The 57,671-nt window shown below is 39.4% G+C and carries 50 protein-coding genes and 2 pseudogenes (1 of these 52 cut by a window edge); 17 read left to right on the forward strand and 35 right to left on the reverse strand.

Going from position 1 to position 57,671, the window contains the following annotated elements:
• Positions 1–709, forward strand: partial view of a DeoR/GlpR family DNA-binding transcription regulator gene (locus ACFQRG_RS21645; protein WP_380970243.1) — the 3' portion only. The gene continues 47 nt to the left of window position 1, outside the view; 709 of the gene's 756 nt are visible here — the last part of the coding sequence; its start codon lies beyond the left edge, outside the window; the stop codon is at positions 707–709.
• 297 nt (positions 710–1,006) lie between these two features.
• Here ACFQRG_RS21645 and ACFQRG_RS21650 read toward each other — a convergent pair whose 3' ends face one another.
• The 6 genes from ACFQRG_RS21650 to ACFQRG_RS21675 form a co-directional block, all read right to left on the reverse strand.
• Positions 1,007–2,629, reverse strand: coding sequence for an APC family permease (locus ACFQRG_RS21650; protein ID WP_380970246.1), 1,623 nt, complete (start codon positions 2,627–2,629; stop codon positions 1,007–1,009).
• Between the two features lie 360 nt (positions 2,630–2,989).
• The gene (locus ACFQRG_RS21655; protein WP_380970249.1) at positions 2,990–4,480 is read right to left on the reverse strand and encodes an aldehyde dehydrogenase family protein; all 1,491 of its coding nucleotides are present in this window, start codon (positions 4,478–4,480) and stop codon (positions 2,990–2,992) included.
• A 158-nt stretch (positions 4,481–4,638) separates the two neighbouring features.
• Entirely contained in the window at positions 4,639–5,535 is an 897-nt protein-coding gene (gene dapA, locus ACFQRG_RS21660) for a 4-hydroxy-tetrahydrodipicolinate synthase (protein WP_380970252.1), read from the reverse strand.
• 189 nt (positions 5,536–5,724) lie between these two features.
• On the reverse strand, positions 5,725–6,720 hold the full coding sequence (locus tag ACFQRG_RS21665) for a proline racemase family protein (protein ID WP_380970255.1): 996 nt from the start codon (positions 6,718–6,720) through the stop codon (positions 5,725–5,727).
• 15 nt (positions 6,721–6,735) lie between these two features.
• Positions 6,736–7,758: a proline racemase family protein gene (locus ACFQRG_RS21670; protein ID WP_380970258.1), complete on the reverse strand. Its 1,023-nt coding sequence runs from the start codon at positions 7,756–7,758 to the stop codon at positions 6,736–6,738.
• Positions 7,755–8,936 carry an NAD(P)/FAD-dependent oxidoreductase gene (locus ACFQRG_RS21675; protein ID WP_380970261.1) on the reverse strand — a complete coding sequence of 394 codons (1,182 nt, stop codon included), beginning with the start codon at positions 8,934–8,936 and terminating at the stop codon, positions 7,755–7,757. The genes ACFQRG_RS21670 and ACFQRG_RS21675 overlap by 4 nt, the downstream gene beginning before the upstream one ends.
• Before the next feature lie 187 nt (positions 8,937–9,123).
• On the opposite strand from ACFQRG_RS21675, the gene ACFQRG_RS21680 reads away from it, so the two are divergent.
• The 4 genes from ACFQRG_RS21680 to ACFQRG_RS21695 all read left to right on the forward strand — a co-directional run bounded on the left by ACFQRG_RS21680 (position 9,124) and on the right by ACFQRG_RS21695 (position 12,728).
• Positions 9,124–10,815 (forward strand): sigma-54 interaction domain-containing protein, encoded by a 1,692-nt coding sequence (locus ACFQRG_RS21680; protein WP_380970264.1) that lies wholly within the window; start codon positions 9,124–9,126, stop codon positions 10,813–10,815.
• 62 nt (positions 10,816–10,877) lie between these two features.
• Positions 10,878–11,150: a (2Fe-2S)-binding protein gene (locus tag ACFQRG_RS21685; RefSeq protein WP_380970267.1), complete on the forward strand. Its 273-nt coding sequence runs from the start codon at positions 10,878–10,880 to the stop codon at positions 11,148–11,150.
• The gene (locus tag ACFQRG_RS21690; protein ID WP_380970270.1) at positions 11,147–11,515 is read left to right on the forward strand and encodes a (2Fe-2S)-binding protein; all 369 of its coding nucleotides are present in this window, start codon (positions 11,147–11,149) and stop codon (positions 11,513–11,515) included. Before ACFQRG_RS21685 ends, ACFQRG_RS21690 begins: the two co-directional genes overlap by 4 nt.
• Positions 11,508–12,728, forward strand: coding sequence for an NAD(P)/FAD-dependent oxidoreductase (locus tag ACFQRG_RS21695; RefSeq protein ID WP_380970273.1), 1,221 nt, complete (start codon positions 11,508–11,510; stop codon positions 12,726–12,728). Before ACFQRG_RS21690 ends, ACFQRG_RS21695 begins: the two co-directional genes overlap by 8 nt.
• A 407-nt stretch (positions 12,729–13,135) precedes the next feature.
• Here the strand turns inward: ACFQRG_RS21695 and ACFQRG_RS21700 are convergent.
• The 6 genes and pseudogenes from ACFQRG_RS21700 to ACFQRG_RS21725 all read right to left on the reverse strand — a co-directional run bounded on the left by ACFQRG_RS21700 (position 13,136) and on the right by ACFQRG_RS21725 (position 18,886).
• A pseudogene (locus ACFQRG_RS21700) lies at positions 13,136–14,451 on the reverse strand (sugar porter family MFS transporter).
• Positions 14,452–14,509: 58 nt separating this feature from the next.
• Positions 14,510–15,358: a sugar phosphate isomerase/epimerase family protein gene (locus ACFQRG_RS21705; RefSeq protein WP_380970276.1), complete on the reverse strand. Its 849-nt coding sequence runs from the start codon at positions 15,356–15,358 to the stop codon at positions 14,510–14,512.
• 123 nt (positions 15,359–15,481) lie between these two features.
• Positions 15,482–16,501, reverse strand: coding sequence for a Gfo/Idh/MocA family oxidoreductase (locus tag ACFQRG_RS21710; protein WP_380970279.1), 1,020 nt, complete (start codon positions 16,499–16,501; stop codon positions 15,482–15,484).
• A gap of 240 nt (positions 16,502–16,741) precedes the next feature.
• The gene (locus tag ACFQRG_RS21715; protein WP_380970282.1) at positions 16,742–17,740 is read right to left on the reverse strand and encodes a LacI family DNA-binding transcriptional regulator; all 999 of its coding nucleotides are present in this window, start codon (positions 17,738–17,740) and stop codon (positions 16,742–16,744) included.
• A 536-nt stretch (positions 17,741–18,276) separates the two neighbouring features.
• Positions 18,277–18,636, reverse strand: coding sequence for a type II toxin-antitoxin system RelE/ParE family toxin (locus ACFQRG_RS21720; RefSeq protein ID WP_380970285.1), 360 nt, complete (start codon positions 18,634–18,636; stop codon positions 18,277–18,279).
• Positions 18,620–18,886, reverse strand: a complete 267-nt coding sequence (locus tag ACFQRG_RS21725; protein WP_380970288.1) for a hypothetical protein — start codon at positions 18,884–18,886, stop codon at positions 18,620–18,622. Before ACFQRG_RS21725 ends, ACFQRG_RS21720 begins: the two co-directional genes overlap by 17 nt.
• A 474-nt stretch (positions 18,887–19,360) precedes the next feature.
• On the opposite strand from ACFQRG_RS21725, the gene ACFQRG_RS21730 reads away from it, so the two are divergent.
• Entirely contained in the window at positions 19,361–19,987 is a 627-nt protein-coding gene (locus ACFQRG_RS21730) for a flavin reductase family protein (RefSeq protein WP_380970291.1), read from the forward strand.
• Between the two features lie 328 nt (positions 19,988–20,315).
• On the opposite strand, the gene xylB is transcribed toward ACFQRG_RS21730, so the two are convergent.
• A complete protein-coding gene (gene xylB, locus ACFQRG_RS21735) occupies positions 20,316–21,818 on the reverse strand; it encodes a xylulokinase (RefSeq protein ID WP_380970293.1) in 1,503 nt (500 codons plus the stop codon).
• Positions 21,819–21,861: 43 nt separating this feature from the next.
• Positions 21,862–23,178, reverse strand: a complete 1,317-nt coding sequence (gene xylA, locus ACFQRG_RS21740) for a xylose isomerase (RefSeq protein WP_380970295.1) — start codon at positions 23,176–23,178, stop codon at positions 21,862–21,864.
• Between the two features lie 188 nt (positions 23,179–23,366).
• Between xylA and ACFQRG_RS21745 the strand changes: the two genes are divergently transcribed.
• Complete coding sequence (locus ACFQRG_RS21745; protein ID WP_380970297.1) at positions 23,367–24,515, forward strand: ROK family protein; 1,149 nt, start codon at positions 23,367–23,369, stop codon at positions 24,513–24,515.
• Between the two features lie 353 nt (positions 24,516–24,868).
• Here the strand turns inward: ACFQRG_RS21745 and ACFQRG_RS21750 are convergent, their stop codons facing one another.
• On the reverse strand, positions 24,869–25,876 hold the full coding sequence (locus tag ACFQRG_RS21750) for an aldose 1-epimerase (protein WP_380970299.1): 1,008 nt from the start codon (positions 25,874–25,876) through the stop codon (positions 24,869–24,871).
• Positions 25,877–26,132: 256 nt separating this feature from the next.
• Between ACFQRG_RS21750 and ACFQRG_RS21755 the strand changes: the two genes are divergently transcribed.
• The 5 genes from ACFQRG_RS21755 (at position 26,133) to ACFQRG_RS21775 (ending at position 32,994) form a co-directional block, all read left to right on the forward strand.
• Positions 26,133–27,482 (forward strand): sugar porter family MFS transporter, encoded by a 1,350-nt coding sequence (locus ACFQRG_RS21755; RefSeq protein ID WP_380970301.1) that lies wholly within the window; start codon positions 26,133–26,135, stop codon positions 27,480–27,482.
• Between the two features lie 385 nt (positions 27,483–27,867).
• Positions 27,868–29,841, forward strand: coding sequence for a BglG family transcription antiterminator (locus ACFQRG_RS21760; protein ID WP_380970306.1), 1,974 nt, complete (start codon positions 27,868–27,870; stop codon positions 29,839–29,841).
• Between the two features lie 26 nt (positions 29,842–29,867).
• Positions 29,868–30,308, forward strand: coding sequence for a PTS sugar transporter subunit IIA (locus ACFQRG_RS21765; RefSeq protein WP_380970308.1), 441 nt, complete (start codon positions 29,868–29,870; stop codon positions 30,306–30,308).
• Positions 30,309–30,381: 73 nt separating this feature from the next.
• Complete coding sequence (locus tag ACFQRG_RS21770; RefSeq protein WP_380970310.1) at positions 30,382–31,809, forward strand: fructose-specific PTS transporter subunit EIIC; 1,428 nt, start codon at positions 30,382–30,384, stop codon at positions 31,807–31,809.
• Positions 31,810–31,812: 3 nt separating this feature from the next.
• The gene (locus ACFQRG_RS21775; protein WP_380970312.1) at positions 31,813–32,994 is read left to right on the forward strand and encodes a MalY/PatB family protein; all 1,182 of its coding nucleotides are present in this window, start codon (positions 31,813–31,815) and stop codon (positions 32,992–32,994) included.
• Between the two features lie 1,055 nt (positions 32,995–34,049).
• On the opposite strand, the gene ACFQRG_RS21780 is transcribed toward ACFQRG_RS21775, so the two are convergent.
• Positions 34,050–34,601 (reverse strand): GNAT family N-acetyltransferase, encoded by a 552-nt coding sequence (locus tag ACFQRG_RS21780; protein ID WP_380970314.1) that lies wholly within the window; start codon positions 34,599–34,601, stop codon positions 34,050–34,052.
• Between the two features lie 342 nt (positions 34,602–34,943).
• Here ACFQRG_RS21780 and ACFQRG_RS21785 point away from each other — a divergent pair, with 342 nt between their 5' ends.
• Positions 34,944–35,000, forward strand: a complete 57-nt coding sequence (locus ACFQRG_RS21785; protein ID WP_380970374.1) for a hypothetical protein — start codon at positions 34,944–34,946, stop codon at positions 34,998–35,000.
• Positions 35,001–35,513: 513 nt separating this feature from the next.
• Here ACFQRG_RS21785 and ACFQRG_RS21790 read toward each other — a convergent pair.
• The 15 genes and pseudogenes from ACFQRG_RS21790 to ACFQRG_RS21860 form a co-directional block, all read right to left on the reverse strand.
• Positions 35,514–35,873: an MmcQ/YjbR family DNA-binding protein gene (locus ACFQRG_RS21790; protein ID WP_380970316.1), complete on the reverse strand. Its 360-nt coding sequence runs from the start codon at positions 35,871–35,873 to the stop codon at positions 35,514–35,516.
• A 318-nt stretch (positions 35,874–36,191) separates the two neighbouring features.
• A complete protein-coding gene (locus tag ACFQRG_RS21795; RefSeq protein ID WP_380970318.1) occupies positions 36,192–36,596 on the reverse strand; it encodes a VOC family protein in 405 nt (134 codons plus the stop codon).
• Positions 36,597–36,883: 287 nt separating this feature from the next.
• Positions 36,884–37,666: an APC family permease gene (locus ACFQRG_RS21800; RefSeq protein ID WP_380970376.1), complete on the reverse strand. Its 783-nt coding sequence runs from the start codon at positions 37,664–37,666 to the stop codon at positions 36,884–36,886.
• A complete protein-coding gene (locus ACFQRG_RS21805) occupies positions 37,609–38,379 on the reverse strand; it encodes an APC family permease (protein ID WP_380970320.1) in 771 nt (256 codons plus the stop codon). Before ACFQRG_RS21805 ends, ACFQRG_RS21800 begins: the two co-directional genes overlap by 58 nt.
• Positions 38,380–38,471: 92 nt before the next feature.
• Complete coding sequence (locus ACFQRG_RS21810) at positions 38,472–39,578, reverse strand: DmpA family aminopeptidase (RefSeq protein WP_380970322.1); 1,107 nt, start codon at positions 39,576–39,578, stop codon at positions 38,472–38,474.
• 436 nt (positions 39,579–40,014) lie between these two features.
• Positions 40,015–40,251: a helix-turn-helix domain-containing protein gene (locus ACFQRG_RS21815; protein WP_380970324.1), complete on the reverse strand. Its 237-nt coding sequence runs from the start codon at positions 40,249–40,251 to the stop codon at positions 40,015–40,017.
• Between the two features lie 127 nt (positions 40,252–40,378).
• The gene (locus ACFQRG_RS21820; protein ID WP_380970326.1) at positions 40,379–41,086 is read right to left on the reverse strand and encodes an endonuclease V; all 708 of its coding nucleotides are present in this window, start codon (positions 41,084–41,086) and stop codon (positions 40,379–40,381) included.
• Between the two features lie 35 nt (positions 41,087–41,121).
• Positions 41,122–41,601, reverse strand: coding sequence for a toxin-antitoxin system YwqK family antitoxin (locus ACFQRG_RS21825; RefSeq protein WP_380970328.1), 480 nt, complete (start codon positions 41,599–41,601; stop codon positions 41,122–41,124).
• Positions 41,588–42,703 carry a YwqJ-related putative deaminase gene (locus ACFQRG_RS21830; protein WP_380970330.1) on the reverse strand — a complete coding sequence of 372 codons (1,116 nt, stop codon included), beginning with the start codon at positions 42,701–42,703 and terminating at the stop codon, positions 41,588–41,590. The genes ACFQRG_RS21825 and ACFQRG_RS21830 overlap by 14 nt, the downstream gene beginning before the upstream one ends.
• 44 nt (positions 42,704–42,747) lie before the next feature.
• A pseudogene (locus tag ACFQRG_RS21835) lies at positions 42,748–43,245 on the reverse strand (nucleoside hydrolase); the annotation flags it as partial.
• An 88-nt stretch (positions 43,246–43,333) separates the two neighbouring features.
• Positions 43,334–44,455 carry an IS200/IS605 family element RNA-guided endonuclease TnpB gene (gene tnpB / locus ACFQRG_RS21840; protein ID WP_380970332.1) on the reverse strand — a complete coding sequence of 374 codons (1,122 nt, stop codon included), beginning with the start codon at positions 44,453–44,455 and terminating at the stop codon, positions 43,334–43,336.
• Positions 44,456–45,019: 564 nt separating this feature from the next.
• Complete coding sequence (locus tag ACFQRG_RS21845) at positions 45,020–45,616, reverse strand: phospholipase D-like domain-containing protein (RefSeq protein ID WP_380970334.1); 597 nt, start codon at positions 45,614–45,616, stop codon at positions 45,020–45,022.
• Positions 45,617–45,790: 174 nt separating this feature from the next.
• Positions 45,791–46,210, reverse strand: a complete 420-nt coding sequence (locus tag ACFQRG_RS21850) for a VanZ family protein (protein ID WP_380970336.1) — start codon at positions 46,208–46,210, stop codon at positions 45,791–45,793.
• Positions 46,211–46,466: 256 nt separating this feature from the next.
• Complete coding sequence (locus ACFQRG_RS21855) at positions 46,467–46,724, reverse strand: hypothetical protein (protein WP_380970338.1); 258 nt, start codon at positions 46,722–46,724, stop codon at positions 46,467–46,469.
• Positions 46,725–47,246: 522 nt separating this feature from the next.
• A complete protein-coding gene (locus ACFQRG_RS21860) occupies positions 47,247–48,380 on the reverse strand; it encodes an NADH:flavin oxidoreductase (RefSeq protein ID WP_380970340.1) in 1,134 nt (377 codons plus the stop codon).
• Between the two features lie 574 nt (positions 48,381–48,954).
• Here ACFQRG_RS21860 and ACFQRG_RS21865 point away from each other — a divergent pair.
• From ACFQRG_RS21865 to ACFQRG_RS21880, 4 genes are all read left to right on the forward strand, one after another.
• Entirely contained in the window at positions 48,955–50,283 is a 1,329-nt protein-coding gene (locus ACFQRG_RS21865) for a multicopper oxidase domain-containing protein (protein WP_380970342.1), read from the forward strand.
• Between the two features lie 553 nt (positions 50,284–50,836).
• Positions 50,837–51,076 carry a YueH family protein gene (locus ACFQRG_RS21870; protein WP_380970344.1) on the forward strand — a complete coding sequence of 80 codons (240 nt, stop codon included), beginning with the start codon at positions 50,837–50,839 and terminating at the stop codon, positions 51,074–51,076.
• Positions 51,077–51,147: 71 nt separating this feature from the next.
• Positions 51,148–51,501 carry a YhjD family protein gene (locus tag ACFQRG_RS21875; RefSeq protein WP_380970346.1) on the forward strand — a complete coding sequence of 118 codons (354 nt, stop codon included), beginning with the start codon at positions 51,148–51,150 and terminating at the stop codon, positions 51,499–51,501.
• 185 nt (positions 51,502–51,686) lie between these two features.
• Positions 51,687–52,865 (forward strand): ElyC/SanA/YdcF family protein, encoded by a 1,179-nt coding sequence (locus ACFQRG_RS21880; RefSeq protein ID WP_380970348.1) that lies wholly within the window; start codon positions 51,687–51,689, stop codon positions 52,863–52,865.
• 222 nt (positions 52,866–53,087) lie between these two features.
• Here ACFQRG_RS21880 and ACFQRG_RS21885 read toward each other — a convergent pair whose 3' ends face one another.
• From ACFQRG_RS21885 to ACFQRG_RS21900, 4 genes are all read right to left on the reverse strand, one after another.
• Complete coding sequence (locus tag ACFQRG_RS21885) at positions 53,088–54,374, reverse strand: MFS transporter (protein ID WP_380970350.1); 1,287 nt, start codon at positions 54,372–54,374, stop codon at positions 53,088–53,090.
• A gap of 110 nt (positions 54,375–54,484) precedes the next feature.
• The gene (locus tag ACFQRG_RS21890) at positions 54,485–55,552 is read right to left on the reverse strand and encodes an Ldh family oxidoreductase (protein ID WP_380970352.1); all 1,068 of its coding nucleotides are present in this window, start codon (positions 55,550–55,552) and stop codon (positions 54,485–54,487) included.
• 1 nt (position 55,553) lies between these two features.
• A complete protein-coding gene (locus tag ACFQRG_RS21895; RefSeq protein WP_380970354.1) occupies positions 55,554–56,270 on the reverse strand; it encodes a FadR/GntR family transcriptional regulator in 717 nt (238 codons plus the stop codon).
• A gap of 340 nt (positions 56,271–56,610) precedes the next feature.
• Positions 56,611–57,564 (reverse strand): hydroxyacid dehydrogenase, encoded by a 954-nt coding sequence (locus tag ACFQRG_RS21900; RefSeq protein WP_380970356.1) that lies wholly within the window; start codon positions 57,562–57,564, stop codon positions 56,611–56,613.
• Positions 57,565–57,671 lie beyond the last annotated feature (107 nt).

Genomic DNA, 57,671 nt, shown 5'->3' on the forward strand with positions numbered 1-57,671 from the left:
TGAAAAAAAGGTCTACGTCTCAAAATTAAGCCAGGAATTCAATGTAACTGAAGAAACGATAAGAAGAGATTTGGAAAAGTTAGAAAAGGAAGGCATTGCCGTCAGAACTTACGGAGGAGCCATTTTAAATCGCAGCACAGACGAAGATTTACCGTATATCACCCGGAAAACCTTAAATATAGAATTAAAAAGAAAGATTGCTGCAAAGGTTGAACCCCTGATCAATGATGGGGACTGCGTGATGATTGGCCCAGGTTCTACAGACTTCGAAGCAGCAGCACATTTATATAATAAACAAAACTTAACTTTGATCTCTAATTCTATTAGAGTTCTAAATGAACTTGCAGACACACAACACCATATTATTTCAACTGGCGGAAACTTAAGAGGAAGGTCACATTCGTTAGTTGGTCCGGCAGCCGAAGCAACCGTAAAAAGATATAACGCTGATAAATACCTATTCAGCTGTAAAGGCTTGGACCTTGAAAAGGGCATTACTGAATCAAATGAGCCCGAAGCTGAACTAAAAAAGGCCATGCTGGAAAGCTCTAAAATGAATATTTTATTAGTTGATCATACTAAATTTAACAGTGTCTCATTTATAAATTTGTGCAATTTTGACCAGATTTCAGTTTTAGTAACGGACAAAATGCCGCCAGAAGAATGGAAAGAAAAATTAAGTAAGCACAATATAGAATTAATTTATTAACATATTAATATCTCTGTTATAAAAAAGGCAAAGTCTTCTAAGCTTTAGCTTTATATCAAAAGGAAATATTTTAACACTAAGTTATTTCCATTAATTAAACGTTTGTTTAATCTAAAACCACGTTATTAAAAGGTCTATCCACTTAAAAACCTTTAAGAACATACAACGGCAGCTAAATAGAGTCTATCATATCATTTAAAATATTGAGTGGACTTTTTTAGTAAAAGTTATCGCTTGATTTAAATTTACAGAAGAAGAGACATGCCTTATACATGTCTCTTTCTGCCCTTTTTCCCTCTATCCTTTCATCTTCACGTTATACGCAACATCCTTCGAAGCTTTTACAAGTTCGGTTGTTTCAACGTCGTCATCATCAAATATTGCTTTTGGCAGTGCCGAATAGCTGCCCCAATAGTAGGTAATAAGGGAAACGCTTACAATCATAATGAGATCCCAAGGCTGTTTAAGTATCTCTGTTCCCCCGAATAATCCAAGATAGGATATGAGAATCATTGCCGCATAATAGAAGACAAGCCATAGTGATGATTTGATTTGTTGTGCAAAGTTTACTGTTTTAGTAGGTACAAACTTTTTAAAGAATAAATAAATGATCAACATAACAATTTGTGAACCAAGCAGCCAAGAGATTGTCTGCCAGCCGGACCAGTAGACGATGAGTGAAGCAACAATAAACGATATCGGACCGAGAATGGCCATCCCTTTCAAATAAAACGGACGCGGTAAATCCCGGGCATTACGGCGAAAAGCGGCTGCAGAAATCGGAGCGAAAGCGTAACTTAATATTAGAGCCGCTGACACAACACTGATTAACGTATCCCATGATGGGAATGGCAATGTCCAGAAAATAGCGAGAAGGAAAGATAACCATACTGCAGGCCGCGGGATGCCGGATTTCTCATCAACCTTTCCAAAGATTTTGAATAATGTTCCGCTGCGTGCCCAGCCGTATACAATTCTCGGTGTTGTCGACATATAGATGTTTCCTGTTCCGCTTGGGGAAATGATGGCATCGGAAACAATAAAATAAGTCAGCCACCCTAATCCAAGAACAGAAGCAATATCTTTAAATGGCAGACTGAATTTCTTATCAATGCCTGACCATCCCTCCGTTAACATATGCGTCGGCACACTTCCAAGAAATGCCATTTGCAGCAGCACATAGACCAATGTAGATAAAACAACAGATAATATTAAAGCAATCGGTATCGTTCGCTGAGGTTTTTTTGCTTCACTCGCAACCGAGACAATAGGCGTTAAACCTAAGTAGGCGAAGATAACCCCGCCTGTCGAGATCGCCGATTCTATACCGAAAGACCCGGACGGCGCAAACCCGTGAATTGAAAAATTCGCTGTTTTTAGTTGTGTTAATAAAACAATAATAGTAAGAGCGGGAACGAAAAATTTAAAGATAGTTACAATCGTGTTTGATTTAGCAAATGTTTTGACACTGAAATAATTGAGGAGGAAAAAGATACATAGTATACCAAATTGGACAAACCATCCTGTCACAGTCGGCAGGCTGGATCCTTTTTGTGTTAAACCCGGCAACCAAGCCGCGGCATATTGGCGGGCTGCTTCAACCTCAATAGCTATCAGACTTGAATAAGCTATTAAAGTTATAAAACCGATAAGATAGCCGATAAGGGGACCATGGGAGTAGACCGGATAACGAACAACGCCGCCTGCGCGGGGAATAGCTGCCCCAAGCTCACAATACACTAATCCTAACAAGAGAATGGCAAAACCGCCAATCACCCATGAAAGGATGCCCGCCGGACCCGCCAATGAGCCGACATGGCTTGCGGCAAAGAGCCAGCCTGAACCGAATATGGCTCCAAACCCTATAAATGTAAGGTCTAATAAAGAAAGCTGTCGCTTAAATTTCCCTTGGGATGGCATAGACAATCACCTCTCTATTAATCTGAGTATTATTTTTGACCAAAGTGAAACTTCCATCAGTGGGGGTTTTGTTCATCCCTCACTATGGTTAGTTGAACTTATCGGGGTGTTAGCGAAGCAGCTGCTTGAATAACCCCCTTGCAATTTGCGACGAGCTTAGATTAACTTCTTTGAAAGTTCGTCGCGCAGGAGCACTCCGTTATCTCCCGCCTAAACTTCAGCGCTTAAACTCAAGTTTTGAGGCGGGAGTTTTACGGACGGTTTCACCGGGATAAACTTATTAGCTGCCTTGCGGTGAGAAGCATAGTTACTTTAATAAATATACGTTCGCAATGGGTATATGACTGCGAATTTAACGAGTTAATCCTCCACTAAATTCACCCAAATACTTTTGACTTCTGTATAGTTATCAAGGGCGTAGGATCCCATTTCACGGCCGATGCCTGATTGTTTGAAGCCGCCAAACGGTGATGCCGCATTTTCTAAGTTATAATCATTGATCCAGACCGTTCCAGCCTTAAGTTTATTGGCCACATTATGGCCAGTTTTGATGTTTTCGGTCCATACCGCCGCTGCCAAGCCGTATGGCGTATGATTGGCCCGCTGAATAACTTCCTCGACAGTATCAAATGGCAAAACAGCAACAACCGGTCCGAAAATTTCTTCTTGGGCGATGACCATATCATCCGTCACATCGGCAAAAATTGTCGGTTGGACGTAGTAGCCTTTGTCAAATGGCTTTTCCCCGCCTGCAGCGACTCTTGCGCCTTCTTTCTTCCCTTTTTCGATATAACCAAGTACGCGTTCTTGCTGTTCTTTTGAAACGAGCGGGCCCATTTCACTTTTTGAATCAAGGCCCGGACCTAATATAACCTTATTTGCGAGTTCCGCCAGTTCATTAACCACATGTTCATAATGCTTGCGGTGAACAAACACCCTTGAACCTGCGCTGCAGTTTTGTCCGTGATTATACATAATTCCGTCAAAGGCGCCTTGAATGGCCTTTGAAATATTAGCATCTTCCAAAATGATATTCGGTGATTTCCCGCCAAGCTCTAACGTGACATGTTTTACCGTATCTGTTGCCTGGCGCATAATAGATTTACCTACAACGGTTGAACCTGTAAATGCGACTTTATCAACATCTTTATGGTTCACAATCGCTGCACCCGCTGTTTCCCCGTAGCCAGGAACAAAGTTAACAACACCATCAGGAAAACCTGCTTCTTTAAATAATTTAGCGGTATAAATCAGTGACAGCGGTGTTTGTTCTGCAGGTTTTAAAACAACGGTACAGCCGGTTGCGAGAGCCGCTCCCAGTTTCCAAGCGGCCATTAATAGCGGATAATTCCATGGAATGATTTGGCCGACGACACCGATTGGTTCATGGCGTGTATAGTTTAAATAGTCCGGTGAAATCGGTATCGTTTGACCTAGAACCTTTGTTGCCCAGCCCGCATAATAGCGGAAATGATCAACCGTTCCCGGAATATCATCCTCTAATGCCAATTGATACGGCTTACCGTTATCTAAAGCCTCTAACTGGGCAAGCTCCTCTTTATTTTCATCAATTAAATCGGCAAGCTTGTAAATTAAATGCGCACGCTCTGCGGTGGTTAACTTAGACCATGACCCTTCTTCAAAGGCTTTACGCGCTGCTTTAACTGCCAGGTCCACATCCTCCTCTTGGGCCTCGCTGACAACAGCCAGCACATCTTCGGTTGCCGGATTAATCGTTTCAAATGTTTTTCCGCTTACAGCCGGTACGAATTTTCCATCTATAAAGAGTTCAATATTCCCTTCTAAGAATGCTTTTACTTTCGGCTTCAATTCAATTTCCGTTGTTAACAATGCAATCTCCCTCCATTTTCGTTAGATAATTGCCCGTTTTTTTATTTTTTGAGGGTAAAACCCCCACGTTTAACAAGACATAGGGAATATTTATCAATTAGATGGGGGTTGACCCCCACCCAGTTCCCCTATGTTTTAGCTGTCATGGAGCAAGTGACTTACTTTTGCAAGGTTAATAGATTTTCTAAAATATTCTCCAGTTTTGCCGCTTCATCAACCGTTAATGGCAAACGCGGCTTGCGGGATGGGCCGCCTGCCAGACCTTTTAAATCCATGACATATTTGATAATTTGCACATACTTTCCTGATGCCTCGATAAAGTTACAAAGCGGCAAGACCTTGTCATATAACTCCCACGCCTTATCAAATTCCTTGTTCTGGACTGCATCAAAGAGCTCAGTGACCAGCTTTGGCACGGCATTTCCAGCAACCGAAATCCACCCGGTTGCCCCGACCATAAAGGATTCAAGAACTAAATCATCTGCACCGCAAAAGGTTTGAATGTCCCCTTTTCCTTGTCTGGAAATATCGCGAACTTTACGGATGTCACCGCTCGATTCTTTGACATGAGTGATATTTTCAACATCGCGTCCAACACGAAGGATCGTTTCTGTACTAATGTCGACACCTGATGTAAAAGGGTTGTTATATATCATAATCGGAAAACTGACCGATTCAGCGACAGCCTTGAAGTGTTGATAGATTTCCTCTTCCTTTGGATGAGCATAGAAGGAATTAATTAATAATGCCCCGTCTGCACCGGCTGACTCCGCTTGCTGAGTATACTCGATGGCTTCCTTCGTTGTTTCAGCGGCTGTTCCAACGAGAAGAGGAACCCTGCCATTAACTTCAGCGACCGCTGTTTCTACAACTCGAAAACGCTCTTCCTTTGTTAAGCTGACAAACTCACCTGTACTGCCGTTAACAACTAATCCGGCAACACCTTCATTAATAAAATAATTAATGTTCCTTTTTAATCCTTCCCAATCAATCTCTTCCTGTTCGTTCATTGGGGTAATGATAACGGGATAAGCGCCTTTGAATTCTTTTGCCATGTCGTTCTCCTCCTTGAATCATTTATTTTTAAAGATTTTATTTGAACCTGCTTAACTCGCTCCTAATCTTAGAAAGTTGCTCCTAATTAACGAAATTCACTCTTAAATCATCGAAGTTCGCTCTTAAATCCTTAAATTTCGCTCTTAAATCATCGAATCTCGCTCTCAAACACCGTAAGACCCTAAAACCTATTTCAGCAGAAATCCTGATTCATGCGGATCGCTCGGATCGATGAAAAATTGATGCAGTCCTGTAATAAAAGCCTTACCTGTGATTTGCGGTATTATCGCTTGAAATTGCTCGACCATCGTTTTACCCGTCACCTTTCCGGTAAATTGGCTGCCAATGATACTTTCATTGATAAACGGCGTCTTATCCGTTAGCTTCCCTTGTTCATAGAGACTTGCTAACAGAGCGCACGTCCCTGTTCCGCAGGGTGAACGGTCAATTTGCTGATCGGCAAAAATTGTCACTGTTCTGACATCTGAATCTGCCTTTTGCGGTTTGTCAGTAAAAATCACACCGTAAATACCGTTAATATTCTCTTCAAGCGGATGCTGGATGGACCATTTCCTTTCGATGTCTTCCTTGATCTTTTTGGCTGCTTCTTGAATCTTTGCTAACTGCGAAATGTCCACACTTAAACCTAAATCTTCTGCTCTCACAATCGCATAAAATGCTCCGCCATACGCGATTGTCACACCAACGTTTTGATCAAGCAGGAGATCTTTTTCAAAAACAAATGATGGCACATTTTCGAATGTTACAGATGAGACTTCCGAGCCTTTACAGTCGGCATGAGCGATAATATGACCGGCGGGCGAATCAATGACAATCCGTTGCTCAGGGCCGGTTACTGTTAACTGGCCTGTTTCAATTAAAGCCGTGACCACCGCAATCACACCATGGCCGCACATCGTACTTAACCCCTCGTTGTGCATAAACAGGACACCAAAGTAAGCATTGTCACTGATAGGCGGCGTCACGACACAACCATACATGCCATGATGCCCCCTTGGCTCGTACATGAGCTTTCTGCGAATGGGATCCAAGTGATCATTGAAAAATGCCCTTTTCTCCAGCATGGTATTTCCTTTTATAAAAGGGATACCGCTTGTGATGATTCGGAGGGGTTCTCCTGCTGTATGTGTATCAATCGTAGAAAAGTGTTGGTTGAATTGCATATTTTGCCCTCCCTTCTAGTGCCCTGCCATTGGCGGAATTAATAGAAAGCCGTCATTTAATTCATCTTCAGGCTGATAGAAAAATTGATGCATGCCCATTACCCAGGCAGATCCTGTAATCTCACAAACAACCGCATCCAGCTCCCCTATTTTTGTTGTTTCAATAATTCTTCCTTTAAATAAGGAACCGACGATACTTTCGTGTACAAATGAGTCACCGATGGCTAACTGATTTTGTGAGTACAGCGTCGCCATCTTGGCGCATGTTCCTGTACCGCATGGAGAGCGGTCAATCCCGCCCGGCGGAACAACAACCGTATTTTTTACATCAGCCAGTTCGTTAGACGGATCGGTATAAAATTCGACATGAGTTAACTTGTTAATAAATGGCGCCTCTGGATGGACAACGTCAGTCGAAGCATTAATAGCATCTCTAATCTTCACCGCTGTAGACACGATCACTAAACCATTGGCCGGAGTCAGTTCCAAACCAAGCTCCCTCGCATCTGTAATAGCATAAAAGTTGCCGCCGTAAGCGATGTCACATTTGACGATGCCGATTTCTGGAACGTCAACCTCGACCCTTTTTAATAAAAACGCCGGAACGTTGCAAAACGTCACATCTTTGACTTTGCCATCTTCCAGACGAATGGTTGCTTCAACTAAACCCGCCGGTGTATCAAGCTTCAATGTTTTAACTGGTTCGTCCGTCTCAATGAGCCCTGCTTCTGCCAGCGCGGTACAGACACCGATCGTATCATGGCCGCACATTGGGAGATAACCGCCTGTTTCAATGTAAATCACGCCAAAATCGGCCTCAGGATGACAAGGTTCTACCAGCAACGCCCCCGACATGACCTCGTGTCCGCGCGGTTCATACATTAAAAAGATACGGATCCAGTCATACTCCGCTTTCATATGAAGCATTTTCTCGGACATAGTCTTACCTTTTAACGGCGGCATCCCGCTAATAACTGTTCTTGTCGGGTTCCCGCCCGTATGTGTATCAATTGTTGAAAAAACTTTTGCCGCCTTCACTTTACAGTCACCCCTTTCTTAAAACGGTCTAGCGCAACCGGTTGATAAGGAATAATCGTTTGAGATTCTTCACGGATTAATTCCTCAATTAATTTTCCAGTGACAGCTGCCAAACTGATGCCGTCCCCTTCATGACCCGCCGCAATATAAAACCCCGGGACCTCCTCAACGCGGGAAACGATCGGTAAGTGATCTTCCGTCCACGGACGCAGTCCCGCATAGGTACGAATTAAAGTCATATCGGCCATTTTCGGGTAAAAGCGCACAGCCCGCCTAGCCATACATTTCACAACCTTCATATCTACTCTTGTATTGAACCCTGCAAACTCCCGGCTTGAGCCGATCAGGAAGTTTTGGCTTTCCGTCGGTTCAAACACTAAGGCAACGCCATATTTCTCCGTTTCCGCGTCAACTTGACGTTCACCGCCAAATTTGGAGATCAGGTAACCAAACTCCATCACCTTCCGCAACCCAACAGGCTGCTGCCTTGAAGCGACAATAATATGCCCTTTTCTCGGTTTTATCGGGACTTCGACGTCAACCATTCCGCCAATCACCGGCGACCAAACCCCTGCAGCATTAACAACCTTCTCTGCAGTAAATGTCCCATTCGTTGTTTCAATAGTGAAATGCTTTTTCTTTGTGATCGATTTCACTTCGGTATGATTAACAACGCGGGCGCCGTATTTTTTAGCTTTATCAATGAGTGAGTACGTCATTAAATATGGATTAACGGTAGAGTCTGTTTCACACTCCAAGCCGCCTAATAAATCATCGGCAAAATAAGGGGACTCCTGGCGAATATCAGAACGGTCCAACATCCGGAAAGGCAAGCCCGCCTCTTTCTGTTTTGCGACCCATTGCTCGGCCGCTTCCATTTCAGCCTCTGTTTCACACACCAAAATACTGCCGGGTGCGCGATATTCAAATGGTAAATCCAGTTCCTTGCTCAGCTCAGCCACTAATTCTTGGCTTTTCAAAGACATTTGACTGTCAAATCCGGGATCTTTATCAATGGCAAGGATGTTCCCGTCGCATTTAGATGAAGTGCCGCTTGCCAGCTCCCCCTTCTCAAGCATCAGGCAATCAATGCCAGCTTTAGCCACGTAGTAACTAATAGCGCTTCCGATAATCCCGCCGCCAATGATGATTACTTCCGCATGCTGTTTCGTGCTCATGTTCTCCCTCCTCTCCAACCAATCTTATAAACTGCAATATCCATGCCACCTATTCGCTTTTAGATCACGACCATTTCATTGCTTAATTCCTGTAAAAATGTTTATACTGTTTAAATTATTGTGTAAAATATTTTATATAGTGTTAAAATTCTTTTACACATTTAAGGCTGCTGGAAGGAGAATAAAGATGTACCATCACTTACCTTCACTCGAAAAACTGATTGCCGCTGACTTTCATATACTCCAAACAAAAAATGAGCATGTATCCAGTGCTAAGTTGCCTTTATTCATTTCTGAGGAGCCGTTTTACTACGATAATGAAAGCAAAACATGGAAAAGGAGTACATTTATTGACTCGAAAGTATGTATTGCCGATATACTGCCCCTTTTAAAGCGGCACCATATCCTGATTGTAAAAGATGAGACCGGGGAGATTATCGGCTATCTATCAGCTTATAAAGTTTGCGAGGGACTCCTTCACTCCCTCCAATACGTTGAGGCCTTTTTTCAGACAGTCCTTGACACCGTTGACGCCTCGATTACTGCGATTGATGAGCATAGCATCGTCCAAATATGGACAGAGGGCGCTGAGAATATTTTCTCGTATAAACAATGCGAGGTAATCGGCAAGCCTATTACTGACTTTTTTAACATGGATCACTTAGAAATCACGCAAACATTACAAAAAGGAAAAAAACTGCACGGCCATCAACATAAGGCGCGCGAAGATTTAACCGTGCTGATTAACTCGTCTCCTGTCTATTTAAAAGATAAAATCGTCGGTGCCGTTGTTTCCGAAACCGACATCACGAGACAAGTCAGACTTAATCAGGAATTGTTCAACGTGTCATCGAAAATGCATCAGCTTGAACAAAAAGTGGCGAAATTAAGCCCTCCTGAAGACCCTTTTCAAAAGATCAAAGGCAGCAGTCAGATGATAAAAAACACGATTGAACGGGCCAAAAAGGTTTGTGTAACGGAGGCGCCCGTCCTTATCCTCGGCGAAAGCGGTGTCGGCAAAGAATTATTTGCCAAAGCCATCCATGAGACAAGAGAAAAAGGCAATGCACCCTTTATTCCAATCAATTGCGGTGCGATTCCTTCATCGCTTTTTGAAAGTGAACTATTCGGTTATGAGAAAGGCGCCTTTTCAGGGGCAGATTCACGCGGTAAAAAGGGGAAAATTGAATTAGCGAGAGGCGGCACCCTCTTTTTAGACGAGATCGGGGAAATGCCTTTAGATATGCAAGTGAAGCTTCTTCGTGTTTTACAAGAAAAGCGTTACTTTCCTGTCGGGGGAACAAAGGAAATCGACGCTGATTTTCGTGTGATAGCAGCAACGAACCGCGATTTAGCAGGAATGGTTAATGACAATAAGTTTAGAGAAGACTTATATTACCGGCTGAACATTGTGAATATCCGGATACCGCCCCTGCGTGAACGTTATGAGGATGTCATTGAACTGAGCCACTTTTTCTTCTATGAATTTTCTGTCCGTTATAACAGGCAGCTGCACGGAATATCGCAAGACATTATGCAAGAGTTCCTGCGGTATGAATGGCCCGGCAATATCAGAGAACTGCGGAATATGGTTGAGCGGCTCGTTGTTTTCGCCACAGACGGCTATATTAAACGGGAAGACTTAGGGTTTTCACCTGTTCAACAGGATCAGCACAAATCATCCCTTTACAATAGTGAGGATGATCCTCGCATCAATCTTGATCCATCATTGAGTTTAAGTGAACAACTTGGACAATATGAAAAGAAAATCATTTTAGACACATTAAAACAAAATAACGGTAATAAGCAAGCCGCCGCTAATCAACTCGGCATTACCCGTGTCACCTTATATAATCGAATGAAAAAATTAGACATTTAATCGAACACCTCCGTTTTGGCTTGTTTCTTGCATGTGAAAAAGCTGAAAGGGAGGTTTTTCTTATGAAAGATTCGTCTTTGATTATTTGCAGATGTGAAGAAGTCACACATGAAGACTTAATCAATACAGCCAAAACATATAAATGCTCAGCCCGTGAGTTGAAATTGCGTACAAGAGCAGGGATGGGCTATTGCGGCGGCCGGACATGCCGATTTGCAATAGATGCCATTCTTTCCGAAATAACTAATAAGGAAACACCAAATACAATACCTTTAAAACATCAGCCACCAGTACGGCCGATATCGTTCGGCGGTTTAGGAGGGGATGGAGAATGAACGAACTTCGCATTGTCAATCATCCAGTTCTCGGCACAATGCCTGAAAGAAAATCGATTTCCTTCATCTTTGACGGAAAAACTTATCAAGGGCTTGAAGGTGAATCGATTGCAGCTGCCCTTTTGGCTAACGGGATTCGGACACTACGCGTTCATGAGGAAAAAGGAACACCGCGCGGGATATATTGTAATATCGGTCATTGCTTCGAATGCCGTGTAACGGTGAATCAACAACCCGGTGTACGCGGATGCTTAACTGAGATTAAGGAAGGCATGGTGATTGAAAGCGGTAAACAGCAGCCAACACCATTAAAGAACTATGCTGAGAAACTAGCCCAAATGAAGGAGGGAAAACGCCATGTATGATGTTGCGATAATTGGCGCAGGGCCGGCAGGGTTATCAGCCGCCATTGCTTGCGCTAAGCGGCAATTACAAGTTGTTATCATTGATGAATTTATGAAACCGGGCGGCCGTCTCCTCGGGCAGCTTCACCAAGAACCCGATGGCACATGGTGGAACGGGATAAAAGAAGCCAATATCTTAATCGAACAAGCTGAATCTCTCGGCGTTGACATCCGCTGCGGATTATCAGTGCATCACATCGAAAAAACAGAACAAGGCTGGCATGTCCATACAAGTGAAGAGACAATCACTGTTCCTGCGCTTCTGCTTGCAACTGGAGCCGCCGAATCCCCTGCCCCGGTTCCCGGATGGACGCTGCCGGGAGTCATGTCGATCGGCGCCGCTCAGGTCATGACCAATGTTCACCGGGTCCGCCCGGGCAAAAAAGGCATTGTCATCGGTATTAACGTCCTATCATCGGCTATCACCCGCGAACTGCAATTAGCAGGCATCGAGGTTGCAGGCATGGTGCTCCCCGCTGAAAATGCTGTAACCAAAAATGCCAGTCATCCAAGTCAGGTTTTACAGTCGCTGCTAAGAATTTCACACTTAGCCCCTTCCGCCTTTATAAGGATGGGAAGTAAATTCGTTAAAGGCAAAGGCATGCAGCGGCTGGCTTTAACCTTTTACCCAAAAAACGGCGTAAAAATGTGGGGGATTCCTATTCATCTTCGCAAGGCTGTCACTCAAATTAACGGCCAAGAAAAAGTAGAATCCGTCACATTGTGCAAGGTGTCGCCCGATGGCTGCATCATCAAAGGCAGCGAAGAAACGATTGACGTTGATTTCGTCTGCATTGCCGGCGGACTCTACCCTCTCGCAGAGCTGGCAGCGGTCTCCGGCTGTCCATTTCATTATCTTCCTGAACTGGGCGGCCATGTTCCCGTTCACAATGAACAAATGAAAACGCCGCTTGATGGCCTGTATGTCGCCGGCAATATTACAGGAATAGAAAGTGCAAAAGTCGCTCGGGCACAAGGAACCGTAGCTGGTCTATCAATCGTAAAAGACTTGGTAAAATCGGATAATTCTATTAATAAAGAACTTGAAAAAGCCTTAGAGAACGTGAATAGAATTCGCCAAGAAGCCGTTATTCAATTTCATCCGAATATCCATGCTGGCCGTGAAAAAATGGAACAGATTTTCAAGGAAAAGTTAACGATTGGCAGGGCTTAAATACGCTTATTTTAATGAAAAGACTATTTACCTTATTAACACCTCAATTTCATAAAGAGGGAAGTATTATAAACGAGCTATTCTGTGGTTGTAACCGGAAAGGGCGTTTGGCAAGCTGCCAACGCCCTTTTTTACCTTATGTTATCTACTCTCACGCAACTTTAGGGGTCAGACCTTAAATTGTGGATAACTTTACTTTTTGGGGTCTGACCCTGTGAACTGTGGATAAACTTAGATATGTTATTTATGAAAATGAAGAAAGCCGTTTTTGTTAGATAAAAAACATACTGAAGTGGAGCGCTTCCATTTAACAGAATCATAAGAATAATTGACGAAGTAAAGTCCTATTATGAATTATGCTAAACACTGATTGTGCAGCAAATAAGTTCTATATTGTACGAAAGGTGTTAGCTGACAGCCTTTTTATTTTTTGATACCATTTCCATTTCAATTTCTTCTAATGTTTTGCCTTTCGTCTCGGGGACATATTTTGCAACGAAAAGGAAAGCAAAGATCCCAATTATTGCGTACACTAGGAACATAACACCCACACCTACTGCTTCTAAAAGAACCGGAAATGACATTGAGACGATGATATTAGAAAACCACAGTGCTGTGCTTGCTACACCCATTCCTGCACCACGAACTTTCAGAGGGAAAATTTCACCAAGAATAACCCACACAACCATTCCCCAACTTGCTGAATAAGCGATCATAAATAAAGAAAGGCAGGAAAGCAAAAGCCATGCTGCGATTCAAAAAGGTTCATGCTGACTCCGAGTGTTCCAAGCGCCAATGTCATACCGATATTCCCAATTAACAATAGTCTTTTTCGTCCTATTTTATCAATGAGCATCATGCCTAAAATTGTAAACAAAATATTCAACACACCGATACCGATTGTTCCGGCAATGGCTGATGAAGAACCGAATCCGGCTGTTCTCAGAATTGTTGGTGTATAGTAAATGATTGTATTGGTTCCAATGATTTGCTGGAAGACTGCAACACCGATGCCAACAAATAGAATGGGCCGTGTCCACGGAGCAAACAGCATTTTTAAATTGCCTTTTTTCACGACCTTCATCTGAATAATACTCCTTATTTCTTCATCTATCTGCTGTGGGTTTCTTGTTAATGATAATACTCTTCGCGCTTCTTTTTCATTTTCATTCTGCAAAAGCCATCGTGGACTTTCCGGCATAAAGAACATACCTGCCATCAACAGTATGGATGGGATGACCGCCAGTCCGAGCATCCAATGCCAATTGCCTGAAGCAGAAAATGCGTAGTTTACCAGATAAGCCATTAAAATCCCTAGAGCATTCATAATCGTATTTAAGGATGCAACTTTTCCTCGAATATTTGCCGGGGCCATTTCAGCCAAATACATAGGGACAATGCCGGAAGCCCCTCCAATCGCAATTCCCAGTTCGATACGGAATAAGATCAATGTATTGATATCTGGTGAAATAGCTGTCCCAATAGCATCAATTGTAAATAAAACACCTAATATAATAATTGTTTTTTTTCTTCCTATTTTGTCGGCGACGGGACCGCTTAATGCTGCTCCGATAAGAGCGCCGATCAAAACACCGCTTACAACAAATCCTTCCAGGAATGAGGAAAGGCCCATGTCTTGTTTTATGAAAAGCAATGCACCTGAAATAACACCTGTATCATATCCAAACAAAAGTCCGCCTAAAGCACCGCAACAATAAATCATCCATCTATACACTTTTTGCTTATTCAAATAATTCACCCTTTAATTTAAAGCATCTCTATTAAAAAGATAAAGAGATGCTATTTTTGAAGTTCTTTTGCAAAAATGCTAGATTTTCTTCGGCAAAAGTATAGATCATATCCATATTTTCGCCTTTATTCGGCTGAAAAGGATTAGGACCCGGAACCATTGACTCAACGACAACATATCCATCGAAGTTCACATTCTTGATGCCGGAAATGAATGGGGAAAAGTCGATGTGCCCCCGTCCAATTGCTCTGCGGTTACTGTCTGCTACATGTAGGATGTGCAATTTGTCACCTGCATCCAAAAATGGTGATTGAAGATCTGGATCTTCAATGTTCATATGATACGAATCGAGCAGCATTTTCACTTTTGGATGATTGACTTCTTCAACAAACTTCGCGCCTTGCGCTCCTGTATTAACCAAGCAGCTCTCATATCGGTTTAAAGGTTCAATAACAAGTGTAATATCCAGTTCTTCCGCCTTTTTTGTCAATTTCTGTACAGAATCAACAGACCATTTCCAGTCTTCTCCTCGCTCCCCCATTGGTGCTGTTTTGCCTACCGCAGAAGGACAAACGACCAAATATTCTCCGCCTACTTCCTTAACCGCTTCAATTTGCCGTTCAAAGTAAGCAACTGCTTTTTTACGATTGTCTGCACTCGCATTTGCCAAATCTTGCTCTTCGTTCGGCCAACCTGTGTCTCCTGTTAAACCGCTGATTTCCAGCTGTAAACTTTCCGCTTGTTTTCTAATGATGCTCCAATTGTAATGATCGACAGCTGCTCTAATTTCGATGCCGTCATAACCTGTTTTTGCTACAAATTCTATGGTCTTTTCAATAGGTATATCCCCAAATGTCCAGCTGCAAATTGAAAATTTCATCCGTTTCTCCCTCTCTCAATCATTCAAATTTTTTAAAGGGCGAGGGCTTTACAAGCCTATTGATACCACTTTCTTTATAGACCTCGCTCCACCCGGCATATCTCTAAATGAAAGGCATTTTATTTAGATTAACTGTGTATTTCCTTTAACTTGTACCGGCGCATTTTTCTTGACAGATTCAATACAAGCAAGTGCAATAGCAAGGGCTCTGTGTGCATCTTCGCCTGTAGTATATGGCGTACCTCCTGTCCGTACACATTCTACAAAAGAAGTGACCTCTGCAACGTAGGCATCATGCAATAATTCAGTGTCTTTTCGGCATGTATCACTGTTTGCTCCGTCAGCAGTATAACGAACCATGCTTGTTTGTCGTACATCTCCTGCAGTTATCATTCCTGCCGAACCGAATACTTCACCACGAACATCATAGCCATATACAGCCTGGAAATTTGCTTCAGCTGTGGCAATAGCGCCATTATCAAAACGGATATTAACAACTGCCGTATCAAGAAGGCCTTTATCTTTAAAATCGGGACGTACAAGTGCATCTGCCACAGCGTAGACGTCGGTTGGTTCTGCCCCTGGATTCAAATAAAGCAATGTATCAAAATCATGAATAAGCGTTTCCAAAAAAATAGTCCATTCAGGAATTGGCGTTGGATCGCCCAAACCTGGATCACGCGTCAATGATCTCATCAATTGGGGTGTACCGATTTTGCCTTTCTTGATATCATCATGTGCTTCTTTAAAGCCTGCGGCAAAGCGGCGATTAAATCCTACTTGAAGTGGTACACCTGCTTGACGCATCGCTTGAATGGCTTCATCAGCTTCTTCAAGTGTTACAGCCATTGGTTTCTCGCAAAAAACACCTTTTCCTTCTTTCGCAGCGGCAACGACGAGTTTAGCATGTGAGCGTGCAGGTGCTGCGATTAAAACGGCATCAACATCCGGATCAGCAAACATTTCCTCAGGATTTGTATATACTTTCGGACAACCTAACCTTTCAGCCAGCTTATTTGCAGCCCCCGGAACAGGATCTGCGATTGCAGCTAGCTCAGCTCCCGGAATTTTATAAGCAACCGTTTCTGCATGAAAGCTTCCCATGCGACCCGCACCAACAAGTCCAATTTTTACATTACTCATTCTTCATCCTCCTAAATATTCTTTTCAGTATGATAGGGATTACATTAACAGTTTCGTTCACATTTTTGTTAGGAAAGAACTTTCCTTAATGAGAGTTTATAATTAACTGATATTTTTGTCAATAACTTTATTAAAAATTTATATTATAGGGAAAATACTTTCCTAACAAACTAAAAAATAGGGTGTCCTGCACTCTTTAAATATTACCGCCTGCAGAACACCCTTTTTACGTTCGCGCTGTCATTGCTTTGCTTTCCCTGTTGAGTCTCGAACAATCAATTCCGGTGAGAGAACAACACGCTGCCTTACTTTTTTGGGTGTATTAATCTCTTCAATTAATAATTCAATTGCCTTTTGCGCCATTTCTTCAATCGGCTGCGCTATTGTGGTCAGCTGCGGAACGCACATTGTTGCGAGAATGGTGTTATCGAATCCGATGACAGACAAATCTTCGGGGATTTTTACATTTAACTCATGGGCACTCTGGATCGTGCCAATAGCGAGAGATTCAGTTGAAGCAAAAATAGCGGTTGGCATCTTATTAGACTGAAGTAAAGCCAATGCTGACTTTTTCCCTCCATCAAACGAAATATTATTGAACGAAACCAGCCCTTCATCGTACATGAGGCCTGCATTCTCTAAAGCTTTTTTATATCCTTGAAAACGGCATTCAATAGATGGAAATTCAATATCTTCCGTAATCATGGCGATTCTTTTATGCCCCAGTTTGATTAAATAGGAAGTAGCTTCAAATGCACCAAAAAAGTCATCAACGATCACTGTATCTATGGCGAGTGACGGTACGTCTCGCGACAAAAGAACAACTGGTATTTCTGTATCTATAAGGGCCTTTATCGCCTTATTTCTTTTTAGGCCTGTTGCCACAATAATCCCATCTATATATTTTTGTTGGAGCATAGAAATATACTCAACTTCTTTTTCTAAATCATTATCTGTACTGCAAACCATTAAGCTGAGCCCTAGCTTTCTTCCTTGGTCTTCGATACTTCTGGCCATTTCAGCCATAAACGGATCTGCTATATTTGGAATCAGCAGTCCTATCGTCCGCATTCTTTTTTTAACAGAAGCTACAAACGGCTGATAATTTAACCGTTTCATCGTCTCCTGAATCCTTTTTCTTGTTTCCGCGCTGATGTTTCCAGTATTGTTCATTACTTTTGAAACTGTCGAAATCGAAACGCCAGCTTCTTTTGCTACATCATATATTGTTGGTTTCATGGTATCCTTTGTCCCCCTATTACTAGGTCTATTATGATATCAATGATAACGCGTTTTCAAGAGTATCCACTTGTAATTTTACTTATTTAATCATTATATAATAGAAGGCTGTTATAAAGATAAAATTGGGAGATAAACCAACGGATTGGGCTGGTTTAAAAGGCTCTTCTCTTTATTTGGACGTACCACCCGAAATAAAGATGTTTTTTCGTCATGTGCATACAAATTCAGTAAACCATTTTATAAAAATAATTAAATAGCAATACAATAACTAAAAAGTAAGGGCAAAACTGTTACTTTATTGAGGTAATGGGTAAAGGAATTTTGATAAAATCGGAGTATAGACCTGAAGATAAAATCATTAAAGATTACTTTTTTACAGTTAAATATATATTTTAAAATGAAGAGGATTGAATATAAATTAGTAAATGCATAATTTATTTTAAATATGGTCATGAGGACAAAAATAATAATAGAGACACTGCAGGTTACCCTGGTTTGGGTAGATGGACATCGCTAAATTTTTAAGACATTCATTATTTATTTAACCTAACCCTTTGCCTGCTTGAACGTGAGGGTAAAATGTTAATAACATCAATAATACGGTCATTTTCATGTACGGCATAAAAAATTAAATAATTCAACATCCTATGTCGGTTTTTGCCATAAGTTATCTGCCGTAAACCCTTAAATATACCATTTTTCACTTCGGTACCTATAAATGGATTAGATGAAAGCATTTTTTCAATATAGTCAATTATTTCATCCTCTTTTTGGTACCACCATTCTAATACATCAGGCTCCTGCTTAGCGAAAAAGCTTTGTATACGATCCAAGCATAAACTGAATTCTTCAGTGAACATAACGGAATAGCCATTCTCATTTTCTCCTTGCATTCCGTTTCCCCTTTAATTCCTTGGCAGTATATCTTCTCATTTCAGGATGGTTTAAGTATCGGTTTAAAGATTCCTTTAGTTCTGGATAGTTTTTAATTTTTGTAGACAAGTCGCTTACATCTTCAAAATCAGAGTCAAGGTCTTCCTTCTCAATAGAAATTATTTCCCCATCAATTTGAAACATTGCTGCATTTTCATCCTTTAATGCATGTTTCAGCTCTTCTTTAACATGATCACTTAAGGCAGCCATTCTTATCACCTCATCCTTTTAGTTTCTCTAACATCTTTTACCTAAAAATATATACAAATATTTAATTGTTATTATAGCATGAAATTTACATGATATTAAAAAGGTATTTGCCTGTCCATCCTATTTATCATTGTTACCTCAGTAAAAGAAAAAAGTACACCATCCTAAAAGGGGTAACTAAAAGACAGTACTGAAAATGATAACGCCAAAAAGAATATGCCAATTATGACCACAGACATGCATAAATCCATGTTTACAGATTGGAAAGGCAACCTAGTAAAATATCTACGCTTCCGGGTTATTGCAAAATAACAGCTTATCCACTTTTGACAAGGAATTAATCTGTTAGTTTAAAAATGCTTTATAGAAGAAATATCCCTTTAAATATTTGAAAAAGCGCTATCACTTGATTAACAATATTCATTGGATTATGATTTCACTAATAATCAATTATTAAAAAGGGAAGGTTTTAGAATGGTTGATATTAACCCGCAAAACCAGAGCGCAAAAGAAAACTATAAATTATTAATTGGCAGCGTTTTGCCTAGACCTATAGCTTTTATCACAACGCTTGGTCAAAACAATATTGTTAACGCTGCACCTTTCAGCTTTTATAATGTTGTCTGTCCAGATCCGCCAATGCTGGGCATCTCTTGCAGCCGGCTTGAAGGCGGAAGGATGAAAGATACTATTCGAAATGCAAAAGAAAATGGTACATTTGTCGTTCATGTTGTAGACCACGAAAACTTAAAACAAGTTAATGAATGTTCAATTAATTATCCGCCTGATCAAAGTGAAGTGAATTATGCCGGTTTAACACTTACCAAAAGCTTCTCAGTTGATACACCATCAATTAAAGAAGCTAAAATCTCCATGGAATGTAAAGTTAAGCAAATCATTCCGCTTGGCGGTACTCAAGACACTCCAAGTAATGATTTCTTAATCGGAGAAATCGTCCATTTTAAAGTAGATGATTCAATATATTATGATGGAAAAATTGATACCGAGAAACTGCAGCCGATAGGACGTCTTGCAGGTACTAACTATTCTTACCTTGGTGATATTGTTTCTATGTCAAGACCAACATATGGTCAAAATTAATTTTGCTTAATTGGGGTTTCCAAATTACCTAATTACAGATAATAGCTACCTATATCCCTATTGCCTTTTTTAAAAAAGTTGTTCAGAATCATATGTTTGAATATTAGTTTAAACCATAAATAAAAAGTAACCCACCCTTCTTAGGCCAATGATTTAGGGTAGGTTACTTCAATACTAATTAAATTTGGTCACCACTATTCTGTGGTTGTAACCGGAAAGGGCGTTTGGCAGTTGCAACTACCAATTCAAACAAGTAACGCTATTCTACCATAACTTACTCATCAAAAGTTCATTTACTTTTTAGCAAAACCAATAAACAATGACAAAGTCACAAGTTTACCCTAAAATCATCAAATAACCGATGATTAATTGACGCTGTGCTTGGATAAATCTCTTTATAAATCTTGAACAGCTTCCTGTAAGTTTCGACATTTTTGGTATCTGGGTAAACAACTTTGTCCACTTTTACAAAAGCATTTGCACAGTCTTGAACCGTTGGATACCAGTCCAGGCCAGTTGCGGCAATAATTGCGGCACCCAGACTCGGCCCTTCTTCAGTTGCTAACTTAATCACTTTTGTATTAAATATATCAGCTTGGATTTGCAACCATAAATCACTCTTGGCTCCTCCTCCAATTGAAACAATCGTGTCGATCTGTTTATTTCTCTTTTTGTATTCTTCCAATGTTTCATTTAGTGAAAACGTAATGCCCTCAAGCACCGCTCTCACGAAGTCTTTTTTGCTATGCCCTGCATCTATGCCGATAAATGAACCTCTGATTTTGGCATCGGGATGCGGTGTTCTTTCACCAACGATATACGGTGTAAACAGCAAACCTTTACTGCCGGCTTTTGATTGTTCGGCGTAGGCCATCATATCTTCGAAAGATTCATTTTCGAAGAAGGTGTTTTTCAGCCAATTTAAACTATGACCGGCAGCAAGTGTAACCCCCATTGAATAATAAGCATTTGGGACACTATGGTTAAAAAAGTGAATCGTTCCACTATAATCGACCGCTTCATCTTCAAAAGATAACAGCACACCGGAAGTACCGATGCTGGACATTGCTTTGTCTTCAGATAAAATATTTGCGCCTAACGCACCGCAAGCATTATCCGCGCCGCCGGCAAATACTTTAGTTCGGCTGGTGAGATTCATTTTTTCCGCTATATCAGGTAAGACGTATCCGGTAAAGTCCGTTGACTCGACTAGTTCCGGACATATCGAAGGATTAATATTAAAGGCATTTAAGATTTCTTGGCTCCAGCACTTATTAGCAATGTCTAACATCAGCGTTCCCGCAGCATCTGAATATTCCATTTGAATATTGCCCGTTAATCGGAACCTTAAATAATCCTTTGGCAAAAGGATTTTATGAATCTTTTTATAGATATCCGGTTCATTTTCTTTCACCCATAACAGCTTCGGTAAGGTAAAGCCTTCCAACGCTTTGTTACGGGTAATATCTAGTAATTGTTCACCGAGCCTATCAGTAATTTCACTGCATTGCCGGCTTGTACGTGTGTCATTCCAAAGGATCGCCGGTCTTAGAACATTATTGTTCTCGTCTAATAGGACTAGTCCATGCATTTGTCCTGAGAAACTCAATCCCTCGATTTGCCCGGGATTAATATCACAACGTTCTATTATTTCTTTTGTTGCCTTTATTGTTTGCGCAACCCAAACTAATGGGTCTTGTTCGCTATAACCTGGTTGCTTATTGATTAAAGGGTATTCTTTTGTGGATGACGAAACAATGGCACCATCCTTTTGGACGAGGATCACCTTTACCGAACTCGTGCCAAGATCTATCCCTAATACGTAGTTCATGCCATTCACCTCAAGGTAAACCAAAATGGTTGTCAGTTTTAAATTAAGACTCCATTAAGATGTAACGGTTGATGGTATGCTTAATTTTTTCAATTCTGCCTGATTTATTTGTAATATCTTCTTTATCGATAATATAGTCTTCAAGTGTTTTGAAGTTTGCTCTTCCTTCGACAATGTCTTTGCCGATGCCTGTTTTAAAGCTGCTGTATCTTTCATCAATGATATTTTCAAAGACTTTATCCTCAATTAATCGATTGGCAACTTTAAGACCGATGGCATAAGCATCCATGCCTGCAATATGGCTGTAGAAGAGATCGTCTGTATCGAAAGACGTACGGCGTGTTTTAGCATCAAAATTCAATCCGCCGGAGCCAAGCCCGCCGTTTTTCAACACCTCGTACATTGTCAGTGTTGTGGCATATAGATTTGTAGGGAATTCATCTGTATCCCAGCCAAGCAAGAGATTGCCTTGGTTGGCATCAAGCGAACCTAAGAAGCCGTTTGTCCGGGCAACACGAATTTCATGTTCAAATGTATGGCCGGCAAGTGTCGCGTGATTAGCTTCGAGATTTAATTTAAAGTAAGGATCTAGTCCATAGGTTTTAAGGAACGCAATCGTCGTTGCCGCATCAAAATCATATTGATGTGTCGTCGGTTCTTTCGGTTTCGGCTCAATTAAAAATTGGCCGGTAAAGCCGATTTCCTTCGCGTAATCGACAGCCATATGGAAGAATCGAGCCAAATTATCTTGCTCTAATTTAAGATCTGTATTTAACAGCGATTCATAACCTTCACGTCCACCCCAGAAGACGTAATTTTCTGCGCCTAATTCAACAGCAGTTTCCAATCCTTTTTTCACTTGAGCAGCTGCATAAGCGTAGACATCCGCATTGGATGTTGATGCCGCACCGTGAACGAAACGAGGGTTTGTGAACATATTCGCTGTATTCCACAAAAGTTTCACATTGCTTGTCTTCATATAATCTTTGAACATACTGATAATGACATCTAAGTTTTTATTCGTTTCACGCAACGTTGATCCTTCAGGGGCTACATCGCGGTCATGGAAGCAGAAGTACGGATTTCCCAACTTCTCGAAAAATTCAAAGGCTGCTTCCACGCGGGCTTTTGCTAAATCCATACCATGGTATTTGTCCCAAGGACGGAGCATAGTTCCGGTTCCGAATGGATCGCTGCCATCATAAGTAAACGTATGCCAATAAGCGACGGAAAAACGCAAATGATCCTCCATTGTTTTTCCGGCAATTTTTTCATTAGGATTATAATAATTAAAAGCGAGGTCACTATTTAACTTTTTACCTTCAAACTTGATTTTCTCAACATTTGGAAAGACACTCATTTTAACGTCACCTTTCTGTAAACGGTATCAATTCAATTTAAATAAAAACATAGTTTATTGGGTAAACTAAGTTCACAATCATCATAACACTACTTTTTTATAAAAACAAGTTCTATTAGACATCTCATCTAAAGTCACTTAGAATAAAAAAGAGCTTCGTTTAACCATGAAATCAAGGAGTTTTAATTGTGTCTCTTATTGATATGTCTAAAATAAAAAAAAATAATCGCAACATTGTCTTAGAAAATATTATTCATCAGGCACCTATATCCAGAGCCAAAATCGCCCAGCTTTCATCATTAAATAAGGCAACCATTTCCTCTCAAACGAGCGATTTATTAAAAGATCAGCTCATTTTTGAAATAGGTGAAGGGCAATCGAGCGGCGGCCGTAAACCTGTCATGCTTGTCTTTAATAATAAAGCAGGTTTTACAGTAGGCATCGATTTAGGAATTGATTACATCTTAACCATTGTTTCTGACTTAGAAGGAAATATAGAATTTGAAGACTTCGATAAAATTGGCAATATCACGTATGAGGAAACGAAACAAATTGTCATTGATAAAATACATCTGGCCATCAAAAACACTCCTGATTCGCCGCATGGCCTCATCGGTATCGGCATCGGAATACATGGGTTCATAAATAACGATCAATTAATCTCATTTACACCAAACTCAAATTGGAAAAACGTTGATTTAAAAGCGGATTTAGAAAAGGTCTTCGACATCCCTATTACCATTGAAAACGAGGCTAATGCCGGCGCATATGGGGAAATTCATTTTGGCGGACTCACCTCGGACATCAATACACTTTATATCAGCATTAAGACAGGTATCGGGGCAGGAATTATTATTAATGGCCAATTGTATAAAGGTTTGGACGGGTTTTCAGGAGAAATCGGTCATACCACCATCAATTTTAATGGCCCGAAATGTCACTGCGGCAACAAGGGCTGCTGGGAAATTTACGCTTCAGAAAGAGCCTATTTAAATCATCTCTCTGACTTAAAAGGCAAAGATATTCATATTAACGTGGCCATTGATTTAATCAAGGATAACGATAAGCAAGCGCTTGCCTGCCTGAACGATTTCGCCAGTTTTATCGGCTTCGGACTATCCAATACCATCAATACCTTTAATACCGATTCAATCATGATCAGCAGTTCGCTCGTTAACAGTCATCCGCTCGTGATGAACACGATAATTGAAACCATCAAAAATCGAAAATTCGACAGCGTCAAGCAAAATACGAAAATCATGACGTCAACATTAGGAAAATACGCCACAGCCTTAGGCGTCTCCGCATTCATTGTCAATAAATTTTTATTTGACTGATGCTGGAAAGATAAAAAAGCAGCAATGAAGCTGCTTTTTTACATTTTGTCATTGACTTGCATCGTTTATTTGAAAATTGAAAAGGTGATGAAATCATCCCGTTTTATTTATTTCTAAATTAAAGAAGTCACCCTAAACTGAGGTGATCCCCATTTATTTTGATTTCGATCTTAAATTAAAAAAGTTGCTCTTAATTCTCGATTTTCGCACATAAATCTTTAAAATACGCTCTTAAACTTTAAAACATCGCTCACAAACTCCAGACTTTCGCTCATAAAGTCTAAAAATCGCCCTCAAATCAGCTTTCGCTCAAAAATTTTAATAATCGCTCATTTAATTATCGGATTCACTCATCAACCTTTAGTCATATAAAGCCGTGATTCAGCGGACCACGTCTCCCCTGCCTTTAATTCAATCAGACCTGTTTCATCCGTTGGCCAAGGGATATTAGGGCTGTTCACCATGCTTGTTTGTGGTTCAGGACAGAAAAAGCCGCTTTTTGCATCTTTATTGTAGAGCATCCAAAAGTGATATTGCTCTCCTGTATGATAGACAAGCGAAACCTTTTCATTGTTATCTGTCAAAATCATTCGATTTTCCTCATTGCCTGCTGCTGCATAATGATGGTCAAGAGGCTTAAAATAAGGCGAAGCTCCTTCATTCGCTAATTTCTTCTCATATTCATCTAAAGGCAATTTCTGACCGGTTGGCAAAGACCGGTCATTCAGCTCTATCCGGTCTTGAATTGACAAATGAAGCGTATAATCTTCCGGTTTGCTGGTCCTGGCAAAAGGCGCATTAATTGATGTATGGAAACCAAGCATCAAAGGCATCGCATTTGGCCCCTCATTATTAATGGTTACATTTTGGCTCAACCCTTGCGAAGAAAGTGTATAGCGCAAAATGAATCTAAATTGATGAGGAAAGTATCGGTAAACTTCTGTCTGTTCATCAATCTTTTGCGTAAGTTCGAGATAGCAGCCGTTTTCAGTTTGTCCTTGTCCCGATACATCCCAAGGTCTATCATAGAAAAAGCCATGCAAATGATTGTTCTTAGACTTTTCATTGATTGGAAATTTGTAGACATGGCCTTGGAATTTAAATGTGCCATCTTCATAACGATTTGGCGGGAACAACACAGGAATCCCGTACAAACATGGATTTTGCTTAAAATCTTCCATATCTTCAGGCTCCCGGATAAAACGATAGCCTTTTTCTACATGACGAAAGGCAACAAGATTTCCGCCAAATTCGGGAATAACAACCGCTTGATATGGAGAAAAATTCAATTCATAAGCTCGCCGCCCATTAAATGTTATTGGGTTAATGCCGTTACCTTGTTTGTTCTCTTCTATTGCCATATAACATCACCGTCCCTAATCTAAGTTTACCAGTTCAACGAAGAAATATTTTACTTATCTATCACCATTTTAGATTAACCATTAAAAAAAATAAATTCTTGTGTCATTTTTAGCAATATGCTAATATATGTTTAAACTTAATTTATCCAATAAACTAAGTGAGGGGATAAAACAATTTTAAGAAAAAATTCTTCATAAATATGAATGCGTTTCCAAAACTGTCTTTCATTCTTTCCTACACGAGGAGTGTTAAACAATGAAATTTAAGATTAATAATGGATTTATTTATTTCTTTGGAGCGTTGGGCGGATTATTATTCGGTTATGATACCGGAGTCATTTCCGGTGCCATATTATTTATTAAAAAAGACCTGCATCTTACCTCATGGACCGAGGGGATCGTTGTCAGTTCTATACTATTCGGCTGCATGATCGGGGCAGCTTTCAGCGGTGCTTTATCAGACCGATGGGGACGCCGAAAAGTTGTTATTTTGGCCGCAGCGGTATTTTGCATCGGGGCACTTGGCACAGCGTTAGCGCCAAATACAGGTGTATTAATCGCTTTTAGGATTATTCTTGGCATCGCAGTTGGAAGCGCCTCCACGCTTGTCCCAATGTATCTTTCAGAAATGGCGCCTGCCTCTATCCGCGGCGCGCTGTCAAGTCTCAACCAATTAATGATCATGACTGGTATTTTACTAGCTTATGTTGTCAATTATATATTCAGTGCTTCAGAAGGCTGGCGCTGGATGCTCGGACTTGCCCTTATCCCTGCATTACTGCTGCTAATAGGTATGATCTTCCTTCCGGAAAGTCCGCGCTGGCTATTAAAACAAGGCAAAGATGATCAAGCGCGTTCCATTTTGAATAATATGAGAAAAGGTGCCGGCGTTGAAGCTGAAATAAAGGAAATCAAACTGGCAAATGAACAAGCAAACGGCGGTTTGAAAAACCTCAAAGAAAAATGGGTACGTCCTGCTTTAATCGTTGGGATTGGCCTGGCTGTTTTCCAGCAAATCATTGGTTGTAACACAGTGCTTTACTATGCGCCGACAACATTTACAAACGTAGGTCTTGGTGCATCGGCAGCGATCTTAGGAACGGTCGGCATCGGCATTGTCAATGTCATCGTAACCGCTATTGCCGTTGCTATCATTGACAAAGTCGGCAGAAAGCCTTTGCTTCTTATTGGCAATGCAGGCATGTCGATTGCGTTATTTGCATTGGTATTTGTAAGCAAATTAATGGGAGCAGCTGGTGCTTCAGGATGGGTCACTGTAATTTGTTTGGCTGTCTACATCTTATTCTTCTCCCTTACCTGGGGCCCCGTTGTATGGGTGATGATGTCAGAAATATTCCCGCTCAGCATCCGCGGCGCCGGCATGGGAATCGGAAGCGTGGCAAATTGGCTTGCCAATTTAGTCGTTTCATTAACTTATCCTAAACTCATCGAGCTGTTCGGCATTAATACGATGTTCCTGGTCTACGGCATCATGGGAATTCTAGCCTTCATCTTTGTCAGTGCCAAAGTATCTGAAACAAAAGGAAAAAGCCTTGAACAAATTGAACTGGAATTGAAGGACAAGCCTATTAGAAAACTAGGTTAAAAGATGCGTTACAGTTTTTGAGCAGGTATGATTCTTGAAAGCGTTTCGATAATAAAAATTAGAAAACCCTTTTAAAGCTAACATCCATCACAAATTTTATTTATCTACCTTTATGATAAGGGATTGGCATCAATTAAGGTGCTCCCTTTAATCATAAAGGTTTTTTTGTTTTATTATAAAAAAGTTGCTGCATCCCTTCCTTTTGATTACAATCATTTAAATATACTACTAATAAAAGTCAGCTTATACAGCTAAAATAGTGCGCGTACATTATCGTAAACCTTTTACAGGGACGTTCCTGCAATAATTGGCTATAGCCTGGCCTAAAACCCTATTTGTATAATTAAATTGACGCCGCTGGTATACCAAAAAGGAAGTGCTGTTAATGAATCGAAGGCAGAAACAATTACTGGTGCTACTTTTAAATGCAACCGATTTCAAAAGTGCAGAATACTTCGCAGAGCAGCTTCGATGTTCAGAACGAACCATTTACAATGACTTGCAGGAGATCGATCGATACTTGCAATCACTTGGCTTTAAGTTAGAAAAAAAGCCGGGAAACGGGACGAAATTAGTGGTGGACAATGAAGATCGGTTAGGCATCTTAAGCAAAGTCAACGTTAATGCGAATTTATTCAATCAGTACTCGACGGAAAAACGGCAGAAACTGATTGCCCTTCAATTGCTTTATCAAAACAGTCATCTTTCTATGCAAAAATTAGCGAATGATTATTTTATCAGCAAAACAGCGATTGCAAAAGATATAAATAAAATTGATCACTATTTGCAAGGTTTTGATTTGGTGTTGGAACGTAATCACCAAGGACTTATTGTTAAAGGGAATGAAAAGAACATGCGCCGGGCAATTTCAGCATTAATAGCCCAAGCTTTAGACGAAAACAAGAACAATGCCGCTGAACAAAAGACAAGCCGGATGGATCGTGTCACATATCAGCGCCTCATGCAATTTTTCCCTGCCAAGATGATTGAGAAAGTGGAGCAGTTAATTGCCGCATTGGAAAAGAAATATGACTTTTTAATCAATGATCTCTATTACATGAATATAGTGACCCACTTATTAATTTTAATAAAACGTGTTCAGCAAGGCCGGCATATGCATTTCTCTTACCCGGATGACAAACCGGCTGATCCCGTTGTTAAGAAAATAGCCGGAGCGATAATGGAACAAGTGGATAAGACCTTTGCTCTGTCCATTACTTTAACAGAAGCAACATACATTGCCCTTTATATTTTTCACTGCACTGATCAGCGAAGCAGTAATTTAAGTGAGTCCCGTACGGACAATCCTCAAATCAATGCCGTGATCCGGCAAATGATTGACTCCTTTTCGAAAGTTATGGGTATTGATTTACGTCATGACACCCAGCTAGAAAATGGCTTAAAGCTTCATATTGTACCGATGCTAGAGCGTTTAAAATACAACCTTAACTTCAATAATCCGATGTTGATGTATTTAAAATCACGTTATTATTCAATTTTTGGTATGACTTGGCTGATTACAACTTTCTTAGAAAACCAATTTAATGTCCAGCTAAACGATGACGAAGTCGGTTATATTACATTCCATTTCCTGGCCGCGATTGAGCGTTCAATCAGGAATAAGCCAAAGCGTGTGGTGATTGTTTGTTATGGCGGATTTGGTACATCACAATTTTTGGCTAACCGGTTGGAGAATACGATTCCTGAAATCGAAGTGGCCGATGTGATTCCGTTGTCACAGCTAGAAGACATTGATTTACAGACGATTGACTTTGTAGTGACGACAGTGCCAATATCCTTTGAACAAAAACCAGTCGTAACCATTTCACCGATTTTAGATGAACAAGACATTGTGAAAATTAACCAATATATTTTTGGTTTAAAAAGACAGATCAAGGATCAGACCGTTCATACCAAAAGCCGCTCTGCTTTGAGCCAAATCATTGATCCGGCTTTGATTTTCACACAAGAAAAACCGCGCAGCAAACAAGACATTTTACATTATCTTTGTGGAACCATGCACCAAAAAGGCTATGTTGATCAACATTATGAAAAGACCATATTCGATCGCGAATTCCGCTCGCCGACTGCCGTTGGCAATGGCATCGCGATTCCGCACGGCGATGAGGCCCATATCAAAACACCGCATATTGCGGTTTATACAAGCAAACAGCCTGTCGATTGGGTCACTGAAAATGTTTCGCTTATCTTTCTCATTGCCATGAAAACAACAGATAATGTTGACTTTCGACAAGCATTACGAGAGCTTTATCATATTTTCGAAAACAAATCATTGGTCAAAAAGCTGAAAAAAGCAACAGACCCAATTGAGTTTTATCAGCTCATTCAGAAACCATAAACAGCTTAGAAAGCGGGGAATCATCAATGGAATTAGCAGAACAAAACATTTTTTTTGACATTTCAGCACGCAGTAAAAAAAGTGCATTAAAACAGATTGCCGAATTAGCTGAACAAATTAACGTTGTCACTGATAGGAAAGCTTTTTATAAAGGACTGATGAACCGGGAAAAAGAAGTGACAACTGGCTTTGGCAATGGGGTTGCCATTCCACACTGTAAAATAGATGAGGTTATCAAACCGTCCGTTTTAGTTTTTAAATTCGCCGATGCGATTGATTGGCAATCTCTTGATGATCAGCCTGTGAAACTAGCAATTTCTCTAGCGGTTCCCAGTGCGGATGCAGGCACTGAACATCTCAAAATGCTTTCAACGATCTCACGCCAATTAATTCATGAAGATTTTCGTAATGGTCTGTTAAATAGTACAACTAAAGAAGAAATCATTGCTTTGTTTAAAAACGTTTAACGAACTGTTTTGATGTTTAACAGCCTTGAAAAAATAGCGAACAATATAGACAGATTGTTAAGGAGGAACCTGTATGGGGAGAAAACTTGTCGCAGTGACGAACTGTCCGGCAGGCATTGCACACACCTATATGTCGGCGGAAGCCTTACAAAGCGAAGCCGAAAAACGCGGAGATACAATTAAAGTGGAAACACAAGGATCTATTGGCGTTGAAAATGAATTGACGGCATCTGAAATTGCTCAAGCAGATTATGTCATCATCGCTGCAGGACGCGGGATGTCAGATGATGAAATGCGCCGGTTCGACGGCAAAAAGGTTTTGATCGTTGATGTTTCAGACGTCTTGAAAAATGTCTCAAAGGTGATGGATCGACTTAATGAGAATATAAAAGTCTATCATAACTCCCATGAAGACAGTGATGATGAAGAAAAAGTGACATCGTCAGGCGGCGGTAAAAAAGGTGTGGCCGGTGTCTTTCAACATCTGATGAATGGCGTATCATTCATGATTCCTTTTGTGACAGCCGGCGGTATCTTGCTCGCCATTTCTGCCGCGCTTGTTGGCGGCGGCAAAACTGAACCGGGAACGTTTGCTTATTTACTTGAACAAGTCGGATCCATTGGCTTTTCGTTAATGATTCCAATTCTTGCCGGCTATACCGCCTATTCGATTGCTGATAAACCCGCTCTGGCACCGGCGATGATTGGTGCATGGCTTGCCAACCAGCCTCAAATTCTCGGTACTAAAGGCGGTGCCGGATTTTTAGGAGCGATCTTAGTCGGACTGCTCGTTGGATATTTCGTGAAATGGTTCAAACGTTTTAAATTACCGAAATCGATTGCACCTCTTATGTCATTTTTAATTATTCCGACAGTCGCAACATTGTTAATTTCTATCGTTGTCTATTATGCTATCGGACCAGTGATATCAGGACTTATGCTAGTATTAACGCATTTCTTAAGCTCTATCCCGTCATCTAGTTTGGCCATTATCTGCGCCATTATCGGCATGATGATCGCCTTCGATATGGGCGGACCGATTAATAAAACAGCTTACCTGTTTGCGTTGGGCTTGATCCCTCAAGGGAATGCCTTCCTCTTCGGAACAGTGGCTCTAGTCACCGTCATTCCGCCTGCCGCTTTAGGCATCGCAACGATGATTGCGCCAAAACTATTTAAGAAAGAGGAAATCGCCAATGGAAGATCTGCAGGTATTGTCGGCCTTTTCGGCATTACAGAACCCGCCATCCCTTACGCGGTCAACGACCCGATTCCCGTTATCAGTGCACAATTGATAGCAGCTGCGATTACTGGGGCTCTCGGGGCTGTTTTCCATATTACGCGGATTGCGCCGGGAGCCGGCATCCTTGATCCCATTATCGGCATTGTCCAACCGCGATTTGTTTATTACATTATTTTAATCATTGGCATCGCAATCAATGTCGCTTTAGTCATTCTCTTTAAAAAAATGCGTATGAAACGCCAATCACGGAAGGTGTAATTGATGAACTATTGTTTTGATGAAGTGATAGACCGGACACATACGTTTGCCAGGAAATGGTCAAAGGATGTTTTATTAAAGGAATTCAATACCGATGATGTGATTCCTATGTGGATCGCAGACATGGATTTCGCTTGCCCCCCGCCTGTTGTAAATGCATTGCGGAAAGTGGCCGATCAAAGGATATACGGGTATACTTATGTACCCGACGTGTACTATCAAGCTATTATAGATTGGAACAAACGCCGGCATCACTGGACGGTTAAAAAAGACTGGATTACCCTGACCCACGGTACTGTCAGCACCCTTCACTATATTGTCCAAGCCTTTTGCCAACCCGGTGACAAAGTATTGGTGCAAACGCCAGGCTACCAGCCTTTTCAACGGGCGGCAGAACACCATCAATGCCAGCTTGTTACTAACCCGCTGGTTTTAAAAGACGGCAAATACTATCTGGATTTTGACGATTTAGAAGCAAAAGCCAAAGATCCCGCTGTAAAACTGTTAATTTTCTGCAATCCGCACAATCCGGCCGGACGCGTATGGTCTAAGGAAGAATTAATTAAGGCAGCACGCATTTGCCGGGATCACGACGTGTTAATGGTTTCGGATGAAATTCACAAAGATATTAGCTTATACGGCCACAAGCCCATCTCTCTTGCCAGCATATCACAAGAGATTGCCGAAAACTGCATTGTCTGTGTTTCACCAAATAAAGCCTTTAACTTCGGCGGCTTAAAGTCGTCTTATACCGTGATCGCCAACGATGACATTCGATTGCGGCTGCAGGAACAGCTTCAAATTAATTCTATTACGTCGCCTAATGTATTTGCCGTGCCGGCACTCGTGGCTGCTTACACCAAATGTGACGACTGGCTTGACCAGCTGAATGCCTACATTGAAAATAATTTTGATACCATTCGCAAATTTTTAGCCGATCATTTACCAAAAATCCAATTGATTGAACCGGAAGCCACCTACTTAGCATGGCTTGATGTCCGCAAGTTCGAAATAACCAATCATGAATTGCAAGAACGGTTGATTAATCAAGGCAAAGTAGCCCTTGAAGATGGCAATGATTTTATTGCAGATGGTGAAGGATTTATCAGGATGAATTTAGGCTGTCCGAAAAGTGTTGTTGAAGAGGCTTTACGAAGAATGGCTAAATGTCTTAAAACACTATAAAATGATTAAAGCACTATCCAATAGAATATTTTTGGATAGTGCTTCTATTTGACTTAATTGTTCTTAGGGAGCCATTTAAAAAGAAAAAGGCTGATATTCGGTCACATTGCTGATATGGACCAATTTTTATGTCGAGGAATCATATGAAAATCAGGCTTATAATAAAAATAGGGTCAACGGTCATTCTCTTCAGCAACACTAAGAGGCGTTGGATCCGATGAACGATTTATGGTTCGAAAGCTACTACACTATCTGAAAAGTTGAGTAAACAAACTATCAAAACAGTCATAGACAGCTATAAGAAGTTAGTAAATGGTAACTCATATTGCGTTATAAAAAATCCCCTTCAGAAATATGTAATCTTAAGGGGAGGTCATTAATATATCATTCACCTGTCTCAGCAAACTTCTGAATCCTAGCACTCATTTCATCACGAAGACGTTGGAAGACAGATAACCGACTAATCATAAATTTCTCCTTTCTAAGATAGTCGTTAAATAATATCAGTAATACATTTCATTGTGAATTATTGGATAATGCATAATTTGAACAAAAAGGAAAGCAATTACTCCCCAAGCAGATCCTCCTTGGTGGCAGTGCCATTAGAAGTTAATCGGTACATGCCAAAAACAACTGGATTAACCTGAACAAAACCTTTAATCATTAAATCTTTAAGGGCTTGATTTACTGTGTCTAGATCCCCATTTGGAAGTTGGCAGAAATCTGTATTGGCGTCTGCCAATCAGTGGTTAATGCAAGTAGCACAAACCGTTGATTTGAAGGCAAATTCATACTATACCTCCATACTTTTAACGTCTAAAACTAATAATTACACGTTACCATTTTTCCAATATATATGTCACAGCTCATTTTCCAAAATGCAGTAGTTTATTCAAGAATAGAGAGCGATTGTGGCATAAGGATTTGATTTTAAAACGACTTTATTCTTACTTCCCCAAGTTCGTCATAAGGCTTCGTCAATGCTCTCTTCCTTGATTAAAGTTAGATTTAAATCTTAAGATAATAAATTAATTACATGCAGGATGTTTATCCGATTAATAATTCTCTTTTTCGGAGTTGAACTTATTAAAGTCAGTTTTTAGCATTCCAAATACAATACTATCTGTCCACTCATTTTTATTCCAAAAGTCTTGTATAAAGTGAGCTTCTTTTCTCATCCCAACCCTTCTACATAATTTTTCTGATGCTATATTTCGTGCATCCAGATTCGCTTGAATACGGTGTACTTTTACAACTTCAAATAAATGGTTTATTAGTGCAATAACAGCCTCTGTTGCATATCCTTTTCCAGACACAGATTTTGAAAATGTATAACCAATTTCAACAGTATCTTTCATATCTGTGTACCAAACAGATAAATCGCCAATTACTTTATCGTCCATTAAGACCGCTAAGCTCAAGGCATTTTCCTTTGTTAATTGATTATTATTTAATTTCTTATCAAATTCCCTTTCTTTATTTTCATGGGTCCATTTATCATGCAAAAGATATTGACATGTTGAGTCATCATTATAAATTTCATAAACGTCATTCAGATGATGCTTTTCAAAAGTTTTAATCAGTAGCCGGTTAGTTTCAATTTTCATAAAATCACCTCTTTAAGACAGGAATATCCATAAGAGTAAACGACACTACTTTTATATTCAATTATGCAGCAATCTGGCCCGATAAACGAATAGAATAACTGTAGCTTTAACTATTTTACTTTTTATAAAGCAGAATTTATTTATGCTATCACCTGTTATAATTAACCGAACAGTCTGATAAATAAACATTAAGTTTCCTAATCATGCTATAATAAAAGTAAGCAATGGATCGGATTACACATGAGGGGTTAGGCGCACTGTTTCCTTCTGAAGTGTCTCTTGTTTGGGAGACCTCCCAAGAAGGAGGTGTTGCCTATGGATATTTATCAAACTTTGACGCTCATGATTTCATTTGGAGCGCTTATCGTTGCGATAATGTCCAATCAAAATAAAAAATAACCCCTCATGTGCTTTGGTAGGCTCTTTGAGGGATTATTTTTCCTTCTGATGTGCCTAGCCCCTCTTGACGGGTTTCGGTCTAATTGCTGACCGGAGATGCTGCGAACATCTTCGGTCTTTTATTATATTATGCTAAATCCGATGATCTATGTTCATTATACAACATTTTCAGAAAAAATAAACCATAGCTTACTTGTTAAGATTGGTCGCTTCAAAACGTAGGGTTCCCTTCCCGTCATAATCTCCGGTAATTCAATTTTTCACACCAAATAATTTAAAAAAGGATAAGGATACCAAACAAAAAAGTGGATCTCGATGTTGAGTGACAATAAAGTTGTTTATTTTTAAACCGCCAAATGCGTATTACCCCGTCCATTAAAATGAACGGGGAAGAATAAAGTTATTTAATTTTTGGATTAATTACCGAATAACTCTTTAAATAAGTAACAATAAAGTTGTTTAAATCTGGGAGTTCCATTTCAACAATTGGCCTGATTGAAGGACTGCTCTTCATTATTTCTTGGTTAAATTAAAGCTCATCTCAATTAAGTGATAAATCTCTTCTTTTGGATCGGCACGTTCTAAAACAAGTGTGATCCAATGTTCCTTATTCATATGATATGCAGGTAAAATGTCTCGTCGGATTCTTAAACTACCATTTAGTTCAGGAGGACATTTTAGTTCCAGAATATCTATTTTTTCTTTTTCATCTAATCCTAATTTCTCTGGAAGGACATCCATCACAAGACCATACCATTTTCCGTTGAATGCATGTCTCAAAACAGCATAGTTTGGAAACCTCTTCCACGGGTAATCAGGCAATGTACCGTACTTCTCTTTGACGTGCCTAAAGATATCTTCTCTTGTTAACATATCACAATAATTCCTCCAACTACCTATTCAAAATGCCTATTCCACTAAAAAACATTAGTCATTTTTGGTTGAACATGGTCCTAATGTGATGGATTTTTATTTTACTCCAGGTAGATTTCCAATCTTTTTAATAATTCATTCTTCATAAATTGCACTAAGTTCCTTTGTTTCAATAAAATGCGTTGTTGGCTTTACATTTAGATTTATAACATCATCTTCCACTGAACGATAAAACTTTTCAGTCCATTTTTATTTATCGCACTCCGTTACAGGGGAACACGTATAATTAAACCGTATCAAGATTCACGGTACCCCACATCAACCTATTTCGCCAAAATTAAGTTGCCACGAGACACCGAACCGATCATTTACCCAACCAAATTTCTTACTAAAACCGTAATTATCTAACGGCATAAGTGCTTGTCCGTCTGTAATAAGCTTCTCATAAAGATTATTGATCTCCTTTTCGGAATCACAAGTGATAAAGATGGAAAACGAAGGGGTAAAAGAAAACGCATGCTTTACATTACTGTCAATGCACATAAATTCTTGTCCCTTTAAGGAAAAGGTCGCATGCTTTACTGTCCCTTCATCTCCAGCTTCATTTGCTCCGTAGCGAGAGATACTTGTAATTTCTGAATCCTCGATGAGCGATGTGTAATAATTCATCGCTTCTTCTGCCTTGCCACCTTGAAACATCAAAAATGGTGTAACCTTTTCCATTAAAATCAATCCCTTTCTATTTTTCTCCAGTTTATCACATTTACCTACTAAAGATTTCTTCCCGATTGCTCATTTCTTACTCAATTAATTGGCAGGCTCCTAGTTCTATTCATTCTTTACAATCTCTGAGGACGTAAAAAGAACGACCCTGATTCTTTTCTTAGCGTAAGGAAATCAGGTTTTCCTCTTCCAAAAAATGTCTTAATGTTGTATTTCCGCATTTTGTCGGGAGAACCCCCCAGCACAAATTCGTAAAACTATTAACCCTGAAATTAGTCGACGTTAAACTACTCATCAAATTGATACTGCGGCGGTTTCTTCGTAAATCCTTTTGTTAAAAATAACAAGTATACAAATCCAATCAAGGCCCAGGTTCCCCCAACAATGAGTGCGGATTTACTTAAATTCAACCAGATATATAATGAGAAGCAGGCACCAATGAGCGGGATGACCAAATTCAACAAAGTACCTTTTGCACCGCGCTGCTTATTTTTAATATAAAAATGAAAAATCACTGATAGATTAACAAACATAAATGCAAGTAAAGCACCAAAGTTAACCAAAGAAAAACCTAGTGACAAATCAACAAAAAATGCTCCGAAACAAATAATGGCCATTACGATAATATTGAATACCGGTGTCTGATATTTTGGGAGTAAAAAACCAAACACTTTTGATGGAAGGACACGATCCCTGCCCATTGCATACAACAGCCGCGCACCGCTAGCTTGTGCTGCTAAATTACCACCGATATTTCCTACAAAGATAGCTGCTACAAATAACGATGTTAAAAACGGTCCTCCAATATATTTAACAATTTCCTCACCCGCCGCATCCGGGTTATTAAATGCATTAAAATTAGGATAGACCATGTTTAACGTATAGGATACAGTTATAAAAATTAAGCCGCCGATAAGAGCAACTAAAAAAATAGCTTTAGGTACAATTTTTTTAGGGTTGATCGTTTCCTCCGAAAAAGTAGTAACGGCATCAAAGCCTAAGAATGATGTCGCTACGATTGAGGCGCCTTGTATAACAGGAAAAGTGAAAGGTGCAAATAATAAAATGATTCCATTGAGAAAAGTGAGCCTGTCCCGATATGTCGAGTCATGACTTGATAATCGGCTACGCAAATAAAAATGGCAACAAATAGAAACAAATAAAGAATAAGACAAGTGGAAATTTTTGCGTTCACTTGGATGCCAAGAATGTTCACAACCGTCACTGAAACGGTAAATAATATCACCCATAACCAAAAGGGGATAAATGGGATGGCAGCACTTAAAAAGATGCTGCTTGCTAAAACGTTAAGCATCGGTAAAAACAAATAATCCAGCATGACTGCCCAGCCAACAAGGAATCCTAAATGAGGATTGATCGTCCGTTGCGTATAGGTGTAAGCTGAACCTGATGAAGGATAGGCTTTTATCATTCTTCCATAGCTATAAGCTGTAAAGGCCACCATGATCAGTGCAGTAAGATAAGCAGCAGGGACTCGTCCATGCGTGATGACCGCAACGATTCCATAAGGGGAAAACACCGCTGTCGGTATCATATAAGATAATCCTAAAATTAGTAATGGAAAAAGTGTTAAAGATCGTTTTAAATGAGCCGAGTTGTTTTTAGCCGGGGTATTTTTAGCAACACTTTTTGTGTTAATTGACAAAAGGATCATTCCTTTCTCATTTACTTTGAAACCAAGCCCAAAACTTTTTAATAACCAATGACAGATCCGGCAAATTTTAAAATGCCTTCTTCCGAAATTCACAATCACCAAATTCACAATAGATACACTTGTCTGATAACTAAAGTCGCAAGTTTACTTCAGCACCTGCTGTTTTTATTTGATTTCTGCTCCTATAAAACTAAACGTATTTATTTTGATAGACGATTGTACTTCCTCATAATTTGTAACAATTCTTCATGATCAATAGCATATACCTTGTTTCCATAAGGCTTAACAGTGCTCATTGTCTCTGAGGCCAGTAAAGCATTGACAACTGATTCATCTACAGCTTGACAAACGGCTTCATAAATTGGGTCAAATACCTCATCGTTTATGAACGCCATATTTAGTTTTTCTCGTGAATGCTGTAATATTTCCATTTCATTTGCAGTTGAAAAGGCTAAGAAGATATCGCCTGAATTATTACCGCCGGGGCTTCCGCTTCTTCCGATCCCAATTGCTGCACGCTTAGCAACGCGGCGAAGCTGATGGGGCAGCATAGGAATATCAGTGCCAATAATAACGATAATTGAACCCTGCTCCTGTTTTAACAACTTTCCTTTTGACAAATGCTTTCCGACAGGCACACCAAGAATGGAAAGCCAATCGCTCAGGCCGTAATTAGCTTGTACCAACACTCCAATATGATGCTGCTGCCCATTTATTTCAACAACCCGTGAAGATGTTCCGGTTCCCCCTTTAAACTCATAGCAAATCATTCCGGTTCCCCCGCCGACATTGCCTTCGGGTACTGGCCCAGACTTAGCACTTTCAATGGCGGAAATCACATGCTTTTCTTTTATATGCTGACCATTAATGTCATTTAGCACACCATCATACGTTTCAGCGATCACAGGCATAGCCCATATATCTTCATTACTAAATTGATTTTCGTACTGCTTTACCATCCATTTCGTTGTCGCATGGTGCGCCATTCCCACTGAATGCGTATTTGTTATACAAATAGGGCTTAGAAAGTAGCCGCCGTCATTCACCCAGTGCATACCAGTCATTTCTCCATTGCCATTCAAACTATAAAATCCTGCCCAAATTGGCTGCATTTTATCTTTTTTGCCGCGGGGCAAAATAGCTGTCACTCCGGTGCGAACAGGACCTTTACCGATTTGAACAGGCCCTTCCCCTTCAATCATTGTCGTCAATCCAACCTCTACGCCTGGAACATCAGTTATGGCATTAAAATTTCCTGGCGTACCGGGAAACGGTAACCCAAGATCACGACCTCGTTTTTTACTCATACCCATTTTCTCTCCTTACCTAGTTTGATTAAGAATTAAATTGCTTTTATCGTATACTGCTGGTTTTTTTTACATATTCGGCTTTTTAAGCGTTTACATATTTTTAGTTAATAAAAATTTAAAAGCTCCTAAAATAGGTCAATTCACATTTTAAATCCCCCTAAATGCATATTTTTCAATCTTTATCAACTTAAATGCAAGTACTATGCCAATCTGAAAAAAACGCGCTGCAACAATAAAAAATGGATATCTTGAACAAAAAACCATATAAAAAGCGTAAGCGGATACTTACACTTTTTATATGGTGAAGCAGACGAATATTATTATATCAAGTCATTTCTCTGTGTCATTATAAACTTACACTGTAATTTTATTATGACAATTTTATCATATAACCAATAAAACCCCTTCCTCAAGCTTGCAAGGTGGGAGCAGTTCAATTAAGAGTATTATGATTAATACCTAATCTATTCATTTTTTGGTATAAAAGCGGACGGGAGATTTTTAAAAGTTTTGCGGCTTTTGTTTTGTTCCCATGACACATGTTCAGCACTTGCATGATGGCTTCACGTTCTGCTTTCTTCTTATTAACTTTAGGACAATTATAACATATCAATTCCAAGTCACTTATATATGGACAAAATACGTACAGCTTTCTAATACTGTTTGGCATTAAAGACTTTCCATAATAAATCAACTAGCTCTATTAGATAAAAATTTTTGCTATCCAAATTAAATGCTCCCATAATTATTCAACGAAACAAACATCAAAAGACCTTAACCAAAAGTTCGTTAAGGTACTAATCACTTTTAAACTTCTTTCTTAAACGATGTGTTTCCAAATCAGCTAAACGGACAGGAATTGGCAGCCTGCTTTCCTCATTAATCAGCTTCATCATGATTTCGAAACTGCTGTTTAAATCAATATAATTGCCGCACGAGAGAAAAACGGGTTTGACATTTTTCATAGTTCTTACAGCTCTTCCATAAACGGTCCCATTGATGATAATATCACTGAAGGCTCCTACTTCATTTTCCGGCATAATAAAATCATGGTTTTGGATTTTCAAATAAGTTTTTGCGATACCAATTGTCGCTTTATTTAGGAAAAATGAAGCGTGAGTGGCGATTCCAATATGGTTATAATGCAGAAAACCATTGCCGTCAAATAAAAAGACATCCGGTTCAACTGTTAATTTTTCTGCAGCTTCAATAATTAACGGCAGCTCCCTAAAGGCCAGATACCCTGCCACATAGGGTACATTTATTTTACCCACGCTGCAAACCTTTTCAATTACTTCTTTTGAATGATAATCAATAACGATAATGCTGCAAGTACCAAATGATTGATTTTCCTCTTCCCAATAGGCTAAGTCGACTCCGGCACAAGTTTTTACTTCGTTCTCACTTATGGGACTTAATTTGATTCGTTTCTTTAAATGAAGCTGAATTTTTTTGAAATCTACTTCCTTTGTATAATTGAAATCATGTACCTTAATAATTTTCAATAAAAACCCTTCTTTAAATTACAAGTTTAAAATTGTTATTCTCTTCCTAAAGCCTGATTAATTTCCCGACGTTTCAATAATATTGCGTAATTATCGTCGCTTTTATCTTCTTTTATTTCCTTTTTAAAAATTAAAGTCCCATTTTCATCCCATTTTTTTTGGCAAATTGGGATTGAAAGCTCATATTCTATCATTGATTCAATATTTCCGTTTTCATACCAAGAAAAGCTTTTACCATTTATTAACCCATATTTCATTGGTTTCTCGCATTTTATATTTCCACTTTTGTAAAACTCTCTCTTTAATCCATGTGCTAATCCATCTTTATAAAAACAAAAATAAATTAATTCCCCATTATCATAAAGCTCATAAGTAAGCCCAGTAAAAGGCTCCCCTCCTTCATCTTCTGGATTATCTAATATTTCATCGCTGTAGGAACTAAACCACAAGTTTTCAAAGTCAATACCATTTTTCAGTACATATTCTTTTGAATAAAACTCTTTATTTTCTTGCATATTTCAGTACCTCCGGAATATAGTGCGCTCCATCAGTGATAAACTCACAGTGAGGGCATCTTGGCATTGGAAAGCCTTCAGGCATATGTTTATTTATTTTACGTGCACTTATTACATGTACCATTAAGTCATTTAAATCGGCGTCCGGTCTAGCCAATAAAGCTTTATTAAGAGCATAGACCTCTGCATGGGATCCTGCACCCGCTGTTTTTATATACCCTTCCTTTAGGTCAAAAGGCATATTTGCGATTCTTTCTTTTATAAGTTTATGTTTTATATCGGGAGTTAATCCGTCAACATCGTTTATTCCAAAATAATAGCATCCTGTTTTCTTATCTAGTACCCCCGCAACTGCTGGACCCCTTTGGCTCTTACTTAACCCGACTTTTTTTAATCTGTTCAACTCCTGATGTACTTCTCCCCTTAAATTAATTCGTTGATGGAGTTCATTTATCGATATATCCCCATATTTATCACGTAAATAGTCTATCTGTCTTATACTTGCATTCTTAGCGGTACTCCTACTACCTTTTCTACCAACTGTCTTTATCATGGTATCTTTAGATCCATTAAATATATCCCTTATGGTTGTATCCATCTTCCCAATACCCGCATAAGACGGTTGTAAAACTTGCGGCAGTCGGATTTCACCAACTTTTTTAACAATTTTGTTTGTAATGCTAAGGGACTGATGCTTTATTAATTGATAGCTATTCTTTAATGTACTTTTGATTAGATCTGGGTGGAGTGCGTTTCTAATCCCTTTTACGAGATTTGCTCCTTTTTCATCCATAGATGAAAACTTGAAACCTGTCATCCCGTACTTTCCAGCCAACCCCGTACCTCTTACTTCTGGAAAAATTGTTGCGATAACCATACCATCGGCAAGTAGATTGTCGCTAAATTCTATCTTTTTACCAATTACAGGATCGTACTCGTCATGTGTTCGCTGAATATCATGAATAGGAAGAATTTCTGCTGTTAAATTCCAGATATGACCTAATGCAGTTTCATCCGCTTGACGAAATTCTGCTGCAGTTCTCATTAAAAAGTCTTGAGATTGGCCTAAAAGATTCAGATAATGATGAATATGATTAATCAATTCTCTAATATAACCGGGTATACCTTAAGGAGACGATAAAATCTCTATTCAATCGAACGCAAGACATCAAGAAGCATCTCTTTGAAAGCATTGCGATCAATCGCTTCACAAACTCGAACATTTTTTGTGCGTTCCAGTCGATTGTTAATATCCACAAGACTGTAACCTCTTGTTAGTTCGCCGGCAGTTTCCACATCGACATAATAATGATTAGATTTTGTCATGATCTTTTCATTCGCCGCTACCGCTGCTAAAAGCGTATCTGGATGAGTCGTACCATTTAATCTGTGAACTTCTTTATTGAACTTCATCACAACTTTATTGACGTCTTTAAAAAATTGTGCCCCTTTTGTTGCTAATGCTTCAATGTCTTTATGATCGTTGTCGTCCATGATTGAAAATTGCGTACACATTTCCCAGCCAACCATTGTTATTGGAATGCCTGAATGCAGGACAATTTTCGCTGCTTCCGGATCAACCCAGAAATTATATTCCGCACTTGGCGTAATATTGCCTAATGCATTATTTGTGCCTCCCATTATTTGAACAACCCACCACTTAACAACCTTAGGTCTGTTTAAAGTGGGGGATTCCTGGGTAATGGCCACTTTTAATAGCTGACCAAATTCATCAGGCTAGCCCCGCAGTTCCTACGGTTAGAAGTCTTATAGCTTCATTTTTAAGATTTATGCTTGCATTAATGTCTCTATCATGGTGAATGCCACATTGCGGGCAATCCCATTTTCGCATTTTGCGGTCTTTTTCTGCTTTATTTTGATACCCGCAATTCGAACAGAGTTGGGAGGAAGGAAAAAATCTTGAAACAAAGACGATTTGTTTTCCGTACCACCTAGCTTTGTATTCGAGCATAGTACGAAATGAACGCCATCCAACTTCACTTATCGATTTTGCGGATTTTCGGTTTTTAATTATATTCGAAACAGCTAAATCTTCAATCCCAATAATGTCGTGGTTTTTGACAATATGGGTTGAGACTTTGTGCAGGTAATCATTTCGCGCATTCGTGATTTTTTCATGGATTTGCGCAACCTTTTTGCGCTGTTTATGCCAATTAAATGAGATCTTTTTTCTTCTTGAAAGGCTACGTTGGGCTTTTACTAGTTTCTTTTCTAACGAACGAAAGAATTTTGGATTCTTATATACTGTTCCGTCAGACAAAACAGCAAAGTCTTTTAATCCGACATCAATACCGACAGATGAACTTGATTTAGGAAGTTCTTCAATTTCTGTTTCAACAAGAATAGAAACAAAATATTTGCCGCTTGGATTGCGTCGTATGGTAGCGTTAATGATACGGCCTGTAACTTCACGGCTTTTTGCAAATGTCACTAAACCGAGTTTCGGTAACTTGATTTTGTTTCCTACAATCGCGATATTACCGTTTGTATGTTTTGTTGTGTAAGACTGGACTTTATTTTTCTTGGATTTGAATCGCGGCGCTTTAGTTTGTTTTTTGAAGAATCGAGTGAAGGCATCAGTAAGGTTTTTGAGTGATGATTGGAGTGAGATACTGTCTACTTCCTTTAACCATATTAATTCATTCTTCAGTTTTGTTAGTTCCGAAGAACAGGTATTGTATGTAAACCCTTTTCCTGTTTCTTTATAAGCATCATTCCATTTTCCAAGAAAATAATTAAAGACAAAGCGGCTGCAACCAATCGTTTTAGCAATTAGAATTTCTTGCGATTTATTTGGATAAATTCTAAATTTGTACGCTCTCCTAACGACCATTGGTTCACCCGCCTTCTATTGATTCTTTAATTATATTTTAACTTAATCACTCTAGACTTACGCCTAGCCGACATTCATCTCCCCCCTCAACCTTCACTCGCCATCGCATTGTTACGGTTTGAAGCAAGAGTATTCTGTTGGTGTTTGATAAAAACGGTTCTCATATAACACTTAACATTTGATCCGTATTGCTTGGATATATATAAATTCAAAAGTCCCCTCACTTTATAGGAATATATGTTCCTATCAAATATAGATTAAACCTTATGGTCTGAACTGTCAATGAATATTTCAGATGGGATACATGGTTGCTAAAGCACTTTTACTTGTAAAATAGAAAAACAAACGATATTTTTCCTCTATCATTGTTCAGTTTCACGAATTTCTAAAAATAAAAATATAAGTCAATTGTTACACCGTACAAAAAGAGGGCCGCCCACACTTGTAAGCAACTCTCCTTCTTTCTTAATTTAAAATTAGAACCTTCATTATATTAAGCGGATCAGCTATTCGCTAAATCGAAAATTCGCCCCATGTTACATTTGTTAAACCAATGTCATTTTATTAAGCATATCTTTGTGATTGATCATTTGGGTAATGAGTATAGTTCACTTCGTCATTCCACATGAGATTATATTTATCAGTCCAATCATTGGCGATCTTCTTACTTTTGATAATGACAAGGACTTCATCATTTTTCTCTTCAGCGCTTCTTGTAAAATTGTAGGACCCCGTTGAAAAAAGTTTATTATCCGCAATCATTATTTTTAGGTGCATTAACCCAGGATGTTTATTAACTTTGACGGGTATCCCTTCATTAATTAAGGCATTAATTGCATTCTTAGAATACCGTTGAGATTGTTCACCATCCGTTATGACCCTTACTTTAACGCCTCTTTTTTTCATCCGGGGTATGATTTTATCTTGGGTAATGATAAATACTGCAATATCAAGGGTCTTTTTTGTTTGGTCAATAATTTCATTTACTTTTAACAAAGGGGATCGATATTTATCTGATCTCGTAAAAGTATATTCAACCTCATTCTCAACTGTATTTTTTATTGGGGTTTTCTTTTCTTTCCTGCCCTGTTGATACTGGGATACCACATATCCAATCATACCGCCTGCAGCTAACATCGAACCTGCCCAAGTCAATAACATGATGAGCACCCCTTCAAGATGTTTACTTCAATAGTATGATGCCGGGTGATTGTTCAATAACAACAAAAAGAACACAGGAACGCTATTAAGATGATCCATGCCTTTTTCCTAGCATGATGTAACTTTTGTATAGCCTATGATAGGCTATATATTTAAGATAGTTTGCTATAAATATCATAAACTGGAACGATGATTAGCCATGACCCTTGCCAGGCCCTGAACAATTAAAAACATTGCAATGCCAAGCGTATCTATGCCCATATCTAATAACCGGCCGTCACGGCTAAAATATAACTGTAAAAGCTCGGTTAAAACTGCATATAGTGCAGAAATAACAAACACCTTCGTCCGATTGCCAAGTAACTCAAACAGTAACAATGCTAAAATCGAAAACCCGGTAAAATGACCGATCTTTTGAATTAAATAATGTGCATTTGTAAAATCATCCCCATTTACTATCAATAATTCAGCAAAATTTGGATGAGTAACGAAATGAAACTGAACAATGTGATCGAGCAAAAGCTTATCAAGATTTTCTGTACAAGTTAAGATAAAAAGTACAAGTGCCCAAGCTATAACGACTAATAACCTCAAGCGGAAACACACCTTTCTTAAATCAGATGTGTTCATTTCTTCCCAAAAAACTCCAAATCTATTCTTTTCAAAGCTGAAGGTAATAGAATAGTTGAACAGTCATTCAACATTATTACTCCTTGTAAAGCATCAAAATAAGAACAAAAGGAAAGCACCCACATTAGGTAACTCTCCTTCTTTCTTCTCACTTAAACACTGAAATCACTAGCAAAGTTTTCAATATGAATCTTTGTACATGCACTTTTAGGGAAGTCACTTACCCGATTAATGCATGAAAAAAAGCAATTTTATAAATCAAAGTTAACGCTCCTACGACAATTCCCGCTGTTGCCAACCCTCTTTTGTACGGCTTAAATAAGCCTACGGCACCATAAAATATCGCTAACATCCAGATCCGGAACATAAGCCAGCCAAATACAGGAATTAGGCCAAATGCAAATCCAATTAATGCAAGTGTAATTGACACTGTGGCATAAGTATTTGTATTTTTCTCTATAGCAATGTGATGAGTCATCACACAACCCCCTTCAGCTTTTTATTCCTACATTTGCCAACTTTTGTTCAATATATTCAATTGGCTAAAAAAATTAATAAAAGTCCTGCTTCAGTCGATAACGTTTTCCAGGACAGCCTCTTCAAACAAGACTTCTTCGATTGCATAGGGAATTTCATGAGATATTATCAACTTAGTTTGAAAAAATGACCCCCAAAAAAACAGACGTCGTTAGCCGATAAAATCTCTTATTACAAAAAAGAAATTACCACAGTATGATAATTTCTTTAAATTTCTTAACTCTAGTTTTTAATCTTCTATCGTTGATAAATCGCCGGTTGGTAAATCCAATTCCCATGCCTTTAAGATACGTCTCATAATCTTTCCGCTTCTTGTTTGTCTTTGGCAGTTTGAATTAAAAATTCAAGCCACTTGTTAAGATTGATTAGCATAATTACATACTTTAGCAAAATCCAATTTAATGCAACTTTAATCAGCTTTAATTGTTCCTTCTCAGTGTTATGTTTGAAACAGCGAAAAAATTTATCCTTCAAATGCCTTAATTTTTGCATTCGGGCTTAACACTTCTTCTGGATTAAAGTCTGCTAATGGCTTTCCACTTTTGACTTTGTTAACCCAATCATGGTTAGCCAGCGCTCCCCTGCCTAGGGTAATCATATCGGCTTCCCCTTTTTCAACGATTTCTATTGCCTTAGCAGGATCCTCTAAATGTCCGTTGGCTATCACGGAAATCTTCCCATACTTTTTTGCAAGAGCCGCAAGCGACGCTCCGTTGCCGTTGAAGGATGAATGGGTTTCAACAATATCTTCACCTGCTGGGAATGCAGGCAACCATGCTTTATACTCCGTAACATGGATAAAGTCAAGTCCAGCCTGTCCTAACTGTCCAAAGATGATTTCAGCATCTTTTTCTTTTCCTGCCCACTTGTGTGCGAAATCATTTACTTTCGCTTGTGAAATTCGAATACCGATGGTAAAGTCCTGCCCAACTGCTTCCCGAATAGCTTTAGACACTTCAACCAATAAACGGACCCGATTTTCAGTAGAACCACCGTATTCATCTGTACGTTTATTCGTATAGTCGGTCAGGAACTCGTCAAGTATGTAGCCATTGGCACCATGAATTTCAATCCCATCAAATCCAGCTGCTTTAGTATTTTTAGCCGCATTAACAAACCCGTTGATCACTTCTGTAATTTCTTCTTTTGTCGCTTCTCTTGGAGTAGGGTACGGTCCTTTCCCTCCATAAATTTCCGCTTGTTCCCCTTTTGGCTGAATGGCAGAAGGAGCGATTGTTTCTTGAACAAAACGGTTCCCTTGTGTAAGAGCTCCGGCATGTATTAACTGCGCAAACACTTTCGCGCCTGCTTGATGGACAGAGTCTACTACTTTCTTCCATGCTTGTACTTGTTCATCATAAACAATACCCGGTTGATTAGAATAACCTTGACTATACTTGTCATCTGTATAAATTCCTTCTGTAATAATCAGTCCAAACCCGCCGCGTGCAAATGATGTGTAGTATGATACCATCTGATCGGTTGCTAATCCTTCATATGTTGCGCTTGTGCGTGTAAGCGGGGCAACCCCTACCCGGTTTTTTAATGCTATATTGCCTAATGTAATAGTTTCAAATAACAACTTTGTTTCAGTCATCGTCAAAAACTCCCTCGTTTTTATCATTCTTCCACGGTGAAACAATCTGCAGATCGTCTCGGTATCGAGATGGAAAAAGCGAAATCTAAAATCTGATGTTCTCGCATTTTTTTGCAAATCACTGTAAGAAGACATCCGGATCCTTTGCATAAGATCTTTGTGTCTTTAATGCATTCATCATGAAGGTAGAAGACTTTTCCTATGAGGAAAGGTTTCGTCAAAGTATTCGTTTTGCAGTTTTAAATTTTGTGCATTTTTATAATTTTGGACACTACATAAAGTATCTTATAAGAACGAAAAACTGATTCCACTTAATAAATGAAAAGGGGCGCCAAACTTAGTTACCTATTACTGTCCCTTATGTCTGTTTGAAATTCGCCAAATCGACAAGAATCATTGACAATCAAATGACAGATTAAGTGGAATGGAAGCTTAACAATAAATAAATGTTAAATTGCTAAGGTAACGTATGTGAAATTAGCGAAAAAGGCCCCCAATTAAACCTATGTAATAAGTTCCTGCTAAAAATACTCGGACTAATACATGTAATAAAGTGAAAGAAGTTGATGCACCTATGAAAAAACGATTGATTCAAGTCTTTAGCAGTTTAATGTTGGTTTGCCTTCTCAGCCTTATCGTTGGCTGCCAACCGTCCCATGAAGTCAGCAGCAATGCAAAAAATAATTCGACTGCTGCCAGTACGTTGCATGACAAAAAAGTGAATGTAGCTATGGCCAATTCTGCTTTCAGCCCAGAAACTATCCATGTCGCAAAGGGCACAACCGTCACATGGAAAAATGACGATCCAATGCCGCATACTGTGACAAGCAAGACAGGATTGTTTGATTCAAAAGACATGGAAAGCGGAAAAACATTCTCATATAAGTTTAATAAACCAGGCACATATCACTATGACTGTATCTACCATCCCGGCATGACAGGGACGGTTGTCGTCTCAGATAAAAGTTCGCCTCAGACGGAAAAAGTTAAAAGCACAAGTTCAGCCAAAACATCGGCAGACAGCAAAGATAAAATTAAACCGCTTGGTACGGGTACCGCCGGCGAGCCCAAACAACCCGATGCTCTGCGCCTTCTGCCGTATAAGATGGAAAATGGCTATAAAGTATTTCATCTGAATGCCGAACAAGTTTGGTGGAAGGTTAACGATCATAAAAAAGTTAAATCATGGGCCTTCAATGGATCAGTTCCTGGTCCGGAAATTAAAGTAAACCAAGGTGATAAAGTAAAAATTGTTGTAAAAAATGATCTTCCTGAGGGAACAACGGTTCATTGGCATGGTTTGGATGTGCCATTCAAACAAGATGGATCAGGCGGAATAAGCCAGCCTGACATTAAGCCTGGGCAAACATGGACTTATAAATTTACTGTCAAGTCTCCGCCGGGATCCTATATGTATCATAGCCATCCAATGAAAGATATGTTGAAACAAGAGGAAATGGGACTGTTCGGGCCTTTTATTGTCGAACCAAAAGGAACCGGCTGGAAACAAGTACATCCGGGTTATCAGGACGAGTATACACTCATGGTCAACGATTCGCCGCAATTCGGTTATACCATTAACAGTCTATCCTATCCGGCAACACCTGTTCTACCGGCAAAAGTGGGTGATAAGGTCCTTGTCCACCTGATCAATATCGGATCGATGGATCATCCCATGCACTTGCATGGCATGCACTTCCAAGAGCTTAGCCAAGACGGCTCTCCGTTGCCATCACCTGTAACAATGGACACTATCAATACAGCACCGGGGACGACATACGATTTGTCATTCAAAGCGGACCAGCCGGGCAAATGGCTGTTTCATTGTCACATTACTCAGCACACCACTGATAGCAGCGGCAACATGAGCGGCATGATCTCCATGTTTGATGTGAAAAAATAGGTATCCAAAAAAACATGAAGGACAAAGTTTTAAATGAATACTTAAATTTTGTCCTTCATACTGTTGATGAAAGACAAGTTTACATTCATTGATCTTAATTTTGTCCTTCATACGGCAAATGAAAGACATTTTGCTCAGTATTATTTTAAAAAATGTCTTTCATCACTTATGATAAAGTTTACCTTACAGATTCCCGCAAGATGATATTTAATATTTTAACAGCTAATAAATAAGGAGAGCCGTTGTCTTCATCAACGGCTCTCCTTATTTAAAGATCAAAATATTCATCCTTACGTTAAAAAATACGGCTCATTCAAAAAAAGTGATAAAAGGCGTTGAGAACGCATAACCCTCGATGGTTCAACTGCTGCAACGTACCTGTCCTCCGGTTTCATATGAGCCTGCCCCGCAATTCTTCAGTGATGATGTATATAAGCACTTTAGTAGGCAACCCTTTATAGAAAAAATGTTTCATTTCATTGCAAAATATAACGCTTCTCATCACAAAATAATGAAAAAACACCTTATGAGATAAGGAGAAAGGAAAACAAAAGTGAATTATAAGGAATTCGATCTTAGAGGTGATTCTGCACTTGTTTATTTTTGTGAAAATGATTTAAAAGATAGCTGCATAGTTGCTATCCCCAGATGGAACTGGAGTTTTTTTATGGATTATAATATAAGCCTTGAAGATGAAAAGCCAATGTTAATTAATACTCTGACTCAAAAACTTAATCATCAAGATGCTGAGGATTTAGCTGATAAACTGTATAACTTTATTTTCAATAATTGAAATTTAACACCTCTCTTCAGATATTCATACCGAACATATTTTCGTGTAAAATAAGAAGAGAGGTGAGATCAGTGACAAAAGGTTTTTATTTAACGGATGAGGAAAAACGCGTGATCTGTGATTTCATTTTTCTTCCTTTAGCCCGCCGTGTTCTCGAAAATGATCTAAATGTAATAAAAACAAGCAACCTTAAATTTAAATCCGTTTATTGTTCTCTCATTGAGAAAGCATTGCAAAAACTATCTTGTGATTTAAGGGATGTAAGAAAAGCTATCTTAAAATTAAATATAAAACCTATATATGAGGACACTCTCTGTTATAAAGTGATTTGCCGGGGCTGGCATCATCATGTTCAAATACACGATATGATTGCCGCGCAACAAGTGCAAAGGAAAGTTAATTATTATATAACGGGAGCAGGATAAAAATATACGGGATCGCATTAGTTTAAATGGCGTAAGACTGGTTTAGGCATAATAAATTGAAAGAATAAGCGGCAGCGTATGCCTCAGGAAAGAAAAATGAATACAAAGTACTTGAAAACGTTCCAAACATTAATGGATAAACCGCCCCAAATTAACAAATTCGCAAAATGTTTGGAGGTATGAACATGAAAAAAGCCGTGAGTGCACTTTTATCAGTATGTCTATTACCGAGTTTAATCGCATGCAGCAATCATTCCACAATAAGTACTGATACTGTTCCCTCATCCTCTATAGCAAATGCCAAAGAAAGTAAAATCATTCTTCATGATCAACGAAAGCTCAGTCAATGGTTTAAAACGGCAAAAAAAGACGGTCCCACGGGCAGACGTATAAAAGCCTTAGAGAATATCGCCATGTATTATAATTGGCATCATGATAGCAATATTAAGGAGGCAAAAGAGGAACTCTTTGGCAACACCCCGTTACATGACAATTTAGATGTCGTCGAAGCGGCATTTCGAGAAGCATCAGTAATGGATCCTTATGATTCAGATCTGAAATATTCCCTTGCCTCAACTCAAATATTCCATCATGAGGTCCCCGAAGCTTTGAAAACTTATCAGCAAATATTAAAACTGGATCACGATAACTTTAAGGCAAGATTGGCTTATGCGCTATATTCAAAAGCCGAAGGACATGAGCAAGATTTCAAAACAAATTTTAATCAATTGGAAAAAATAAATAAGACAAGAGCCAATGATTATAAAAACCGGCTTAAAGACGTTGAGAGAATTAAGGCTATGAAAATAAATGGGCAAATCCCAAATCATCTCCCTGATAACGGCAGCCATGCTTTTATTTTGCTGGGGGCTGGTTTATCTGATCAAGGTAAAATTCAAAAACCCCTTTTGGGAAGGTTGGAAGTTGCAAAAAAGGCGGCAGAAAAATATCCCCGTTCTAAGATCATTGTCACAGGCGGTTCACCCAAGGAAGGAAAGACAGAAGCGGCGGCTATGTATGACTGGCTGGTCAAAAGCGGGATTAATAAAGACCGTATCATCAAAGAAGATATGGCCATGGACACCGTAGAAAATGCATTATTTTCAATGGATATTGCCGAGAAACAAAAAATAAATGACATCACACTGATTACAAGTGCAAGCCATATGAAACGGGCTTTGGTGATTTTTAACGAAATCAATAAAGATATTTATAATAACCGATATAGAAAAATGACTCATATCGCATACATGAATGAGGATCAAAACAAGGCTGAAAAAGTAAGCAAAGATGAAGAAATAGCCATATATCGGGATTTGATCAGAGCCTCAGGTATTTGGGTGTTCCCCGGGCTGCAGAGATAACCTTCCCAAATGCAGGTCATGCGTGAAATAAAAATAGCATGAAGGACAAAGTTTTAAATGACTGCTTAAATTTTGTCCTTCATACTGTCAATGACGGACATTTTGCCAGATATTATTTGAAAAAGTGTCTTTCATCATTTGGGATAAAGTTCATGCCCACAAAATGATATTAAAAAAACACTTTAAAGCCGGTTGCACACTTTAAAGTGTTTATCTTACACATTATTCATCCATCATGATATTTTGATTGGTCATGACAACGCTATTATTCTTAAGCGACATTGTACGTATTTTGGTAAGAAGAAATAGCACAGATAGAACGGCTAATACCATTGTTCCGCCGCATAAAACAAGCGCTGCCTTAAAACCAAAGTATTGGGCAATAAATCCGGTTAATGCGGGAGAAACAATAGAGGCTAATGCCCCTGCTGTATTCATGATCCCTCCTAAAGAACCTGCTGTTCCTTTAGGGGCTAAATCTTGAGGCAGCGACCAAAGAATGGCTGTAGAAGCGGACTCTGCAGTCATTGCAATAACGAGCAGCCAGGCGGCAACGACCGCGGATTCTACAAATGCAGCGCCAATTACTGAAACCGCTATTAATTGTGCGATCACTAATATTGTTTTTTTAACCTTATTAACTTCATAGCCCTTCCCTATTAAATAGTCACTCAAAATTCCGACAAGCGGTTGTGCAAGCATACCCGCTATCCACGGCAAGGTCGCGTAAAAAGCCACACTTCCCAAATCCATATGGCGGGCTGCAATAAGATATCCGGGCAGCCATGTTAAATATAAATAATATACATAATCTTGGAAAAATTTAATAGCTATAATCGCCCATGTATTACGTAATTTAAGTAGTTCAAGCACAATGGACCCATTCATTGATTGCTTTTGGCTCTTTTCTTCTGCATCTTTCCTTTTTTCCCGAAATGTCAGGAACCAAAGGATGACCCACAAAAGGCTGCACAAACCTGTAATAATAAAGGCGATTCTCCAATCCGGATTTTCTTTGGTTCCAAGCCAAACCATCAAGCCAAGCATCAGTCCTGGTGTCAAAGCATAACCCAAACGTAGTCCGGCGAGATAAATCCCTGTTGCTGTTCCCCTCTTTTCCTTTTCAAAGTTCTCGGCAACGACTTTTGTTGCTGCCGGAAAATTGGCCGACTCACCGGCACCGACAAGTAAGCGGCTGAAGAAAAGCATCCCGGCACCTCTTGCAAGCCCCGATAAAGCCGAAGCAATGGACCATAAAAACGCCGCTATCCCGTAAACTTTTTTTGATCCAAAACGGTCACACAGATAACCTGCAGGTAAATTGAAAATAAGATATGTCCAACCGAATGATGATAAAATCAAGCCCATTGTTCCCAAACTAAGATGTAAATCCTTTGCTATGAAAGTATTCGCGGTAGAAAAACTTCCCCTGTCAATCGCATTAATCAATGTTCCTGAAAAGATAAGAAATAACACCCATATTTGCGAGACATTGAAATACTTTTTCAATATTTACACCCCTCGTAATAAAAAGTTGGACCTAAATTTAATGAGTGACGACAGAACCCGATGTCCTTTCAATCGTTTTACGTCTTGTCATCACTCACCAACTAAACTTATCACTTACCTTCTCTAACCAAAGGGTTAGGAAACGTTACATTTAATGTATCTCCCAGCTCAATTAATTCTTTTTGAACATCTTTTGATAATGAAATCCCTTCGCTGGAACGCTTATCAAGCTCCCTTTTCCTCCTTTCGCCAGGGTAGCGGATCTCTTCAACTCCGGGTACTTTAGGTATATCCTTCATTTCATGCAGCAATAGATTAATGGTTTGAGTAAACTGTTCAAGAGGCATAAACTTTTCAATATCAAAAAGAATAAAGAAGTGACCAACATTAGCGGGGGCATTGGATTGTTCCTGGTAGATGTTATTGATATGCGGTCCAAAGGAGGCACCGGTTAAAATACCTGTTAAAATTTCTACAGCCAGTGCTAAAGCCGACCCTTTTGCGCCTCCGAGCGGTAAAACTGCGCCTTGTAGAGCTTCGTTCGGATCATTTGTCATGTTCCCTTCTTCATTAATAGCCCATCCATCCGGTATGGATTCACCTTGTTTTGCGGCTAAGATGATTTTTCCCCTTGCAGCAACACTTGTAGATAGGTCAATAATAATAGGCTTGTCATTTCCCGTTGGAAAGCCGAAAGCTATTGGGTTTGTTCCAAAAAAAGCCCTTCTGCCTCCCCAGGGGGCGATGCCGGGCGGAGAATTAGTAAAAGCTATCGCAGCAAGGTGTCGTTCACACGCTATTTGACAAAAATATGAGGCTGTACCAAAATGGTTGCTATTTCTAATGCCAACCGCTGCAACGCCTGTCTCTTTAACCATTTCAAATGCCTTATTCAGCGCATGATAACTGACAATCTGTCCCAAACCATTGTCACCATCAACGTTTAATACGGATGTCCCTTTTTTCTTAACAGATATGTTAGGCTTTGGATTAATTCGATTATCCATCAGGCGTTTTGAATAAACAACCAAACGGCTGATACCATGGCTGTCTATCCCTTCTAAGTTTGCTTTTACAAGTGCATCAGAAACGACCTCAGCATTTTCATGACTGACGTTCAATTTCATAAGAATATCCTGACAAAATTTTTTTAATTGCTCTTTATCAAATAATGCCATTTCACTCGTCCCTTTTATTCAGATCTTTCATAATCGAGTTTTCAACACTGTCTAAATGTATGGACATATTTTTCTGGGCTAAGGGAATATCTCTGTCTTTAAGCGCATTTAAAATATTTTTATGCTCACCGACCGATTTTATCGCCCTCCCGGGAATTTGCATAGACTGGCTTCGGGAACTTTCCATTAAATCAATAAGACTGTGCATAATACGAATTAAAACTGAGTTTTGTGACATATTCGCTAAAGTTAAATGGAAGTTATGATCTAAGCGGGAAAGTTTTGTACAGTCAATATGGTCTTTTTTGATTTCTTCAGCCGCTTCTTCTACAATCTCAGTTAACTTTTTTATTTGATCATCAGTTAAATACTGACTTCCCCATTCAATAGCGCTGTTTTCTAAGACCCTGCGAATGGCAAAAAAGTCTTTGAGTTGATCTGTAGATATGAAGAATGATGAAATCATTTTATTGATTCGTTGTTCTTCCGTTGCCACAAAGACACCCGTCCCATGCTTAATAGTCAGGTAACCAAATGCCTCTAACATCTTGTAGGCCTCTCTTACAGTATTCCGGCTAACATTTAAATTCACAGCCATTTCTCTTTCGCCCGGAATCTTTTGCCCAGCCTGATATTTATTTTCATGAATTTGCTTTTTAATATGTTCCGCGACCTTCTCGGAAACGCCTTTTCTTTCAATATTAAACGTATCAGCCATGACTTAGCTCTCCCATCGCTTTTTTCTAAATTATACAATACATAATGACTTCTCCTTTCATCAGGGTTCAAAAAGGAGGACAAAAAGAGCCGACACTGGCTAAAAACGTCACGTCCATGTGACAACGCCAGTACTAGCACGTCCTGTGCGTCGGAAGTTCAAGGAAGCGCCGCCTCCGAGCACCGGAGCGACGAGCATATCTTCTCGAAACGACTGCGAGTTGCGACGAGAAGTTGGTGATACATCTGTGAATAAATTACGGCGCAGGAGCACAGATGCATCTTAGAATTTGCTCGATACGTGAGGAGCGGAGGAGCCAGCTGACGCGGAAATTCGACAGCTATTTTTCCCGGACTTTTTGAACATCCTCATATAATAATTTCCCTAACTCGTGAGCGACAAGTATTGAAGTGCGAATTTGCGATTCACGGGTCAGCCCGGCAACATGCGGTGTTAATATGACATTTTCATAAGATAATAGATTGTTTGTCGGGGAAATCGGTTCAGATTCGAGAACGTCTAAAAACGCGCCGGCCATTTGCTGATTTTCTAATGCCGAAGATAGAGCTGTTTCGTCAATGATCCCTCCCCTGGATGTATTAATGAGATAAGCATGGGGCTTCATCACTTCAAATTCGTTATAAGAAATGAGATGTTTAGTATCAGAAGTTAAAGGCACATGCAATGAAACAAAATCGGAAATGCTCAGACACTCTTGCAAAGAGTCTAATTGATGAACACCGGTTTCAGAAACAATATGATCATATTCAGCCATAAAAGGATCATACCCAACGACATTCATGCCAAATGCTTTGGCTCTCTTTGCAACGCGGTGTGAAATCTCGCCTAATCCAATCAAACCTAACGTCTTGCGGTATAGTTCCTCCCCTGTATATTTTTTTCTATCCCAATTTCCTTTTCTAATGTCCTGATTAGCTAAATGAATAGGCCTTTTGACACTTAAAATAGCAGCCATCACATATTCCGCAACAGAAGTCGCATTCGCATTCCGGGCGTAAACAACTTTAATGCCCTTTTCCTGCGCTGCTTTGACATCAATATTATCGAGCCCCACCCCAAGCCTTCCTACCGCTTTTAACTTAGTTCCGGCATTGATAAGCTCTTGATCTACTTTTGTTTGGTTTCTGACAATAATGGCATGATAGTCTTTCAAACAACTCAGACATTCCGCCCTGTTTCTCCACAAATTTTCATCATAGTCAACATCAATGCCCAGGCTTTCTAATTCCCTTATGCCTTCCTCCCAAATCAATTCGGTTATTAATACCTTCATATGAAAATCTCCTATTCTTACATTGATCTAAAATTTATCAATACAAAAAATCCTGAGTATTTTAATAACTAAAAGGAAAATCTAATATTAAATATGTCCCCCCATCC

This window comes from Scopulibacillus cellulosilyticus, from assembly GCF_042665295.1.
Lineage (GTDB): Bacteria > Bacillota > Bacilli > Bacillales > Sporolactobacillaceae > Scopulibacillus_A > Scopulibacillus_A cellulosilyticus.

What these genes read in the sequence shown, in the direction of transcription:
- ACFQRG_RS21650 (WP_380970246.1), bottom strand. Translation starts at nt 2,629, where the DNA reads ATGCCATCCCAAGGGAAATTTAAGCGACAGCTTTCTTTATTAGACCTT.
- dapA (WP_380970252.1), bottom strand. Translation starts at nt 5,535, where the DNA reads ATGGCAAAAGAATTCAAAGGCGCTTATCCCGTTATCATTACCCCAATG.
- ACFQRG_RS21665 (WP_380970255.1), bottom strand. Translation starts at nt 6,720, where the DNA reads ATGCAATTCAACCAACACTTTTCTACGATTGATACACATACAGCAGGA.
- ACFQRG_RS21675 (WP_380970261.1), bottom strand. Translation starts at nt 8,936, where the DNA reads ATGAGCACGAAACAGCATGCGGAAGTAATCATCATTGGCGGCGGGATT.
- ACFQRG_RS21680 (WP_380970264.1), top strand. Translation starts at nt 9,124, where the DNA reads ATGTACCATCACTTACCTTCACTCGAAAAACTGATTGCCGCTGACTTT.
- ACFQRG_RS21685 (WP_380970267.1), top strand. Translation starts at nt 10,878, where the DNA reads ATGAAAGATTCGTCTTTGATTATTTGCAGATGTGAAGAAGTCACACAT.
- ACFQRG_RS21690 (WP_380970270.1), top strand. Translation starts at nt 11,147, where the DNA reads ATGAACGAACTTCGCATTGTCAATCATCCAGTTCTCGGCACAATGCCT.
- ACFQRG_RS21695 (WP_380970273.1), top strand. Translation starts at nt 11,508, where the DNA reads ATGTATGATGTTGCGATAATTGGCGCAGGGCCGGCAGGGTTATCAGCC.
- ACFQRG_RS21705 (WP_380970276.1), bottom strand. Translation starts at nt 15,358, where the DNA reads ATGAAATTTTCAATTTGCAGCTGGACATTTGGGGATATACCTATTGAA.
- ACFQRG_RS21710 (WP_380970279.1), bottom strand. Translation starts at nt 16,501, where the DNA reads ATGAGTAATGTAAAAATTGGACTTGTTGGTGCGGGTCGCATGGGAAGC.
- ACFQRG_RS21715 (WP_380970282.1), bottom strand. Translation starts at nt 17,740, where the DNA reads ATGAAACCAACAATATATGATGTAGCAAAAGAAGCTGGCGTTTCGATT.
- ACFQRG_RS21720 (WP_380970285.1), bottom strand. Translation starts at nt 18,636, where the DNA reads ATGCAAGGAGAAAATGAGAATGGCTATTCCGTTATGTTCACTGAAGAA.
- ACFQRG_RS21725 (WP_380970288.1), bottom strand. Translation starts at nt 18,886, where the DNA reads ATGGCTGCCTTAAGTGATCATGTTAAAGAAGAGCTGAAACATGCATTA.
- ACFQRG_RS21730 (WP_380970291.1), top strand. Translation starts at nt 19,361, where the DNA reads ATGGTTGATATTAACCCGCAAAACCAGAGCGCAAAAGAAAACTATAAA.
- xylB (WP_380970293.1), bottom strand. Translation starts at nt 21,818, where the DNA reads ATGAACTACGTATTAGGGATAGATCTTGGCACGAGTTCGGTAAAGGTG.
- xylA (WP_380970295.1), bottom strand. Translation starts at nt 23,178, where the DNA reads ATGAGTGTCTTTCCAAATGTTGAGAAAATCAAGTTTGAAGGTAAAAAG.
- ACFQRG_RS21750 (WP_380970299.1), bottom strand. Translation starts at nt 25,876, where the DNA reads ATGGCAATAGAAGAGAACAAACAAGGTAACGGCATTAACCCAATAACA.
- ACFQRG_RS21755 (WP_380970301.1), top strand. Translation starts at nt 26,133, where the DNA reads ATGAAATTTAAGATTAATAATGGATTTATTTATTTCTTTGGAGCGTTG.
- ACFQRG_RS21760 (WP_380970306.1), top strand. Translation starts at nt 27,868, where the DNA reads ATGAATCGAAGGCAGAAACAATTACTGGTGCTACTTTTAAATGCAACC.
- ACFQRG_RS21765 (WP_380970308.1), top strand. Translation starts at nt 29,868, where the DNA reads ATGGAATTAGCAGAACAAAACATTTTTTTTGACATTTCAGCACGCAGT.
- ACFQRG_RS21770 (WP_380970310.1), top strand. Translation starts at nt 30,382, where the DNA reads ATGGGGAGAAAACTTGTCGCAGTGACGAACTGTCCGGCAGGCATTGCA.
- ACFQRG_RS21775 (WP_380970312.1), top strand. Translation starts at nt 31,813, where the DNA reads ATGAACTATTGTTTTGATGAAGTGATAGACCGGACACATACGTTTGCC.
- ACFQRG_RS21780 (WP_380970314.1), bottom strand. Translation starts at nt 34,601, where the DNA reads ATGAAAATTGAAACTAACCGGCTACTGATTAAAACTTTTGAAAAGCAT.
- ACFQRG_RS21790 (WP_380970316.1), bottom strand. Translation starts at nt 35,873, where the DNA reads ATGTTAACAAGAGAAGATATCTTTAGGCACGTCAAAGAGAAGTACGGT.
- ACFQRG_RS21795 (WP_380970318.1), bottom strand. Translation starts at nt 36,596, where the DNA reads ATGGAAAAGGTTACACCATTTTTGATGTTTCAAGGTGGCAAGGCAGAA.
- ACFQRG_RS21810 (WP_380970322.1), bottom strand. Translation starts at nt 39,578, where the DNA reads ATGAGTAAAAAACGAGGTCGTGATCTTGGGTTACCGTTTCCCGGTACG.
- ACFQRG_RS21815 (WP_380970324.1), bottom strand. Translation starts at nt 40,251, where the DNA reads ATGCCAAACAGTATTAGAAAGCTGTACGTATTTTGTCCATATATAAGT.
- ACFQRG_RS21825 (WP_380970328.1), bottom strand. Translation starts at nt 41,601, where the DNA reads ATGCAAGAAAATAAAGAGTTTTATTCAAAAGAATATGTACTGAAAAAT.
- tnpB (WP_380970332.1), bottom strand. Translation starts at nt 44,455, where the DNA reads ATGGTCGTTAGGAGAGCGTACAAATTTAGAATTTATCCAAATAAATCG.
- ACFQRG_RS21845 (WP_380970334.1), bottom strand. Translation starts at nt 45,616, where the DNA reads ATGTTATTGACTTGGGCAGGTTCGATGTTAGCTGCAGGCGGTATGATT.
- ACFQRG_RS21855 (WP_380970338.1), bottom strand. Translation starts at nt 46,724, where the DNA reads ATGACTCATCACATTGCTATAGAGAAAAATACAAATACTTATGCCACA.
- ACFQRG_RS21860 (WP_380970340.1), bottom strand. Translation starts at nt 48,380, where the DNA reads ATGACTGAAACAAAGTTGTTATTTGAAACTATTACATTAGGCAATATA.
- ACFQRG_RS21865 (WP_380970342.1), top strand. Translation starts at nt 48,955, where the DNA reads ATGAAAAAACGATTGATTCAAGTCTTTAGCAGTTTAATGTTGGTTTGC.
- ACFQRG_RS21880 (WP_380970348.1), top strand. Translation starts at nt 51,687, where the DNA reads ATGAAAAAAGCCGTGAGTGCACTTTTATCAGTATGTCTATTACCGAGT.
- ACFQRG_RS21890 (WP_380970352.1), bottom strand. Translation starts at nt 55,552, where the DNA reads ATGGCATTATTTGATAAAGAGCAATTAAAAAAATTTTGTCAGGATATT.
- ACFQRG_RS21895 (WP_380970354.1), bottom strand. Translation starts at nt 56,270, where the DNA reads ATGGCTGATACGTTTAATATTGAAAGAAAAGGCGTTTCCGAGAAGGTC.
- ACFQRG_RS21900 (WP_380970356.1), bottom strand. Translation starts at nt 57,564, where the DNA reads ATGAAGGTATTAATAACCGAATTGATTTGGGAGGAAGGCATAAGGGAA.